We start from the raw sequence: 40,728 nt of genomic DNA, 5'->3' as shown, positions 1-40,728 counted from the left end.
TAATTTTGTGGGGATACCTCAGGCTCCGACCCCATTTTCTGTGAATCTCGTAAAATCAACGTCTCTGACCCCATTGCTCGTTGATCTGGACCCTATTGATCTTCTATTACTTAGACCGGCTTAATCTTTATCAAAAGCGTTAAAATTCGCATTAACGAACTCAATAAACTCTACATCGCTAGACTGAATGGCATAGTTTATTACATATTTTCTTTCAGCGTCGGTGGCATACTGGGCAAACCTTTTCAAAATCCACTCATTTTTCCTAGTTAAAGCTACACCTAAAGTACTGATTTTGTTGCCTGGTTGATAGGATAGATCTGCCCCCCGCCAAAGCAAAATGTTTATCCTGGCGCGGGACAGAGCAGTTGTATTTGTCCGAGCAGAAACATACCAGAGATCTTTATCCGGTTGAAAAATGAACGTCGGTAGTCCAACAAATATGGCCGTACTGAAAATAATGACAATCCAGAAATTTGCAGATAAAAACAATTTTTTTTGCGAAAACCTTTTCAATTCCTACATCTCCCAAGCTTCTTTTCTGAAATCAAAGTACCATCAGCATTGGATTCTCTTAAAATTGTAAATGAATGATTACCATGAGTGTAAGTCTGCCTTATTTTAAAATCACCATGACGGTATATCCGAGGTGACACATACTTTCCAACAACAAGAAATGCTGCTCCTGTTCCAAGTGTTGCGCTATTAGGCACTCGAGCGTAAGTCATTGCTGCTCCAACTACAAAGCCAGTTGCACCGACAGCTGTGTTGAATTTATCTTGTTCTCTGAGGGATAAATCTAATGCTTCGTTAGGTTTTAATGGACCCCACTCCATTGTTATGCCAGTTAATTTAGCATCCGGCCTGCTTGGATGGCATGTGCATGCTTCCAAACCTTTTGGATCAAAATAGTTAACAGGATTCCCCCCAACATACCCATAAGTATTTAACCCACCCGCTAACCCTATCGGGTCGCTCTGCAGGTATCTGCCGGTTGTTGCATCATAATCCCGGAAGTAGTTATACCAGCTTAGCTTTTCACTGTCCCAGTATTGACCGGGGAAGCCTATGTTGAATTCGCCAATGCTGGTAGTTAAAACTGACCGGTCAAACGCTTCCAGCTTTGCCTGCCATACTACCGCTTTGCTTTGGTTGGTAATCACCTCTGGCCGGCCTAAATGGTCATTGTGCACATAATACAGCTGGTTATTTAAAATATAACCCACTACCTGCCCCTGAAAGTAAATATATTGCTTAGTGGTGCCTTCTGCTAACAGCTGGCCCGCTGGGTTGTAAATAAAGCGGGTGATGTTACTGCCGACTTTTTTGTACACCCGCTGGCCTAGCGCGTTGTATTTATAGTCGGTAGTACCAGCTTTTACCATCCGGTTGTCGCTGTTGTACACATAGGCGAAGTTACTGCCGTTAAACTGCTTTTCATTGGTAACATTGCCGTTGGCATCGTAAGTAAACACTCTGGTCTGGCTGCCACGGGTAACCTGATTAAGCCGGTTAGAGCTGGTGTTTATGCTGTATGTTTCAGCAATAGCGCCACTTCGGGCCGTGCGGTTACCCAGGTTGTCGTAACTGAAGTTAATTCTACTACCAGCCGGGTAGGTCAAACTTCATATGCCTGTGCGGCATTACCAATTAAGCAATTACTGACAACTAAAGCCAGCGCGGAATTTTTTATTTTATTTAAAGCCATACTAATCCTTGGCATTACTGCTCTATGTTTATAATAATAAAATGTGAGATTAAGCCGCGCATTATTCAGTGTTTTAGCGATTTTGGTATCGATGAAACCCTGATAAATACATGATACTTCTTAAGTAACTCCCTTTATCAACCTTATTAAGCCAATCGCTGGTACTGGTCTGCTCTTGATTTTTCGCGTATTCTTCCATTTATCAGGGTGTTAAGGAGCTGCTATGGACAAAGCAAAACTGCTGCGGTATTTACGCCAGGCTAAGGATTTCATTGCGGCTTATTTTCAGCGTTGTCAGCAGGACCAAATTACCATTGTTGGTGGTTACCTTGCTTATATTTCGTTGTTATCGCTGGTACCGCTTATTGCGGTTATTTTTTCAATGTTAGACATGTTTCCATTATTTAGTGACATGCGCGAGCGATTAGAACAGCTGATTTTTGCTAATGTTATTCCTACCCGTGGTGAAGAAATTCAAAGCTACGTTAATGAGTTTATCAGTAACACAGGGGGCATGACCGCGGTAGGGGTGCTGGCGCTGATTGTGATAGCACTGCTGCTTATTTACAATATCGACAAAACCTTAAATAAAATATGGCGGGTAAAACAACGGCCACGGCCGATTATTTCGTTTTCAATATACTGGATGATCCTAACGTTAGGTCCGGTGCTTATTGGCACCTCTATTGCGGTTACTTCCTATCTGGCTACCTTTAGCCGCTACGCTGACGACTATACGCCTGGTATTTCCAGTTTTGTGCTGTGGCTTATTCCGTATGTTATGTCACTGCTGGCTTTCTTTATCCTTTATCTGTTAGTCCCCAATACTAAAGTGCAGGTACGTCATGCCTTATGGGGGGCGTTGCTGGCAACGGTATTGTTTGAGTTTTTTAAACGCGGTTTTGCCTTATACGTCAGTGAGTTTCCGGCTTATCAGGCCATTTATGGCGCCTTAGCCCTGGTGCCCATTCTGTTTATCTGGGTGTATTTATCCTGGCTGGTGGTATTGCTCGGCGCTGAGCTTACCGCCTTACTACAGCAACGGGCCGAACTGGAAGAAGCTGAAAAGAGCGGAGCGTCGCAGGCATGAAGGCGCTTATTCAGCGGGTTAGTCAGGCGTCGGTAGCGGTGGCGGGCGAGCAAATCAGTGCTATTGGTCCGGGATTAGTCGTGTTGTTGGCGGTTGAGGCTGATGATAGCGAGCTATCACTGAACAAGCTGGTGCATAAAGTGGCGCACTACCGGCTATTTAGTGACAGTAACGGCAAAATGAATTTAAATGTGCGCCAGGCTGGCGGTGCTGTATTAGTGGTATCGCAGTTTACCCTGGCAGCCGATACCCAAAGCGGTTTACGGCCCAGTTTTAGCCCCGCAGCCGCTCCGGCCATGGCAGAATCGTTTTATCAGCAATTTGTGCAACAATTAACGGAACTTGAGCTGCCGGTACAAACAGGTCGTTTTGCAGCAGATATGCAGGTTAGTCTGATTAACGATGGCCCGGTCACGTTTATGTTAAGCAGTTAGTTTTAGTCTTGGATGAATAATGAGCACGTCATGGCACTACCTAGCACCTGGCTACTAACCAGCCCGAAAACGCCAGAGCACTGGCACGCCTATTATCAATTGCGCTGGCAGGTGCTGCGAGCGCCCTGGCAGCAACCTCCCGGCTCTGAGCAGGACGAGCTTGAAGCGCAGGCATATCATCTTATGTTAATTGACGCCAATGGCGGGGTGCAGGCCGTTGGCCGGTTACACCAGCTTGACGATATAACCGGTCAGATCCGTTATATGGCGGTGGCCGACAGTGCCCGGGGTAGAGGTGCTGGTAACCAAATTTTACATGCGCTGGAGCAGCAGGCAGTAACACGAGGTTTAACGCTATTACAACTGAATGCCAGAGAACAGGCCGTTGGGTTTTATCAGAAGTCAGGCTACCGGCTCGTTGGCGATGCGGCGCCTATGTTTGGCATTGCCCATCTGAAAATGGTCAAAGCGTTGCGCCTGACAGGCACTGAACGGGAGTTTCAGCAATGGCAACGGCAGCTGGCCGACACCTGGCAGCAGACTATTCCACTTAGCCAGTATATGCAGCTTGAGATCACTGACTTTGATGGCTACGCCTTGAACTGCAGTGCACCACTGGCACCCAATATCAATTTACACCAGACCATGTTTGCCGGCAGTATTTATACGCTGGCGACCTTAACAGGCTGGGGTATGTTGTATATGCAATTACAGGCTGCTGGTTTACAGGGTGCTCAGGTATTGGCCAATGCCACTATCCGCTATCGGCGTCCTGTGGCCGGTGCGCCGCAAGCTCGCTGCCAATTACTGCATTGTTACGGTGACTTAACGCCACTGGCGCAGGGTAAAAAAGTGAAGCAACGCATTCGGGTCGGTATTTATTGCCAAACAGAATATTGCGCCGAATTTATCGGCGATTACATCGTCCTGCCTGAATTATCTACCCAAAATAACGCCTAACGCTGCCGCCGCCGCTATTTATAAAGCATTTATCAAAACTTGGTAAAGCAGGATGGTCAGTACAGGCAGATAATATACCTCAAGCAACACAGGTTTGAGGCGGGTATGAAAAATAAGTGGCTGTGGGTTTCGTCTATTAGCACCGTGCTGGGCATTGTGGCCGGTGGCGTTTATTTGTTCTTTGCGGAACATTCTTTGTTATTAAGTGATAAGGATCTGACGCTGAGTGCGTTTTGGTCAACCTTTATGTTGTGGGCCTTTGTGCTGATGTTTGTTGTAGCGCTGTGCTGCAATGTGCTGGCCTTTATGGAACTTGATGACGAGCACCGCCTGGCCGGGGTTAATCAGCGCTTGCGGGCTATGTTAGCTGGCGGCGATCGGCAGCAACAGTTTTTACAGGATGCGCAACGTCTGCTAAGCAGGCAGGGCAGCTGGCTTAGCAGTGACAAAGTGGCTGCTGATTTCCAACTGCTGCATGCGCAACGTGACACCCTGGTCTATGTGCAACACGGTTGTGTTCCGGTCGACATTTCACAGGTACGAACCATGTTTCAGCAAATGCTGGCAATTGATATTGCCGATGGCATTGTGGTCAGCAGTGGTGGTTTTTCTAATCAGGCCTGGATTTTTGCCCAGGAAGCGAATATTCGCTTGCTAGACAATAAAAGTTTAAGAAAACAGCAAAAACGTGCAAAAATTCAGCAAGTACCACTAATTCAGAGCTAATATCAAAGTTTCATCAGGATTTTTAGCAATAAAAAAACGATATTCAGCAGCGAAAGGAATCAAAATAATAAACATGGACTGCTTCACTTCCTGCATAGCTGGCTTCGGCCAGCTTTTTTATTGCCGTTTATCCAACCGCTATAAAGTTAACTTAACTTATTTTAAAACGAGTGGCAGCAGACTGAAGTTGTGCTGCTAATCTGGCGACATCATCACTGTGTACTAAAGTACGTTCTGCTTTACTGGTGCTGCTATTTGCCAGTTGCACCATATGCTGCATATTGTCATTAATGGCTGTACCTAAGTCGAGCTGGCTGGCACTGGCATCGCTTACTGCATTACTTATTTGCCGGGTTTGCGCTATTGCCTGATTAACCGCTTCAAGCGCACTGGCCAGTTCTGCAGTTGTTGCGACACATTGCTCGGCGTCTGTTTTACCGGTCAGTATCGACGCTACCGCCTGCTCACTTTGCTGCTGTAAACTGGTGATCATTTGGCGTATTTCATTGGTGGCCTGCTGTGTGCGCCCGGCGAGTGAACGTACTTCATCTGCAACAACGGCGAATCCGCGGCCCTGCTCGCCGGCCCTCGCTGCTTCAATTGCAGCGTTTAACGCCAACAGATTAGTCTGTTCCGCAATGGCGCTGATGGTTGTCAGGATGCCGCCAATATTAGTAGACTGATCATTCACTTTATTCATTACATCGCTGGTGCCCGATAACTGGCCAGCCAGACCGGTTATCAGCTGTTTATTCTTGTCAGCAATTTTCTGTATGTGCTGGCTTTGTTCCAGTGCCTGGCGCATGGCCTCACCCGCCTGCTGTGCCTGAGCCGCGACAGTTTGGGTGTTGTCGGCTAACGCTTCTGTAATGCCGTTAACCCGGCTGATTTGTTGCTGCTGCTGTTGCAGCGACTGACTAATTTCCTGAACTTCATGGCTGGATTGACTGGCATTACTGTTTAACTCAGTTGCGTTTTGCTGAATATTGGTAATTAAACTACGCAGTGCGGCAATCAGACTGTTTACTTTAGCCGATAACGCACCAAATTCGTCTTGCTGTACAATAGTTAATTCGCGGGTTAAATCGCCTTTCGCGATATTACCCAGCATATGGTTAATACTGGCCAGTGGTTTTAACATGGCGTTAATGGTCAGATAGGCAGCGGCGACAGCCAGCAGCACCAACACTAACATCATCACCAAAGTACGGTTGCTGCCAGAACTTAACGCGGTTGATACTTGTTGCTGTAGCTGAATAAAGCGCTGGTCTGCCAGCGTTACCACCTGATCCAGTGCCTCTATGGCTTGGGCAACTTGTTGCTCTGAGCTGTTGAGCTGACGGCGGGCGCTTTGTTGCTGCACCAGTTGTTGCTGTTTTATGCTAAGCAGGCTGCTCTCGCTTTGCAGTTGCTCAGACAAGGCCGTAAATTGCTGTTGAAACTGTGGCCACAGTCCATCTGTTTCAATGCCACTGATTTGCCGGTCCAGGTAGTCAATGTTGACCTGAATATCGCTAAGGGTGAACCCAATATTCTGCTGGTTCCGTTCCAGTACTGCCAAATCTACATAGCCTGCGACTTCACGCACGGTATTCAGAAGCCCGAGAATTTGACCATCAATTCGCCCGGCATTACCACTTATCTGCTCCATAACATCATCATCCAGTGCCAGATCGGCATCGGCTAAATCAAGCAGGCTGGCGCCGGCATCATCAATGGCGGTTTCCAGCTGGGCGAGTTCTGCTTCTACCGCCTTTGCAGCAGCAAGGCTCTGCTGGCGGACATTGAACATGCTATCTACAGCGGCGCTATATTGGTTAAAGTGAGCCAGTGCCGCCTGCAACGGTTGCTGTAATGCAGTGTCCTCCGCCGTCAGCTGATTAAAATCTGTGATCAGCGAGCTAAACTGCTGACGGCTGGCAACAAACTGTTGCTGATAATTGTTTATTTCAGCTTGCTGTTCAGCGGTAAAACCTAACGCCGATAACTTTGCCAGCTTAAGTAGCTGGATCTGGGCCAGATTGCTCTGCTGCTGAGCAGGCACTGCCAGTTGATTAACATCATTACTGTAACGGGTGACCGTATTAAAACTAAACAGGGCTAAAATGCTGGCCAACAGCAACAGTGCTGCAATAAAACCGAAGCCTAATACAACTTTATGAGCAACTTTTAACGTCATAGTATTTGCCGCCAGCAGGCTGTTTTTCACAAGTATAGTGATAAAACGAGGAGTTGATTTAAAAACAACAAGGTAGCAAACAAACAGAAACGGGTCTAGCCGCAAATGCGGTTAGAATGGTGATTTAAATACTAAGGCGCACCAGATTGGTGCGCCTTATAAAGCTATAAAAATAGCGACCAGGCGTTAAAAGCTGCTGAGTGAAGCCGCAGGTACAAATTTATTCAGCGCCGCACTGCGGATCAGGCTGGCACTTTTTTCTATATCCGGCCCAAAATAACGGTCCTGCTGATAAAAGCTGACCTCGGCCCGCAGCAGGGCTTTGGCATCCTCCAGCAACGCGGTCGAGGTTAACGGCGCCCTGAAATCGAGTCCCTGCGCTGCAGCCAGATACTCCACCGCCAACACGCCGGTGGTATTCTCACTCATATCTGCCAGGCGCCTGGCGGCAAAGGTTGCCATCGACACGTGGTCTTCCTGATTTGCAGAGGTGGGCAGGCTGTCTACCGATGCCGGGTGAGCCAGGCTTTTATTCTCAGAAGCCAGCGCTGCTGCAGTAACCTGAGCAATCATAAAACCGCTGTTTACCCCGCCGTTAGGAACCAGAAAGGCCGGCAATTTACTTAAACTGGCATCAATGAGCAGTGCCATCCGTCGCTCTGACAATGCGCCAATTTCCGCAATGGCCAGAGCCAGATTATCGGCCGCCATGGCCACCGGTTCAGCGTGAAAGTTGCCACCCGAGAGAATATCGCCTTCATCAGCAAATACCAGCGGGTTGTCGGTCACACCATTCGCTTCAACCTGTAGCACCTCTGCCGCCTGTCGAATTTGAGTTAAGCAGGCGCCCATAACCTGTGGCTGGCAACGCAGGCTGTAAGGGTCCTGCACTTTGTCACAGTCTTTATGCGAGGCCCCAAGCTCCGAACCATTCGCTAATAAATGCCGGTATATTGCGGCTGCATCAATCTGGCCGCGTTGGCCGCGAGCCTGGTGAATTCTGGCATCAAAGGGAGCGCGACTACCCAGCGCTGCTTCAACACTCATTGCGCCAATTACCGCGCCGGCAGCAAACAGGTTTTCAGCACGAAACAAGCCTTCCAGTGCCAGAGCGGTTGAAGCTTGCGTGCCATTAAGTAATGCCAGTCCTTCTTTTGCAGCCAGGGTAAGCGGGCTCATCCCGGCCAGGGCCAGTCCCTCTGTTGCATCATATATCTGGCCGCGAAAGCTCACTTCCCCTTCACCAATTAAAGGCAACACCATATGCGCAAGCGGTGCTAAGTCGCCAGAGGCCCCGACCGAGCCTTTAATTGGAATACACGGATATAATTCGGCGTTAACTAAACCGATCAGCGCTTCAATCACCTTAAGCCGGATCCCGGAAAAACCACGGGCGAGGGCATTAATTTTCAGCACCAGCATCAGACGCACGGTACTGTCATCCATAAAATCACCAAAACCGGCAGCATGGGATAAAACAATTGAGCGCTGTAACAGTTCCAACTCTTCATTTTTAATCCGGGTGTTGGCCAGTAAGCCAAAGCCGGTATTAATGCCATAGACGACTTTATTCTGTTTAATGACATTAGCGACGCAGTCTGCCGACTTCTCAATTGCCGGAATGGCCGCGCTGTCCAGTGTTAGCTGCACCGGCCCTTGCTGCACCTGGCGTAACTGGGCAAGTGTTAAGGTACCCGGCACTATATTTAATGTAAAACTCATGCTGTTACTCCGTAACCATTGGTAAGTCTAAGGCCTGCTCTTTTGCGCAGTTAACGGCAATGTCATAGCCGGCATCGGCATGACGCATCACGCCGGTACCAGGGTCGTTCCATAGCACCCGGCCAAGCCGGGCGGCTGCTTGCTCGGTACCGTCAGCGACAATAACTACACCGCTGTGTTGGCTGTAACCCATACCAACGCCACCGCCATGATGCAGTGATACCCAGGTCGCGCCACCGGCGGTGTTGAGCATCGCATTCAATAATGGCCAGTCTGATACCGCATCAGAGCCATCTAACATGGCTTCAGTTTCCCGGTTAGGGCTGGCAACAGAACCGGAATCAAGATGATCGCGGCCTATCACAATCGGCGCCTTTAACTCGCCGTTTTTCACCATGTCATTAAACGCCAGAGCAAGCCGCGCCCGGTCTTTTAAGCCAATCCAGCAGATGCGGGCAGGCAAGCCCTGAAACTGAATGCGCTGCCGCGCCATGTCCAGCCAGTTATGCAGATGCGGATCGTCCGGAATAAGTTCTTTCACTTTCGCATCGGTTTTATAGATATCTTCGGCATCACCTGATAAGGCGACCCAGCGAAACGGTCCGATGCCCTGACAAAATAAGGGCCGGATATAGGCTGGTACAAAGCCCGGAAAGTCAAAGGCATTCGTCACGCCTTCATCTTGTGCCATCTGGCGAATGTTATTACCGTAATCGGTTGCTACTGCACCGCGTTGTTGCATGGTAAGGATAGCCTGAACCTGCGCGGCCATAGATTGTTTAGCTGCCTTTACCACGCCGGCTTCATCCGTTTTGCGCTCTGCAGCAGCTTGCTGCATGCTCCAGCCCCTTGGCAGATAACCATTTAGTGGATCATGCGCTGAGGTCTGGTCTGTTACCACATCAGGAGTAATACCACGCTCGACCAATTCTGCATAAATATCAGCAGCATTGGCCAGCAAGCCGATAGAGGTCGGTTTTCCTTCTGCTTTTGCTTGTTGCAACATTGCCAGTGCTTCGTCCAGTGAATAGGCTTTTTTGTCGAGATAACGCGTTTTCAGCCGAAAATCGATGCGGCTTTCGTCAACTTCACAGGCAAGCATATGAAAACCGGCCATAGTGGCAGCCAGTGGCTGAGCGCCACCCATTCCACCAAGACCGCCGGTTAAAATCCATTTGTCAGTTGCTGTGCCAGAAAAATGTTGTCTGGCCATGGCAACAAAAGTCTCATAAGTGCCCTGAACAATGCCCTGCGTGCCGATATAAATCCAGGAACCGGCCGTCATCTGGCCGTACATCATCAGGCCTTTGCGATCCAGCTCATTAAAATGTTGCCAGTTGGCCCAGGCAGGAACCAGATTAGAGTTGGCAATCAGTACCCTGGGGGCGTCCGGGTGAGTAGGAAATACGCCAACCGGTTTACCACTTTGCACCAGTAAAGTCTGGTTATCTTCCAGCCTGTTCAATACCTCAACGATTTTGTCGAAGCATTGCCAGTTGCGGGCAGCACGGCCAATGCCGCCGTATACCACCAGTGCCTGCGGGTGTTCGGCCACTTCCGGGTCCAGATTGTTCATTAACATCCGCTTGGCGGCTTCGGTTTGCCAGCTTTTTGCCGTGATGGTAGCGCCGCGCTCAGCGCGAACCACCCTGCTGTTGTCGATTCGTGAGTCTGTCATCAGATACGCTCTTTGTTATTCGGTAATGAAAAATTCAGATGGCCGCCCAATCGGTAACGGCTACCCGGTGATGTTAAATATGCCAGGCTGACTGCACCGTCACGACTAAAGGTGCGGCGGGTCAAACGCAAGCAGGGTTCGGCTTTTTTAAGCATTAAATGCTTACAGGTGAAATCGTCCGGCCAGATGGCTTCAACGGTATGTTCCGCTTCGGTAAGCGGTGCAATCAGGCTCAGATACTGATGCGGAGTCTGATGGCTGAAATCCTGAGAAATATAGCCAGGTACCTGCAACGGATTGACATATCGTGCTTCAAGCTGCAACGGCACATTATTCTCCAGATGCACAATCAGGGAAAAGAATACCGGGTCATTGCGTTGCAAGCCCAGCGCAGAAGCAATAATGGTCGGGCAGGGCAACTCTGTAAGCTGAAGTAACCTTGCACTGTAGGCGTGGCCCCGGGCTTGCACCTCATCGGCAATATTACGAATTTCCAGCAAGGATGACTGCGACTTTAATGCCGCGACAAAGCTGCCAACGCCCTGGGTTCGGTATAAAATACCTTGCTCTGTCAGCTCCTGCAGTGCCCGGCGTGCCGTCATCCGGCTTACACTGAATTGCTCGGCCAGTTCGTTTTCTGACGGCACCCGGCTATGTTCGGGCCAGGCACCAATTTCGATCTGGCTAAGCATAAACTCTTTTATTTCAGCAAACTTGGCCATTGCCACTCCATTACTGCTAAATAAAAACGGCATTATTAAATACCGAGGCTAAATAAAAAATACTGTAATTTGGTTGTATATACAAGTTGTTGGTGTAAAATTATTTGGCCATCTAATAAAGGAGAGCCCAATGCAGCAGTTTGATGCCATCTGGATTAATGCCAATATCGCGACCATGACCAACAATGGTAAACCCTACGGCATCATTGAAAATGGTGTATTGGCTATTAAGGATGGCGTGATTGCTTTTGTTGGCAGCCGTAATGCATTGCCAGAGTTTGATGCAATGGCAACACCACTGCACGATGCACAGGGACAATGGCTGCTACCCGGCTTTATTGATTGTCATACTCACCTTATTTATGCCGGTAACCGGGCTAATGAGTTTGAAATGCGCTTAAATGGTGCCAGTTATCAGCAAATTGCAGCAGCAGGTGGCGGTATTAACGCGACGGTAGCAGCTACCCGTAACGCCAGCCATGAACAGTTATTTGGCCTGGCAAAAGACCGGCTAAACACCCTGTTAGCACAAGGGGTGACAACGGTTGAAATTAAGTCGGGATATGGTCTTGATTTAACCACTGAGCAAAAAATACTGGAAGTCGCCGCTGAACTGGATAAGCACCACCCGGCAACGGTGATTAAAACATTTTTAGGGGCACACGCGCTGCCAGCTGAATTTAAAGGCAATGCTGATGGTTATATTGACGAAGTCTGTCAGATGCTGCCAAAACTGCTTGCCAAAAAGCTGGTAGATTCGGTGGATGTGTTCTGTGAAGGCGTGGGTTTTAGTGTCAGCCAATGTCGCAAAGTGTTTGCCACCGCCCATGCGTTGGGATTACCGGTAAAAGCGCATGCTGAGCAGCTGTCAAACCTGGGGGGCAGCAGTTTAGTCGCCGAATTTGGTGGTTTGTCGGCGGACCATGTTGAGTTCTTAGATGAAGCTGGCGTGGCGAAGATGGCAGCAGCAGGTACGGTGGCAGTGTTGCTGCCCGGCGCTTATTATTTTCTACGGGAAACCCAGCTGCCTCCTGTCAGTTTGTTGCGGCAATATAAGGTGCCAATGGCAATCGCTACTGATTTAAATCCGGGTACATCGCCATTATGCTCAATACCATTAATGTTAAATATGGCTTGCACGTTATTCCGCTTAACGCCCGAGGAAGCTTTACTGGGGGTAACGCGACATGCTGCAACGGCATTAGGGCTTCACGATCGCGGCGCAATAGCCCGCGGCATGCGGGCAGATTTTGGCTGTTTTAATATCAGTCAGCCCGCTGAACTTTGCTATCAATTTGGCGTGAATCAGCTTAAGCAGCTGATCATTAGCGGTAAGCCAGTCAGGCTCTGAGCCATACAGCTTTACAAGCAGTAAATTTGGGGTAAGCTGTCAGTAAAACCCAACTTAGCAGTAAAAGGTGTGGTAGCGCCATGGTAATTGGATCCAACCGTTTTTCAGCTTTGTGGCTGGTCTGTGTCAGCGGGCCGGCGATGGCGAGTCAGGTTGAACCGACATTGCCTGTTACAGCGCTGTTACTCATGCTGCTTCTATTACTGTTTTTCGCTTTTATCTATATTGTTACTTTAAAATTCAGGCTGAAGCGAGCATCACAACCCAAAACCGATTTGGTCGGATTTTATTCCTTACACGATGATATCAGCGGTTTTCCTAACAAATTCGCATTGCAACGAAAACTGGATGATATTCTAAAAAGTGCGACAGAGCAGCAGTTTGCGCTGATCCTGCTTAAAGTAGAAGAGTTTGATCAGATAAACCAGTTGCTGGGCCACAGCAACAGCAATTTAATTCTGGCCCAAATAGCCCAGCGAATTAACAATAATCTGGTCAATGAAAGTAAAATTCTGACTTATGAATATCGCCAGCAACAACCGGTTCGGGTATGTCATCTTGGCAGTGTTGACTTTGCTATCTGGCTGGAAATTGGTAACCAGAGCGCGCGGGCTGAGTTTTTAGCGAAGCAACTGCAGAAATCAGTGCCCCAACCGATGCTGGTGCATGGCTGTGCGATTGAATACCGGTTAGGGGTGGGTATTTCACTTTATCCTGAGCATAGCACCCAGTTTAACGAGCTACTGGAACGATCCTATCTGGCGTTGCAGCATTACCAGTGGCGTCGTGGTGCCAGCTTGTTATTTACCCCGGACATGATTAACTACACCACGGAGAAACTGGCGTTAATGGCCGAACTTCGGCAGGCCATTGATCAAGATCAGCTGGTGTTGTTTGTTCAGCCGCAAATGGCGATGCGCAACCGCCAGGTATTGGCGGCGGAAGTGCTTATTCGTTGGCGGCATCCGCAAAAAGGCTTACTGGCGCCCGAGGCGTTTCTGGCGCTGGCTGAAGAGATGGGCGTAATTTACCCGCTCAGCCTGTGGGTAGTAGAGCACGCGATAAAAACCATTGCCAGTCTGACTGAACAGGGGCTGGTCAGCCGGATCGCCGTTAATATCTCCAGCAAAGATTTATTGCAGGATGAGCTGATAGAAGCCCTGGAGCGCCTGTTCGACAAATACCAGGTTAAACCGCAATATCTGATGTTGGAAGTCAGCGAAAATGCGTTAGTGGCGCAGCCCGAGCGCACCATGGCTATGATGCAGCGACTGCACGGCCTGGGTGTTGAACTGGCACTGGATGATTTTGGTACCGGTTTTTCTTCTCTGGCGTATTTGCGCCAATTACCTGTGCAATACGTGAAAGTTGATTGCAGCTTTATCAGTGAATTACACAAAACTGAGGCGCACATTGCCATTACCGGTGCCATTATCGATATGGCACGCAATCTCGGGTTGGGCGTGATCGCTGAAGGTATCGAGAGTGCAGAGGTCGCTGATAAATTACTGCGAATGGGCTGTGTAAGGGGGCAGGGCTTCTGGTATTCACAGCCATTTGAACTGAGCGGCTTTCCGGCATGGCTGCGCCAATGGCAACATCGTCACCCTGGCTAAATTTCTGGCGGTTGCAGCGCTTTACCGGCAATAAATGCCAGTACCAATGCACTAAGTACCTGACCACACTGGCTGATACCTGCCTCAACACCTGCCGGATGACATGCCGGTGCGGCTTCTGCCAGGTGCAGGTAGCGGGCGCGGGGTAATGTTGCCAGTTGAAATACAAACTGAGCCGCCTGATCTACTGTCAGACCGGTATAGTTAAGCGCACTGGCTGGCATGGTCTGAATACTGTCTGTATCCAGTTCAATAGCAATATCTGCCGCGCCCTGACAGCAATGCTCAATTGCCCTGTCTACTGCCTGCTGATAGCTAATCTCCTGACGTACCGCAATTTGCTGATAGCTCAGATAGTCGCCGCCCGCTTGTTGCAGCAGGGCTAAGCTTGTCGCAGAGTTTTTTTGCAGGTCAAGCCCCAGTACGGTGTAGTGTCCGAGATATCCGGCTGCACTGGCATAACTAAAGCCGTTGCCACTGTGGCGCCCTTCCAGTGGTCTGAAATCAGCGTGCGGGTCAAGATTGGCACAATTGACGCTTTGGCCACTTGCCTCAGCCAATGCCTGTAGTAACGGCAAGGCATTATTATGGCCACCACCAATCACAACAGGATACAGCCCGGCAGCGAAAATAGGCATTAGCTGCTGGTAAACCCGCTGATCAAGTTCGGCGCAAAGTAGCCGCAACTCGTTAAGTTGCAGAGGGTCTTGATTACTCAGGGTTGCCGCGCGTTGTTGCAGGTCGCTGCATTCTATCTGACCGAGTAACAAGATACGTCCGGCGTTAAGATGGTCGTTATATTGCAGATTCACAAAGCGCTGTAAAAAAGCATGCCAGCCCAGTTCGGCGCCGGGATTGCCCATATTCGCCAGCGGACCAATACATTCTGCAATACCCAACAACACAAACTGACCGCCATCTGCTTTATGAGCAGCCAGCAGTTCGCTATAAGATTGTTCAGGTTGCGGCAGTTTTAGTTGCGAGCCCAGCCGGTCTTCGCCACTGCGCCTGATGCAGTAGTTGTTTAAATCACTCGTCGTAAATCGTTGTAACATCAGGCAACTATCCTGTTGTTATTCGATGTCGAGCGGGTCCGGTGACATAATAATACCGGTGCTGTCAGCATACAAATGATCGCCCGGCAGAAACGTCACGCCAGCAAAATTCACCGGCACCTCGGTTTCACCGAAGCCGTTGTCATCGGCACCAATGGGTATGGCGTTAACCGCTTGAATACCAATTTCAAAGTCTTCCAATGCGTCTAAATCACGAACGCTGCCATAACAGACAATGCCTTCCCAGCCATTACTGGCTGCCATGCTGGCCAGTTCCGCATCAATCAGCGCGCGTCTGGCAGAGCCGCCGCCATCGATTAGTAGTACCTTGCCGACACCTTTATCCGCCAGCATCTGGCGAACAAGGCCGTTGTCTTCGAAGCATTTAATGGTATGGATTTGGCCGCCGAATGAACGTCTGCCACCGTAATTTGCAAAAATAGGTTCGACCACGTCCACCTGATCCGCATAAAGATCGCACAGTTCTGAGGTATTGTATTCCATAGTAGGCTCCGTAAGACAACAGCTTTTGCACAGTATAGCGCTATGCCTTGCAAGCTCAAGGTAATAATGTAGGTTAAGCACGCTTTGCGTTCAACAAAGTATTGCTGCAAAAGCAATTTGTTTGTTAAGGTGGTATTGACATGCCATGAGAGAGCGAAACGTGCCCGCAGAATTATTCGCCCGAATACCGCTATATTTAATGCAAGCTATATTAGCGTTGCTGATGGTACTGTCATTTTGGTATTACCTGCGGGTTTACCGGCAGCGCTATCTGAAATACTGGCTGCTGGCTTTTCTGGCCTTTGCCGGATATCAAACGTCCGTTTTACTCATCAATAATTCGCCGTTGGGATCGTCTGCTGCAAAATTAGCTCTGTTAATGCTAATGCATTTTTGTTTTTACGCATTTGCATTACTGATGTTGCTGGGAAATCGTTTGCAATTTACCAGCAACAGCATGCCGTTATTTCGCTGGTCTGCCCATTTCTACTTTCTGATTATTTTATTGCTGGCAATGGCCACTGCGCTGTTACCGGAAATATTGACAGTACTGGCGCCATGGCAAACATTTCTGGAATTTAGTTTTCGTTTTATCGTCGGCGGGCTGCTGCTTTTCAGCGCCGGCATCTGGCTATGGCAAAACAGTAAGTATAGAGTCGGACCCCGTTTATCAGCGGCAGTACTGCTGCTATGGGGCATGCTATACCTGATTACCGCTGGCGGTGAAATTTTGCAACCAACGAGTTATTTCTCGCTGAAGCAACTGATGGTTTATAAAAGTATTGAGCTTACTTTACTGGTATCGTTGGGGTTTTCACTGGTTATCTGGTTACAGGAAAATGAGCGCAGTACTAACCTGAAGCTCACGGAAAAAACCCGTTACCTTGATCGTCATGACCAACTGACCGGCGCGCTCAACCGCGATGCTTTGCTTATTCAGCTGGACGAATTAATTGTAAACCACAGTGCGGGTAGTTTGCATGTGGTGATGTTGGGGCTGGATAAATTTAAAAACGTCAACGAGTCTGTAGGTCTTAAGCAAGGTGACCGGATCTTGCGGGAAGTGATCCGGCGGTTCGAGCAAAGTATTGTTAAACCAACGCTGATTGCCCGCACCGGTGGTGATATTTTTGGCTTGGTGCTGGCGGATATTGTCAGTGATAAGCAACTGCAATATAGCTTACAGCATATCCAGCAGCTTATCGAAAAGCCCTTTTTGCTTGACAGCGGACCGATAAAACTGACAACCAGTATCGGTTTATCACACTTTCCTAATCATGCCTCTACGGCAGAACAACTGTTGCAGCAGGCTAATATCGCTTTTCATCAGTCAAAACGTGTGCAAGCCAGCTGGTTGAGTTATCAAACCGGCATGGAAGAGGAAACTGCGCGGCTGCTGGCCTGGGAAAGTGAGTTGCTGCAGGCAATCAGTGAAAATCAGTTTGTATTGTACTACCAACCGCAGCTGAGCTTGCGCAGTAATTTGCTTGAAGGTTTTGAGGTGCTGGTGCGCTGGCAACACCCACAACGCGGTCTGTTAATGCCAGGGCAATTTTTACCATTGTGCGAGCAACTTGGCCTGAGCCAGGTATTGGATTTAGTGATTTTGCGCAATGCTATTGCCAGTATTTCGCGTTGGCAGCAACAGGGCGTCCGTATTCCACTGGCAATAAATATGTCGCCGATTCATTTTGAGCAGGAAGGGTTAAAACAGGAACTTACCGGCTTGCTGCAGCAATATGCGGTGTCACCTGAAATGGTCGAGTTAGAAGTGACGGAAAATACCGCGATGCAGGATATGGAAAAAGGCTCGAACTTTGCACTGGAATTGCAGCAAATGGGCATTAAAGTGTCGATAGACGATTTTGGCACCGGTTATTCTTCGCTGGCTTATTTACGCAAAATGCCAATCGAAAAAATAAAGATTGACCGCAGTTTTGTGATGGATATGACATCAAATGATTCAGACATGATCATAGTAAAAACTATGATAAAGCTGGCGCATGGCCTGGGTAAGCGTATTCTGGCCGAGGGAGTTGAGACCTCTGATCAACTGAATTTACTGCGCAGTTTATCCTGCGATGCAGTGCAGGGATATTATATTGCCAAACCACTGCCCGAGTCTGAAGCTTTAGCCTTTTTTAAAGCGTATCCATGCTAACTATTCAGCCTGATGCTGTTAACATTTACTAAAGTAAACTAAGCTTAATTTTCTTACAGTAGACTGAGTGCCCTCTATGAAGTTACTACGCCAGTTAACCATTAAACAACGGCTATTAGCCAATGCGTTTGCGTTAATTATCGCCATGCTAATGATGCTGGCGATCCTGTTTTATCAAAGCAATCAACTGAGTAGTCTGGCTGCTACCCAGCAGTTGGTCGAGCAGCTTAATACCGACGTGCTGATGCTGCGCCGCCAATAAAAAGATTTTATGATGCGCACTGACCTGAAATATCAACAGCGGTTAAATGATCAGATAGAGCAGTTAACTACTAAGGTTGCTGCATTACGCCAGTACTTAGCCAAGCACAACATTGATGTTGCACCACTCAACCAGTTCAGCCAACTCACCTCAGAGTATCAAAACGTATTTAATAACCTGGTGTCGCAGCAAAAGCAGCTGGGTTTGAGCGCAGCTGAAGGCTTACAGGGCCGACTGCGTGAGAGTGCCCAAACTTTGGAGCAGCAGCTTAGCCAGGCCGATGAAATTCAGTTACAACTGAACTTGCTGCAGTTACGGCGCCAGGAAAAAGATTTTTTACTGCGCCGTGAACTGCGCTATGTTGAAGGCTTTAACAGCGCCTTCTCTGATTTTATCGCCGCATTGCAACGCAGCTTTCCTGCCGGTGTCGCCCCGGCCAATGCCTATCGTGATGGCTTTAATAGCCTGGTAACCGGCATGCAGCAATTCGGGCTTGATGAAACACAGGGCCTTACTGGCGAGATGCGCTCGGCTATTCAGCAAACCGAAACCAGCTTAAAGGCATTATCCGAAGACAGCAGCAGTGCCATCGCCAATGCGGTTCAAACTACCAAACAGCTGGCGGTCGCTATTTTTATCGTGGTATTAATTCTGATGCTGCTGTTAGTTGGATTTACCAGCAGCAGTATTATCAACCCAGTGCTCGCGGTGTGCAAAACTATTGGCTTGATCCGCAATGAGCACGATTTCCGGCAACGGGTGGATGAAAGTGGCCAGGATGAAATGAGCCATCTGGCGCAGGATTTTAATGCCATGCTGGCAGATATTCAGCATTTAATCAGAACGGTGAACGACGCCTTGGGGATGCTGGATCAGGCAACAGCGGAACTGGCACAATCAACTTCAGATACCAGTGAGGGCATGCAGCGCCAGCAGTCTGAAACCGATATGGTCGCCACCGCAGTTACTGAGATGGGAGCGACCATTAACGAAATTGCCAGTAATACTGAAATGACAGCGGCCAAAGCTGAGAGCACGAATCAGAATGCTAACAGTGGCCGCAAAGAAGTGGAACAAACGGTTAATAAAATTCAGCAATTGTCGGGCCGGTTACAGCAGGCTACGACTATTGTCACCGAACTTGAGCAAGACAGCCAAACCATTGGTTCCGTACTCGATGTTATTCGTGGCATTGCGGAGCAAACTAATTTGCTGGCGTTAAATGCGGCCATTGAGGCGGCCCGGGCCGGCGATCAGGGCCGGGGTTTTGCTGTAGTGGCAGATGAAGTCAGGCATCTGGCACAACGCACTTCACAATCGACCGGTCAAATCGAAGAGATAATAACCGCACTACAAGGTCGTACCCGCCATATTGTTGAGGCGATGCAGCAATGCCGGCAGCAAGGTACCGACAGTGCCGAGCAAGCCGGCATTGCCATGACGTTACTGGGCGAAATTACTCAGGACGTGACTAACATTATGGATATGACCACGCAGATAGCCGCAGCCATTGAGCAGCAAAGCCATGTTGCCGCTGAGGTGAATAAAAACGTGGTGAAAATTCGTGATTTGTCTGACGATACGTTTGGTTACGCCCGACAAAATGCAGCGATTAGCGAGGAAGTGGCGCAGCAGGCCGCCAGTTTGCGCCAGAGCGTTGAAATATTCAAAGCCTGACGCGAGCCGCTGTGCACGTTTAGTGAAGAATTAACTAAGCTGACGGGTGCTGATCAGACTATCACGACTGGCATTGGCTGCTTTAAGCTGAGCCAGATAGCGCTGCCACAGCTCTTGCTGCTCTTGCGCCAACTGGCACAAATAACTGAAATGATAAAGACCGGTATTATGGCCATCGTCAAAGGTTAATTTAACCCCGTAGTGACCCACGGGGCTAATTGACAGAATGGCCACATCCCGTTTATTGGCCACCAGTTTCGGCTGACCGTGGCCCCGCACTTCTGCCGATGGCGAATGAACCCGAAGGAACTCAGCGCTCAGCATTTTTACCGACCCATCACTGAAGATCAGGTCCAGCAACCGTTGTTGCTGGTGGTAGTGCAGGGTGCGTAATACCATAAGTTACCTGGCTAGTTAAAATGTGTTTAGCGGGTACACCGGCTGTGATGACCCATCTGACTATAAAATGAAACGACTTAAATCTTCATCCTGCACCAGTGCGCCCAAGTGTTGCTCAACATAATCGGCGGTAATGTCGATATGCTCACCAGCATGGTCGGCTGCGTCATAAGAGATTTCCTCCAGCAAACGCTCCATCACCGTATACAAGCGCCGGGCGCCGATATTTTCAGTTGTCTCATTCACTCGAAATGCGGCAGCGGCTATGCTTTTAATCCCTTCATCACTAAAGCTGATATTAACGCCTTCGGTTGCCAGCATGGCGATAGATTGCTCTGTTAGCGATGCTTTGGGTTCGGTTAAGATCCGTTCGAAGTCAGCTGCGGTCAGTGCTTCCAATTCTACCCGGATCGGCAGGCGGCCTTGCAGCTCAGGGACCAGATCAGAGGGCTTACTCATCTGAAAGGCGCCAGAGGCAATAAATAAAATATGGTCGGTTTTCACCATGCCATGCTTGGTGTTGACGGTACAGCCTTCGATTAATGGTAATAAATCGCGCTGCACGCCTTCCCGCGATACATCCGGGCCACTGGTTTCACCACGTTTACAAATTTTGTCAATTTCATCCAGAAACACGATGCCATTTTGCTCGACGGCCTCCAGGGCCTGGGCTTTTAGTTCTTCCGGATTGACCAGCCGGGCAGCTTCTTCTTCGACCAAGTGCTTCAGTGCGTCTTTAATTTTCAGTTTACGCTTTTTCTTTTTATCCTGGCCCAGGTTTTGAAACATGCTTTGCAGCTGCGAAGTCATTTCTTCCATGCCAGGCGGCGCCATAATTTCGACACCGACCGGAGTTTGTGCCAGTTCCAGCTCTATTTCTTTATCATCGAGCTGGCCTTCACGCAGTTTTTTGCGGAAAATTTGCCGGGTGGAACTGTTTGTAGAATTACTGTCAGTGGCCGATTGATTATCCTGATCGGCCCAGCTATCACGGGGTTTTGGCAATAACGCATCCAGAATGCGCTCTTCTGCAGCTTCTTCTGCCCGGAACCGGTTTTTTGCAATTGCCTGTTCGCGCAGCATTTTTACCGCGCTGTCGGTCAGATCACGAATAATGCTTTCCACTTCTTTACCAACATAACCGACTTCGGTAAATTTAGTCGCTTCAACCTTAATAAAGGGCGCATTCGCCAGTTTGGCTAAACGCCGGGCTATTTCCGTTTTACCTACCCCGGTGGGACCAATCATCAAAATATTTTTCGGGGTAACTTCTGCACGCAGGCCAACGTCTAGTTGCATCCGGCGCCAGCGGTTGCGCAGGGCAATGGCCACGGCACGTTTCGCTTTGCTTTGGCCAATAATATGCCGGTCCAATTCATGGACAATTTCTCTGGGGGTCATATCAGACATAATAAACCTGTTTAAAGTTGTTCAATGGTGTGTTGCTGGTTGGTGTAGACACAGATATCACCAGCAATAGTTAAGCTTTTCTCTACGATATCCGATGCGCTAAGCTCAGTATTTTGCAGTAACGCTGTGGCAGCAGCCTGAGCAAAAGGACCGCCGCTGCCAATAGCGATAAGATCGTGTTCCGGCTGAATCACATCGCCGTTACCGGTAATAATAAGCGAACAGTTGGCGTCAGCGACAGCCAGCAGAGCCTCAAGCTTACGCAGCATACGGTCGGTCCGCCAGTCTTTGGCCAGTTCAACCGCAGCCCGCATTAAGTGGCCCTGGTGCAATTCCAGTTTGGCTTCAAACCGTTCAAACAGGGTGAAAGCATCGGCAGTGCCACCGGCAAAGCCTGCCAGCACTTTGTTGTTATAAAGCCGGCGTACTTTGCGGGCGTTACCTTTCATTACGGTATTGCCTAACGACACCTGACCATCGCCACCAATGGCGACATGGCCGTTGCGGCGCACAGAAACGATAGTTGTCATGAATTTTAGCCCTATGGCAAATAAACCTAGGGCTTAAGTGTGGCTGACAACGCTGCTTTTCAAGTCCAGTTCCAAATACGGCAGCCATTGATGTTTTGCTGCTGTAGCCGGTTTCGGTCGGCAGTTGCCTGGCGTTTTGAGTCATAGGGGCCTAAAACTACCCGATACCAGACGCCATTACTGCCTTCTGTGCGGCGCACCGCAGAGGCGTAACCGGCAAATGCAATTTGGGCACGCATTGCTTCGGCCTGCTCGGCCTGGCGAAATGAACCGCATTGCATTTGAAACGGACCTTGTTTCTCGCGCTCTGTGGTGTCTACTTCTACCTGTACCTCTTTATTTTCTAGTTCTTTGATGTATTGGTAAGGTTCTGCGACGGGTTTAACTGGTAAATCGTCGATTGCGGCTGTGCTTTTTGAAACATCAGCTGGGGTATCAGCGGGAGCAGACGGCTGTTGTTTCAGATACCACAGAAAGCCGGCAAAACCGCTGAGCAAAATGGCAGTCACCAGCATCAGCAGCCAGTGACGATTTGCCTTGCTGGTAGCTCTGGAATTGCCCCGGCGCGCAGCGCTGGCTCTCGGTTTTGCTTTGGGCTTAGGGCGGGCAGTTTTTACGTAATCTTTTTGCGGCATATTGACAGCTTAACAACCTGGCTTAAGAATTCACTGGCGCTATTCTACCTGCTTAGTCTGAAAAAGAAATAAGCAGCAACAATACGGTTAACTTAAGTCGATAGGGTCGACATCCAGTTGCCATTTCAGTTGGCGGCTGAGCGGCCACTGCTGTATTGCTTGCAACAGTGTGGCTAGGGCCTGATGCAGTTGTGGCCTTTGTGCGCTGTAAAGTTGCAGTTGCCAGCGGAATTTGCCGGCCCGTTTTTCCATCGGTGAGCTCAGCGGGCCCAGCAATTCAAGCCCGGGCAGGGTTTTAGCCATGGCAGCCAATTCCGTTAACCACTGCTGGCACAAGTTGCTTTGCAGTGCTTCAGCCCGAAACAGCGCCAGGTGCTGATACGGCGGTAACCGGGTATGCTGCCGCTCCAGCAGGGCGCTGCGGGCAAACGCCGCATAACCATTCTGAATAATATCCTGCAGCAATACATGCTCCGGATAGTGTGTTTGCAGCAATACGGTGCCGGGGTTGCTCCCTCTGCCAGCCCGACCCGCCACCTGAGTCAGTAACTGGCCTAATTGCTCGGGTGCTCTGAAATCACTGCTATACAGGGCACCATCGACATCAACAATGACCACTAAAGTGACATAGGGGAAGTGATGTCCTTTTGCCAGCATCTGGGTACCAAGAATTAAACGTGGGCCACTTTGGTTAATGCTGTCAAGCGCACTGGCCAGCGCACCCTTGCGCCTTGTAGTATCACGATCAAGCCGGGTAATGGCAACATCAGGAAATAATTGCTGTAAATTCTCTTCCAGTTGCTCGGTGCCCTGGCCAACAGGTGCCAGGCGGGCACTGCCGCACTCTTTGCATTGGCGGGGCACGGCTTTTATGGCACCACAGTGGTGACAAACTAACTGCCGGCTTTGTTTATGATAGGTAGTAAAAGCGTCACAGCGATGGCATTCGGTAAGCCAACCGCATTCCTGACAGCTTAGAGCCGGTGCAAAGCCGCGCCGGTTTAAAAATAACATCACCTGCATACCCTGCTGCAGTTGCTGCCGGATGTATTGTAATGTCTGGCTTGCCAGGCCAAATTGCAAAACCTGCTGTTTTAAATCGACCAGCTGATAACGGGGCATGGCCTGGCCACCCGCCCGATTTTGCAAGCTAAGGTGAACAAAGCGTTGTTGTTGGCAATTGTATAGACTTTCCAGCGAGGGGGTGGCAGAGCCCAGTAAAATTGGACACTGTTCTATGGCCGCTCTTTTTATGGCTAAATCACGGGCGTGGTAGCGAAAGCCATCCTGCTGTTTTAACGATTGGTCGTGCTCTTCATCAATAATAATCAGGCTTAGCCTGGCAAAAGGTAAAAACAACGCGGAGCGGGTACCAATAACAATAGCGGTGCTACCTGCCTGGGTTTGCTGCCAGCAATTAAGGCGTTCAGTATCCGTCAGATTAGAATGCCAGCATAACACCGGGGCCTGAAAGCGGCTTTGGAAGCGAGCCAGCGTTTGTGGTGTAAGGCCAATTTCCGGGACTATGACCAGCACCTGTTTGCCTGCATCGAGCAGTGGTGCAATAGCTTGCAGGTAAACTTCCGTTTTGCCTGAACCGGTTACGCCTTCCAGTAACAGGCTCTGAAAGCGCTCTGCTGCCTGGTTAATGGCTGTTACAGCCAACGCCTGGTCAGCAGTGAGCTGCAAGGCGGGCTGTTTCAGGCCGCGCTGATGATAAGGCGTCAGGGGCAGCAAGTGTTGTTCAATCAGGTTTTTGTCGGCCAACTGTTTCACTGTTGTTCGTGGATGGCTAGCCTGCAGTTCCAGCGCCGGAACCGGCCCCTGTTGTAAGGCTTGCCATACTTCCAGCTGTCTGGCTGAGCGTTTAAAATCAGCAGGACTGGCTTTAGCACCGGCCGGAGTTAATTGCCAGGCATGTTGTTGATAATCAGCCAGATTTTTCCCCTCACGCAGCAGTGCGGGCAGGGCTGCGGTTAGCACTTCGCCCAGCGGATGGTGATAATACTCTGCCGCAAAGGTCAGTAACTGGCGCAAGGTGTCGCTTATGACAGGCTGGCGATCAATAACGCTGATTACCGGCTTTAACTGAGCTAACGGATAGTGATCTGCCGGGTCAAGTTGCCAGGCAATACCAATTAATTCCCGTTTGCCAAAAGGGACCCGTAACCTGCAGCCTATCTGCACCTGCTGATTAGCACTTAACAAGTAATCAAAATGTTGCCGCAGTGGTAACGGCAGGGCCACGCGAATAACTGACACAGCTAGCATCCTTCAGATTAGGCAAGCCATAGTGTAAGATGCTCACCGGCAGCTGCCAAGCAAAACAAAGTGCTAAATAAGTCAGGTTGGCAGTTGCAACTTGGCTGGCTATCTATTAAGCTACGCGCCCTTAATTAACTGTAATTACGTATGGTGTCTGGCACACGATGACCAGATAGCGATACGGCCTAACGAGGTAACCCATGAAACCAGGTATCCACCCAGAATACAAAGAAATTACTGCAACCTGTACTTGCGGTAACAGTTTCAAAACGCACTCAGCGCTGTGTAAAGATATCCACTTGGACGTATGTTCAAGCTGCCACCCGTTTTATACCGGTAAGCAGAAAGTCTTAGACGTTGGCGGCCGTGTAGACCGTTTCAAAAAACGTTTCGCGGTATTGGGCAATCGTTAATTCGCCCGTTTATATCGTCATAAAAAAGCACCTTCGGGTGCTTTTTTTATGCGTCAACTCAATCAATATTAACCCTCCTTTTATTTACCACTGGCATTTAGCCACATTTCCAAAAAACCAGCTCCGCTTGTTTTTTAAGCAAATAGTCGATATTAATAAAAAAAATGTTTTAATTTCCGTTGTTTAGCAGATTATGCAACAAGTTATTTCTTGTTTGGATGGCTATACGCCTGAATTGGCTGCACTTTACCCGCTATTGGCTTGGTATCGTTTTTTATAGTTAATCACAATAATCGCAATCTTAATCGTGCTGCTGAGTGCACGGCATCCAAATATCGGCAAGAAATACCTAATACGGGTAAATGCTTTGTGGGACAGGGCTTGGCGATTGCGACTGAAGTTGCTATAACAATTAGCAATAAGACTAAAGTGGTATGGTCAGTAAGGCGTTGTTGCACTGTTAAAATCGTCAGACCTTAGGAATAGAAAGTGACAAACTAATCCTGATTACCCAATAAAAAATTGTTTCAAACAATAATCAGAAGTTACCCTCACTCATTAAATGCAGGAAAACACGATGTCAGATTTCAGAGAACAGGCACTTAAGTATCACGCAGAGCCTACCCCGGGAAAAATTAGTATTGAAATCAGTAAGCCGGCAGAAACTGTAAAAGACCTGGCACTGGCATACAGCCCGGGTGTTGCCGAGCCGGTGCGGGAAATTGCCGCTGACGTTGACAACGTTTACAAATATACCGCTAAAGGCAACTTGGTGGCGGTAATTACCAACGGTACAGCTATTCTTGGTTTAGGAAACCTGGGGCCAATGGCCTCAAAACCGGTAATGGAAGGCAAAGCACTGCTGTTTAAACGTTTTGCAAATCTTGACTCTATTGATATTGAAGTCAGCCACCGCACCACAGAAGAGTTCATCAATACGGTGGCCAATATCGCGGATACGTTTGGTGGCATTAACCTGGAGGATATTAAAGCGCCGGAATGCTTTGAAATTGAGAAAGAGCTGATTAAGCGCTGTAAAATACCGGTATTTCATGATGATCAGCATGGAACGGCGATTGTTACTGCAGCCGGCATGCTTAATGCGCTGGAAATTCAGGGTAAGGATATTAGTAAAGCTATCATTGTGTGCATGGGCGCGGGCGCTGCGGCCATTGCCTGTATGGAGCTGCTGATTAAATGCGGTGCCCAGCGTGAACACATTTATATGCTGGATACCAAAGGGGTGATTCACACCCGGCGGGACGATTTAAACCAATATAAATTACTGTTTGCCAATAATACGGATAAACGTACGTTAGAAGATGCACTAAATGGAGCGGATGTATTTGTGGGTGTATCTGGTCCGGACGTATTGCCACCAGAAGCGTTATCATTAATGGCGCCAAATCCGGTTATTTTTGCCTGCTCAAACCCTGATCCAGAAATTAAACCGGCGTTGGCACACGCTGCCCGCAAAGATTTAATTATGGCAACCGGTCGGTCTGATTATCCTAATCAGGTTAACAATGTATTATGTTTCCCATTTATTTTCCGCGGTGCGTTGGATGTGCGGGCCAGTGTTATTAATGATGAAATGAAAATAGCTGCGGTGAATGCGATCCGTGCTATTGCGAAAGAGCCGGTACCTGCTGAAGTATTACAAGCGGCGCAAATTGATAAACTTGAATTCGGTAAAGCTTATATTATTCCTAAGCCAATGGATCCAAGACTGTTACCGCGGGTAGCCCGTGCAGTAGCTGAAGCCGCAGTAGAGTCTGGCGTTGCCCGGATTGCGTTGCCGGAGAACTACTACCTATAACGTAGTTTCATCGAAAAAGATCAGGGCTGATGACATCTGTGTAGTCAGCCTTGACGACATCTAGCACTGTATGTCAGGCAGATTAATCAGCGGACTTTACTTTTTCGGATCATTTTATAAAGTAGCTCTGGTGAAAGCCGCGAGACCCAGGCACCAAGCCGTTCTTTTAGCCCACCAATTACGATATAGCTCTTGTTGCCAAGTAGTGCTTTTACCGCTTTTTCAGCAAATTGCTCCGCACTCATGGCATTGGCCTGAGCGGTGTCCATTTCACCGAGCGCCTTGCCATCACCGGTTAGTGCATTGAGTGACACATCCGTTTTGACAAAACCCGGGAAAAGCGTAGCGACAGTCAAGCCCTGGTCAAATAATTCGGCCCGCAGACTGTTTGCCCATAAATGCAGGGCGGCTTTGGCTGCTGAATAGCTGCCGCGGTATTGCGTGCCGACTAAACCCGCGACCGATGAAACAAAAATAACTTTGCCACCACCGTCTGCCAGCAGCAGAGGCAGAGCCTGACGGGTTAAGTTTATTTGAGCGAAATAATCCACTTCAAATAATTTACGCTCGGTCTCAAGGGGGGTGTCGAGGATCAGTGCCCGCTGGCTGATCCCGGCATTATTTATTAACCAGTCCAAACCACCAATCTGTTGCTGGATTGTCGCAATTGCGGCAGTGATGGCGTCATTGTCGGTAATATCAAGTGGTAGCAGCACATGCTGAGTGGCATTAGGCAAGCTATCGCGTACCCGTTCCAATTCTGTCTGACGACGGGCGCTTAGAATGAGTCGGGCGCCGTCGGCTGCCAGTTCGCGGGCTAAGGCCTCGCCAATGCCGCCAGAAGCGCCGGTGATCCAGATAACTTTGTTAGAAAGCGTCGTATTAGTTAGGGCCATAATGTTGTCCTGTACCTGTGTTGCACAGGACATTAAGCCAGCTTTAACGGTGTTGTAAAGCTTTGTTGGTCTGCACCTTATATTTACGCTGATAATAGCCTTTCAAAGCCATCAGCACGGTTAAGCCAATCACTGGCGCCGCCAGCCAGCTTACGATCTGCCATTCACCGGGCAGCCATTCTGATAACACTTTACGACCACCCGCAGCAAAAAATGCAGTGTAGACCGCAATACCAGCACCGACCATGGCACTGAAGTGTTCAATGATCCAGGCGCGTGGCGCCACGTCTTTTTTAAAGACATACATACTGATACTGCTGGCTGTTATCAGGCTGACTACCGCAAATATAATCAGCAGCGGCATGCCGATTCGGATCCCTTGCCAACCAACAAACACCGCAACCGGAAACATTAAAAATACCGGGCCCTGATAGGTCCAGCTGCGCAGCATGTCGCGGTTTGCTTTTGCACGTAATACGCCAATAGCATGGCGCACGGTTACCCAGGTGAGCATGCTCAACAGCAACAAAAAATATGTAAACGGAATACGCCATACCATCATTTTTTCAATTTGTTCATTACTGATTTGCTTAGTGTTGACGTAAATCCCGATGGGATCTGACATACCCATCAGGCTCATCACAATCCCTGAACCTGCAACAAACAGCATAATGTAGTAAAACACGTTGCCGGCGTTAATATGCAGCTTACTGCCTTTTCGAGCGATAATGGGTAGCCAGAATACCATTAGCGCGATAGCGCCTAGAAAAATGTGCATATATAACAATGTAGTGTGGATCGTTAACATAGTCAGCCTCCTTGGTTGATGGAGACAGCTTACGCCTGTGCCGTGGTGATAGCAGGTGCCAGAAGTCAGGATTTTCCACTATGACTTCTGGCCTATTGCAGTTATTTCGTGGCATCGCATAATAACCCCATGAAAAGAAAAATTGATTTTGCCAGCCTGGCCGGATTGTTAACCTGGTTGATGGTGTATGGCATTACCTTAACCATTTTACAGAAAACGGCATCGGCGCATGGCGGTATGCTGCTGCATATGCTTTTTTTAGGATATGGCGCCCTGTTCTGGCTGCTAACCCGGGAGCAGCGGCCTTATGGGTTGCGGGGCCGCTTTGGTCCCTGGTTATTATTACTGCAACTGCTGCTGGCTTTTGCGCTGCAGTGGTTGCTGAGGGATCGAAATTTCGATTTTCTGGCGATTTTGACGATTATCTGGGCCGCTATGCTGCCCTTTGTGTTGCGCACCGGCCCGGCAATGTTACTGACAATTCTGGTCGTCGCGTTGTGGCATCTGCTGATAGCCTGGCAAACGGGCAGTAGCGTCTGGATTACGGCATTGTTATACGGCAGTTTTCATCTGTTTGCGGTGCTGGTGCAAAGTGCCAGCCGGGATGCCGAAGCCGCCCGAGACGAGCTCGAGCAAAAGCATCAACAGTTACTGGCAACTCAACACTTATTGCAAGCTGCGTCGCGTCAGAGTGAGCGCACCCGCATCGCCCGCAATTTGCATGATGTGGTAGGCCATCATTTAACCGCGCTGACCATTCAGCTGCAGGTAGCCGGCCATTTAACCAGTGGCGAGGCAAAAGTGCAGGTGGATAATTGCCACCAGTTGGCAAAACTGCTGCTGGCCGATGTGCGTGAAGCGGTCAGCACCATGCGCCAGTTCGCGGATATCAGTTTGCTGGATGCAATAACAGGACTAACCCGTCTGTTGCCATCGCAGCTGGAAGTAAAACTGCAGGTTCCTGCTGAGATTATGCTCAACGATCTGGCTCAGGCGCAGCACCTGCTATGTATAGTCCAGGAAGCACTAAGCAACAGTTTAAAACACAGTGGTGCCAGCACCGTTGAAATAACGGCCCGGGTAGCGCAGCATCAGTTACAGTTAATGATTTGGGATAACGGCATACTGGCGCCTCGCTGGCAACCTGGTAATGGTATTACCGGTATGCACGAGCGCGTAACCGAGTGTGATGGTAGTTTACAACTGGCTACCCGGCAGCGTGCCATGCAGCTTACTATAACCTTGCCTTACAAAGAGAGTGACAATGCATAAGGTATTGCTGGTAGACGATCAGAAACTGATCCGTGACGGTATTAAAAGTTTGCTCGGGCTATCTGGCAAAGTCACCGTAGTGGGCGAGTGTGCAGATGGTTCCACGGTATTAAACGCCTGTGTTGAACTGCAGCCTGATGTGGTGCTTTTGGATTTATCAATGCCAAAGATGAATGGGGTACAAACTCTGGCAGCGATGAAGCAGGAAGGTATCAGCACGCCGACACTTATCCTGACCACTTTTGATGAACATGAATTAGTGTTAAAAAGTATCTCAGAGGGCGCCCGGGGTTTTTTATTAAAAGATGTGTCACTTGATACCCTGGTGCAGGCCATTGCAACGCTGGCCGAAGGCGGTAGCTGGTTTGCCCCTAACATTACCGAGCGTTTAGTAGGCACTATCAGAACCAGTAACAATAACGGCTTCAACATGCCCGCGTCGCTGGAACCATTGAGTGAAAAAGAATTGGAGATCCTGCAGCTTATGGCGGCAGGCTATAGCAACAAAGAAATTGCTGCAGCGCTGTATAAATCGGAGGGTACGGTAAAAAACCAGTGTTCTGCCATTCTGGCAAAACTCGGCGTGCGGGATCGCACCCGGGCTGTCTTACTGGCGTTAGAGCTCGGTCTTATCAGTTAGACGCTAAGCAATTGCTTTGGCTTGTTATACGCATTAAAAAAACCGCCTGCAGGCGGTTTTTTGTCTAAAAGGGTACATTTTGCTAGTTATTCTTCAGTGGTATCTGCTTCAATAATAACCGGAATGGGCTTGCCCATACTGGTAAGTATATGCCGTACTTCTGTCGGGATCTGGTGCGGGTTATCTTTACGTAAGTCTTCGTCTGCAGGCAATGGCTGGCCGGTAAACGCATGTAAAAAGGCTTCACACAATAATTCGCTGTTTGTGGCATGGCGCAGGTTATTAACCTGACGTCGGGTACGCTCGTCGGTCAATACTTTTAAAACATTCAGCGGAATGGAAACGGTAATTTTTTTTACTTGTTCTGACTTTTTACCATGTTCCGCATAAGGATGGATATATTCGCCATTCCATTTAGCCATAAGGGTACCTTAGTTATTTATAATGGTTATTCGTATTTGCTCGCGCATTTGCCAAATTCTAACTTTTTATCCCGCCATGTCCAATAGTGAGCAACAAATAATCATTATAGACGGCTAAATGGTTTGACATCCAATTTTTGATCGATATACTTTTAGACGTCTAAACATCCAAAAGTGAAAGTCAAAAGGTGTCGTTATGTCTCATTCAGCTGCTGCAACTATTACTGCCCGGGCCGGTATTGCCGAAGATACGGCATTTGGTGCAGTTACCCCACCTTTATATTTGACTACCACCTATGAGCTGCCTGCTTTGGGGCAACCGGGGCAATATGATTATTCCCGATCTAACAACCCTACCCGCGACACACTGGCAGAGGCGTTATGTGAGTTAGAGCAGGGGGCCAGAGCTATTGTTACAGGCAGTGGTATGTCAGCCTGTTTACTGGCACTGCAATTGCTGGGGCCTGAGGATACTTTGGTTATCCCGCATGACTGTTATGGCGGCAGCTACCGTTTGTTTACTAACCTGGCACAGCGTAAACAGGCTTTTAAGCTGGTGATCGTTAATTTTCAGCAGACTGACTGGGCAAAACAGCTTGTGGCAGCCAAGCCAGCGATGATCTGGCTGGAAACACCGAGTAACCCATTGTTGCAAATTACGGATGTAAAAGCCGTATGTCAGCTGGCCAGCAGCATAAAAGCTAAAGTGGTGGTTGATAACACGTTTTTATCCCCTGTGCTGCAGCAACCATTACAATTAGGCGCCGATATTGTAGTGCATTCCACCACCAAATATATCAATGGCCACAGTGATATTGTCGGAGGTGTGCTGGTGGCAAAAGACCCTGCCGTAGGTGATGAGTTAAAGTGGTGGGCGAATTGTTTAGGGGTAACCGGGCCGGCATTTGATAGCTATATGACGCTGCGCGGCTTACGCACTCTGGTGCCACGCCTGCAATTGCAGCAACAGAATACTGCTGAGCTGGTCAGCTTTTTACAACGCCAGCCATTGATTGGCAAACTTTACTACCCGGGGCTGGTCGAGCACCCTGGTCATGCTATTGCTAAAGCGCAGCAAAGTGGCTTTGGTGCCATGTGCAGTTTTGATTTAGCGGCACCCGCCGACGCGTTACCCGTATTCTTTTCCAGCCTGAGTTTGTTTACCCTGGCGCAATCGCTTGGTGGTATAGAGAGCTTAATTTGTCACCCGAGTACCATGACGCATGCCTCAATGGATGCGGCCGCGCAGCAAACCGCTGGTATTGGCCCTACGCTAGTCCGGTTATCAGTAGGTATTGAAGCGCCGGCTGATTTGATTGCTGACTTGCAATCCGGCTTTAATGCGGTTGCCAACTGGCTGGGTACGCAGCAGTCACGTCATCATTCGAAGCAGGCTGCGGCAAAAGTGCAGGGTAAATCAGAATTGAATCGCCAATACCGGCTTAACCCGGCTTTAACGGCGTTGTGGTAACCGGATATGAGTCAGCAAGTCACTGCAGCATTAACCCGGCATGGCTGTGAAGTCCATAAATTTGGTGGCAGCAGTCTGGCCAGTGCCAGCCGTTTTCAAGCCGTATCAAGGATAGTGCAGCAACAGGCCGGTTTACCCTGGGTCGTCGTGTCTGCCCCGGGTGACACCACGGATGCGTTGCTAGCCATTATCAGTCGTTACCAGCATGCTGAAGACATCAGCCTGCCTTTGGCCCGGCTCACCACCGCGTTACAGCAACTTGTCAGTGACACCTTAGCAGCACAGCATGCTGCGATAGTGCTGACAACGCTGAGCGGCTGGTTGCAACAGATACCCGACTGGTTAGCCAGCGAGCAAATAAATGAAGTATTGGCAATTGGCGAGTTATTGTCAGCAAGCCTGTTAGCCGCACTGTTAACGGAGCAAGGCAAACCCGCGCAGGCGATAGACGCCAGAGATTTCTTAGTGTTTAACGGCGGTGAACCCGACTGGCAGCAAAGTACTACGCGCTTTAGCAGATTGATAGCGGGTACGCAGTCAACGCAATGTCATATTATTACCGGTTTTATTGGCCGCGACGAAAAGGGCGGCAGTATTACGCTTGGCCGCAATGGCAGCGATTATAGTGCAACCTTAGTGGGGGCTTTACTTGGGGCGCAGCGGGTTAGCATCTGGACAGATGTTACGGCCATTTACAGTGCAGACCCGCGCAAGTGCACTAGTGCGGTTGCTTACCAGCAGGTTAATAAACGACAGGCTTGTCAGCTTGCCGCGCTGGGTAACCCGGTTCTACATGCCCGTACCCTGAGTCCGCTCTCTGGCACTGCTACTCATTTGCTGGTGCGTAGTGCCCTGCAACCAGAGTATGCCGGGTGTGCAGTTGAACCTGAGGCACCAAACCAGGCATTTTTAACCAGTTTAAATCCGGTGCGCTTAGTGTCATTAGCTGGCCGGTCGCAGATAGATGCCGACGCACTGGCGCGAGAGCTGCAAAGTGCTGTGGTGGTATTGCCGCACGCTGATAACGCTGATAACGCTGATCACGCCAGCGGTCAATGTTGGCTGATACCCTCTGATGTTTGGCCTGACGCCGCTACAAAGCTGCAGCAGCAGGGGTGTCATCCCCTGGCAGATACGATCGATTATTACGCGCTGGTGTGGTTAAAAGCCGGCAAGCAGCAACAGGTCAGTGCGGCTTTAGCACACTATCTGCAGCAGTTACAGGTACGGCACCTGTATGAAAATGATCAACTGGCCGTTTGGCTTTTTAAGCAGGAGTTAGCGGTGGCAGAGTTAAATCAGATCCATCAGCATTGCGTAGTAAGCAAACCAAGCCTGCAATTATTGGTAGCGGGCACCGGCAATGTCGGGGCGGAATTTTTAGCGATGTTGGCGCAGCAACAACAGGCGTTGGCAGAGGATATCACTCTGGAGCTGGCTGGCGTGTTTAACACCCGCCAGGCCTGGCTTGGCGCGCGGTTAAATCCGACGCTCTGGCAAGAACAGCTGGCGACTGCGAACCGTTATTCGACCGCGGAATTGCTGGACTATATTCAAAAATTACCAGCGCCAAAAGTATTGGTAGATATCACGCCCAGCCAGCAGTTTGCCAGGCAATATCCACAGTTTGTCGCGGCGGGTTGTCATATTATCAGTGCTAATAAGCAAGGCGTCACGTTACCACTTACTGAATACCGGTCTATTCGCTCAGCCGCTGCCAAAGCGCAGCTTAGCTGGCGCAGCAATACCACGGTAGGTGCGGGTATTCCGGTGCAACAGGTAATCAAAACTTTGTTGCAAAGTGGCGATAACATCAGTCGGATAAGCGGGATATTTTCCGGCACCTTATCCTGGTTGCTTTGTAAATATGATGGCAGCGTGCCGTTTTCAAGCTTGCTGAGCCAAGCGGCCGAACTGGGGTATACCGAGCCGGATCCAAGAGATGATTTATCGGGTATTGATGTACAGCGCAAGTTGTTGGTTCTGGCCAGAGAGCTGGGGCTGAGCCTGGAGTTAGCGCATATAAGCTTGCAACCCCTGATGCCCGAAGCGTTGCGTGCCGGCAGTTGGGCTGATGCCTGGCAACGTCGTGAGTTACTGGACAACATGCTGGCCAGCGCGCTGGCTGATGCTAAGGCTGCTGGCAAATTATTGCGTTATGCCGCGAGTTTAACCCTTAGCGACAGTGGAGCTAAGGCTGAAGTGAAATTGTTGCAAGTAGCCTCTGATGAGCCGCTAGCTGCGCTGGCACCCTGCGACAATATTTTTGTGATTGAAAGCCAGTGGTATAGCGCTAATCCGTTGGTGCTAAAAGGTCCGGGGGCCGGTAAGCAAGTTACCGCCGGTGGTATTCATGCTGATGTTGCCCAGTTGTGTCAGCAGCTTATATTAACTGGCGCAAGCCGTTAGTTTGATGGTTTAACGAGAGTAATTATGGCTTTTGCAAATGCCCGGTATCTGGATGCTATTAACCGAAACCTGCACGATGTGCAGGGCAAGGTGAACGTTAGCTTCGAATTTTTCCCGCCGAAAACGCCGCAGATGGAACAAACATTGTGGCAGTCGATTGAACGGTTGGCGCCGCTGGCTCCGTCGTTTGTGTCGGTGACCTATGGTGCGAATTCCGGAGAACGGGATCGCACGCATGATATTATCAAGTCAATTAAATATCGCACCGGCTTGATTGCCGCACCACATTTGACCTGTGTCGATGCCAGTAAAGATCAGCTTGTTGATATTGCCAGGGACTACTGGGATAACGGCATACGGCATATTGTTGCTTTGCGCGGCGATTTACCGCCAGACAGTGCAGCAATACCGGAGTTGTATGCTGCAGATTTAGTAGAGATTCTGCGTTCAGTGGCCGATTTTGATATTTCTGTGGCCGCCTATCCTGAGGTGCACCCACAAGCGCCTAACGCCCAGTTCGATTTGCTCAATTTAAAACGTAAAGTAGAAGCGGGCGCATCAAGAGCCATCACGCAATTTTTCTTCGATATTGAAAAGTTTTTACGCTACCGCGATCGCTGTGCAGCAATAGGTATTGATGTTGATATTATTCCGGGTATTTTACCGGTAACCAACTTTCAACAGTTGCAAAAGTTTGCCGGCCTGACCAATGTGGCTATCCCGGACTGGATGAACAAAGCCTACCAGGGGCTGGAAAGTGATCCAACGACCCGCAATCTGGTTGGGGCAAATATTGCCATGGAGATGGTCAAAGTACTGAGCCAGGAAGGCGTTGATCAGTTCCACTTTTATACCTTGAATCGCAGTGAACTAAGTTATGCTATCTGTCACTTGTTAGGGGCGAGACCGGTACTTTAGTCCTTCCTGTTGTATGATGCTTCCCAAGTAACGGCAAAAGCGGTAGTCTTGCTGTTGCACGTTTAGTTTTCATGAAACAGGGATTGGCCATGCCGTTGTTAACTGTTTGCCGGTGCAGTGCGTACAGCCTGCTTTGGTTGTTGAGTGGTCTACTGGTTATGCCAGTAGTCGCAACACCAACCGTTGCAAAAAATAATGACATGGTCAGCCTTGATAACTACTTCAGCGAGAGCTGGAGCACTATCGATGGGTTACCTCACAACACGATTAATGCGATTGCCCAAACTCCGGATGGCTACTTATGGTTTGCTACCTGGGAGGGCGTAGCCCGTTTTAACGGTCGTCGGTTCGATATTTTTGAACGCAACGCGCAAACCGGTCTGCCTGACTCTGGGATCCGTACCTTAAATGTTTCCGAAAATGGTGATCTTTTTGTGGCGGGTTCCCGTGGTGGCATCGCCAGAGTTAGGGGATACCAGTGGCAAAGTTATCCGCCGCTGGGAGTGCTCATTAATAAAGCAATAGTCGACAGTCAGCAACGGCTTTGGTTAGCGACTGAAGGGGAAGGCGTCATTATGCAGCTGCCCGATGGCAGTCGGCGCCAGTTTACCGAAGACGATGGCTTACCTGCCAATGCTGTTCATAGTTTATTTGAAGATAGTCAGGGTCAGATTTGGGTTGGTACCATGGCGGGCCTGGCATTAATCGATACTCAGTTAGCGTTAAGTCAGCAATTTACAGAGCAACTTTCGTTGCCGGTATTTGCCCTGGCTGCCACTAACGATCAGCAGTTGCTGATTGGCACAGAGCGCGGTCTTTACCAGCTGAGTGAACAACAGCAATTAGTCAGATTACTGGCCGATGTGCCGGTAGCGACCCTTTTGCCTGAAGCCTCAGGCGTACTGTGGATAGGTACGGTAGATCGGGGTTTATTGCGGCTTTTCAGTGATAAGGTCGAACAACTCAGTATTGAGCAGGGATTACCGAATAACCGGGTACTGGCACTGTTCAGAGATAAAGAGCGTAGCCTGTGGGTTGGCACTAATGGTGGGATATTCCGCTTGCGAGACGCGCCTTTTACCACCTACACCAGCGAACAAGGTTTAGCGGACAATTATGTCCGCACCGTCCTGTCTGATCAGGTTGATTGTGTTTATGTTGGTAGTAGCCAGGGCCTGGACCAGATTTGTGATGGCTCTATCCGCAATATCGACCTTTCCAGTCATGCCGCCGGGCAATCGGTGCTGAGTCTGGCGCAGGGGCAGCAGCAAAGCCTGTGGATTGGCACCTATACCGACGGTCTTTTACATTATGCAAATGGCGAGGTAGTCGCTCACTATCGTACTGAAGATGGTCTGGCAGCAAATGAAGTACGGGCAATTCTGCCAATGCCAGATGGCTCAGTGTTGGTTGGTACTTCGCAGGGACTCACGTTAATTGATCAGGGGCAGCTAACTACACCGATAGCCGCAGGAACACTGCCTTCTCCCTTTATCATGGCGTTGCATCTAACCGGTGATGGCCGGGTATTTATCGGCAGCGGTGCCGGCGTATCGATATGGCATAATAATCAGCTTCGTCAACTTGATTTTAGCGTATTGGATCAGGCCGAATACGCGTTTGGCTTTCTGGAAGACACCGAAGCCGGTATTTTATGGATGACGACTGACCGGGGGTTGGTAGCGTTTGATTTAGCCAGCGAACAGCTTGCCCTGGTTGGCAGAGCTCATGGCATGCCGTTTGATAAACTATTTCAGCTGGTTATAGATAAGCAACAACACTTCTGGATATCTACCAATAGGGGGGTACTTCGCATTGGCAGGCAGCAGGCGCTTGATGTGGTTTATGGTCGGCGCGATCAGGTAAATTATGAGCTGTTTGGCGAGAGTGACGGTATGGCCAGCTCTCAGGCTAATGGCGGGTCTTCGCCGGCAGCCAGTTTGCACAGCGATGGCTCGGTGTGGGTTGCTACCTCCGTTGGCGCCAGTAAAGTGCAGCCAACCAGATTGACGTCGTTCTCTGCAATCATTCCGCCAGTGGTGCTGGAGAAACTGGTGGCAGACGGTAAGGAGTACGCGCCAGAGCACAGGATTGAACTGGCTGCCGGCACCAGCCGGATAGAACTGGAATATGCTGGTCTTGGCTATATTATGCCGCAGCGCATTCGCTACCGGACTATGCTGGAAGGTTTTGAACAGGACTGGACCTTGCGCGGCAATCAGCCAAATGTGCAATATACCAATTTGCTCCCGGGCCAATACCGGTTTAACGTGGCGGCCTCATACCCCGATGGTGGCTGGAGTCCGGCGGCAACAGTATCATTTAGTATTGCACCTCACTTATGGCAACGGCCTTTGTTTCAGTTGCTGGTGGTGCTGGCGCTGGCAGTCCTTATTATCAGTGCGGTTCGTTGGCGCCTTGGTAGTTTAAAGCGCAGCGAATTAAAACTGAAATTACAGGTTGCGGAAAAAACGGCTGAACTGGCTGCCTTAGCCAGATTAGATTCATTGACCGGTCTGGCCAACCGCCGGGCATTTGATGAAGCAATGCAGCATGAGCTGAAACGGGCGAAACGCCAACAGGAACCACTTTGTCTGGCTTTGCTCGATATAGACCATTTTAAAAAGGTTAATGATAATTGGTCACACACAGTGGGTGATGAGGTATTAAAGCGGGTAGCCGCAGTCTTACAGAAACATTGTCGTGATATCGATTCGCTGGCCCGTTGGGGCGGCGAAGAGTTTGTTATTTTATTACCAGATACCCCTGTAGCCCTGGCCGAGGAGGTCTGCGACAGACTCCGGCAGCAGGTAGCCAGTGCAGACTATTCTGACATTGTTGCTGATTTGACCATTACGTTAAGTATTGGTTTGGCGATACTAGACGATAAGGATGACGGCAAGCAATTGCTTATTGATGCAGACAGAGCGCTGTATCAGGCAAAAAACCATGGCCGTAATGCTGTGATTACTAACGATAACAACAATGATGATTGATTTTTAAAAATAGATAAAAATTCACAAAAACAGCATAATTATTGTTGATTCTGCATGTTTGCCGTTCTACACTAGCAGCCGTTATATGCTATAACTTTTAGCTGGTTTTGCAACTGAATAGGGTAAACATGTCTTTAGTGTCATCTTCTGATCCAAAAATTCGCAGTGCAGTGTTAGGTGCTGCTGGCTACAGCGGTGCCGAGCTATGCGCTTTATTGGTAGCCAACCCTTATTTTTCGCTGGATTACGCGTTTGCGTCTGCGGGTCGCACCGCAGAGCCATTAAGCAATTTATATCCACGCTTTACCAATGCCATTGATATTACGGTTGAGCCCTGGCAGGACGAAAGGATCGGCAGCTTACACGTTGATGTCGCTTTTCTGGCGTTACCGCATGAAGCCAGTGAAGCCGTTACGCCATTGCTGTTGGCAGCTGGTATAGTGGTGGTCGATTTATCGGGGGCGTTCCGGCTTAAAGAGCCTGCGCTGTATCCTAAATATTATGGTTATCAGCATCAGCACCCAGAACTGTTAAATGAGGCAGTATATTGCCTGATGGAATGGCTGAAGGAGACTCCGAAAAATCTGATTTCAGTCCCCGGCTGTTATCCAACTGCCTGTTCATTGGCACTATTACCTTTGGTGAGCTCTGGCTTACTGGCGGAGCAATGCATCCCGGTGATTAATGCGACCAGTGGCGTGTCCGGAGCCGGCCGCAAAGCCGCGCTTAGTACGTCATTTTGTGAAGTGGGTTTAAATGCCTATGGCTTTTTTGGGCATAGGCATCGTCCCGAAATTGAACAAAACCTTGACCGGAAAGTGGTATTTACTCCCCATTTAGGCAATTTTAAACGCGGTATTCTTGCTACCAGTGTGGTGACATTAAAATCTGATGTCAGTCCAGAGCAGGTTAAAAGCGCGTTCACCGAGGCTTATCAGCATAAACCGTTGGTCCGAATATTAAATCAATCACCTAATGTCGCTAACGTGGCCGGTACTCCCTATTGCGACTTATATTGGCAGCAAGATGGCGAGCAGCTGGTTGTGGTTTCAGCCATTGATAACCTGCTAAAAGGCGCTGCAGCGCAGGCAATGCAAGCCGCCAATGTACGCTTTAATAAGCCCGAAACTGCCGGTTTATTTGGCGGGGTGGCAGTATGAAAACTTTACCGCTGGTAATAAAAATGGGCGGCCGTTTATTGCAGGAGCGCCCTGCGCTGGATGCACTACTTGCCGTGTGCTGTCAGCTCAAACAGCAGCGGCCTGTGGTACTGGTGCATGGTGGTGGTGACCAGGTCGACCTCTGGCTGGCAAAATTTGGTTTTAGCACTGAGAAAATTGATGGCCAGCGTGTATCCCCTGCAGAACAAATGCCGGTAATAACCGGCGCGCTGGACGGTGCAGTTAACGCTGAATTAGTCAGCCGGGCGATGCAGCAAGGCTTGAATCCGGTAGGGCTGAATCTGTCTGCAGGCGCCAGCTTGAAGTTTACGGTTAATACTAAGCTTGGTGCGGTTGGCCTGGCAAAAGCGAATAGTGCAACGCTGATCCAGTTGTTACTGGAGCAAGGTTTTACGCCGG

General features: G+C 49.3%; 35 protein-coding genes (1 of these 35 cut by a window edge). 19 read left to right on the top strand and 16 right to left on the bottom strand.

Translation table 11 applies throughout. The features are described 5' to 3' along the window. Positions 1–120: 120 nt before the first annotated feature. Together B2X65_RS13915 and B2X65_RS13910 are read right to left on the bottom strand one after the other, a co-directional pair. Positions 121–516 carry a hypothetical protein gene (locus B2X65_RS13915; RefSeq protein ID WP_290613517.1) on the bottom strand — a complete coding sequence of 132 codons (396 nt, stop codon included), beginning with the start codon at positions 514–516 and terminating at the stop codon, positions 121–123. Continuing rightward, positions 513–1,475 (bottom strand): RHS repeat domain-containing protein, encoded by a 963-nt coding sequence (locus B2X65_RS13910; protein WP_290613515.1) that lies wholly within the window; start codon positions 1,473–1,475, stop codon positions 513–515. The genes B2X65_RS13915 and B2X65_RS13910 overlap by 4 nt, the downstream gene beginning before the upstream one ends. Positions 1,476–1,931: 456 nt before the next feature. Here B2X65_RS13910 and B2X65_RS13905 point away from each other — a divergent pair, with 456 nt between their 5' ends. From B2X65_RS13905 to B2X65_RS13890, 4 genes are all read left to right on the top strand, one after another. Further along, complete coding sequence (locus B2X65_RS13905; protein ID WP_290613513.1) at positions 1,932–2,798, top strand: virulence factor BrkB family protein; 867 nt, start codon at positions 1,932–1,934, stop codon at positions 2,796–2,798. Beyond that, positions 2,795–3,232, top strand: coding sequence for a D-aminoacyl-tRNA deacylase (gene dtd / locus B2X65_RS13900; RefSeq protein ID WP_290613511.1), 438 nt, complete (start codon positions 2,795–2,797; stop codon positions 3,230–3,232). The genes B2X65_RS13905 and dtd overlap by 4 nt, the downstream gene beginning before the upstream one ends. Positions 3,233–3,262: 30 nt before the next feature. Next, on the top strand, positions 3,263–4,192 hold the full coding sequence (locus B2X65_RS13895; protein WP_290613510.1) for a bifunctional GNAT family N-acetyltransferase/hotdog fold thioesterase: 930 nt from the start codon (positions 3,263–3,265) through the stop codon (positions 4,190–4,192). A 105-nt stretch (positions 4,193–4,297) separates the two neighbouring features. Next, positions 4,298–4,918, top strand: a complete 621-nt coding sequence (locus B2X65_RS13890; RefSeq protein ID WP_290613508.1) for a restriction endonuclease — start codon at positions 4,298–4,300, stop codon at positions 4,916–4,918. Between the two features lie 151 nt (positions 4,919–5,069). Here B2X65_RS13890 and B2X65_RS13885 read toward each other — a convergent pair whose 3' ends face one another. From B2X65_RS13885 to hutC, 4 genes are all read right to left on the bottom strand, one after another. Further along, positions 5,070–7,097, bottom strand: a complete 2,028-nt coding sequence (locus tag B2X65_RS13885; protein ID WP_290613507.1) for a methyl-accepting chemotaxis protein — start codon at positions 7,095–7,097, stop codon at positions 5,070–5,072. Positions 7,098–7,283: 186 nt separating this feature from the next. Beyond that, on the bottom strand, positions 7,284–8,819 hold the full coding sequence (hutH, locus tag B2X65_RS13880; protein WP_290613505.1) for a histidine ammonia-lyase: 1,536 nt from the start codon (positions 8,817–8,819) through the stop codon (positions 7,284–7,286). A gap of 4 nt (positions 8,820–8,823) precedes the next feature. Then, positions 8,824–10,497: a urocanate hydratase gene (gene hutU / locus B2X65_RS13875; RefSeq protein WP_290613503.1), complete on the bottom strand. Its 1,674-nt coding sequence runs from the start codon at positions 10,495–10,497 to the stop codon at positions 8,824–8,826. Continuing rightward, a complete protein-coding gene (gene hutC / locus B2X65_RS13870) occupies positions 10,497–11,219 on the bottom strand; it encodes a histidine utilization repressor (protein ID WP_290613501.1) in 723 nt (240 codons plus the stop codon). The genes hutU and hutC overlap by 1 nt, the downstream gene beginning before the upstream one ends. Before the next feature lie 130 nt (positions 11,220–11,349). Here hutC and hutI point away from each other — a divergent pair, with 130 nt between their 5' ends. Both hutI and B2X65_RS13860 read left to right on the top strand, forming a co-directional pair. After that, positions 11,350–12,570: an imidazolonepropionase gene (hutI, locus tag B2X65_RS13865; RefSeq protein ID WP_290613499.1), complete on the top strand. Its 1,221-nt coding sequence runs from the start codon at positions 11,350–11,352 to the stop codon at positions 12,568–12,570. 80 nt (positions 12,571–12,650) lie between these two features. Continuing rightward, positions 12,651–14,186 (top strand): putative bifunctional diguanylate cyclase/phosphodiesterase, encoded by a 1,536-nt coding sequence (locus B2X65_RS13860; protein ID WP_290613497.1) that lies wholly within the window; start codon positions 12,651–12,653, stop codon positions 14,184–14,186. On the opposite strand, the gene B2X65_RS13855 is transcribed toward B2X65_RS13860, so the two are convergent. Together B2X65_RS13855 and rraA are read right to left on the bottom strand one after the other, a co-directional pair. Next, positions 14,183–15,241, bottom strand: coding sequence for an arginase family protein (locus B2X65_RS13855; protein WP_290613495.1), 1,059 nt, complete (start codon positions 15,239–15,241; stop codon positions 14,183–14,185). The two genes, B2X65_RS13860 and B2X65_RS13855, sit on opposite strands and share 4 nt — an antisense overlap. Positions 15,242–15,259: 18 nt before the next feature. Next, positions 15,260–15,745 (bottom strand): ribonuclease E activity regulator RraA, encoded by a 486-nt coding sequence (gene rraA, locus B2X65_RS13850; RefSeq protein ID WP_290613493.1) that lies wholly within the window; start codon positions 15,743–15,745, stop codon positions 15,260–15,262. Between the two features lie 199 nt (positions 15,746–15,944). Here rraA and B2X65_RS13845 point away from each other — a divergent pair, with 199 nt between their 5' ends. From B2X65_RS13845 to B2X65_RS13835, 3 genes are all read left to right on the top strand, one after another. After that, the gene (locus B2X65_RS13845) at positions 15,945–17,906 is read left to right on the top strand and encodes a putative bifunctional diguanylate cyclase/phosphodiesterase (RefSeq protein ID WP_290613491.1); all 1,962 of its coding nucleotides are present in this window, start codon (positions 15,945–15,947) and stop codon (positions 17,904–17,906) included. 76 nt (positions 17,907–17,982) lie between these two features. Then, positions 17,983–18,168 carry a hypothetical protein gene (locus B2X65_RS13840; RefSeq protein WP_290613489.1) on the top strand — a complete coding sequence of 62 codons (186 nt, stop codon included), beginning with the start codon at positions 17,983–17,985 and terminating at the stop codon, positions 18,166–18,168. Between the two features lie 9 nt (positions 18,169–18,177). Continuing rightward, positions 18,178–19,845: a methyl-accepting chemotaxis protein gene (locus B2X65_RS13835; protein ID WP_290613487.1), complete on the top strand. Its 1,668-nt coding sequence runs from the start codon at positions 18,178–18,180 to the stop codon at positions 19,843–19,845. A 30-nt stretch (positions 19,846–19,875) separates the two neighbouring features. Here B2X65_RS13835 and B2X65_RS13830 read toward each other — a convergent pair whose 3' ends face one another. The 5 genes from B2X65_RS13830 to priA form a co-directional block, all read right to left on the bottom strand. Beyond that, positions 19,876–20,244: a DUF971 domain-containing protein gene (locus B2X65_RS13830; RefSeq protein WP_290613486.1), complete on the bottom strand. Its 369-nt coding sequence runs from the start codon at positions 20,242–20,244 to the stop codon at positions 19,876–19,878. A 60-nt stretch (positions 20,245–20,304) separates the two neighbouring features. Continuing rightward, the gene (gene hslU / locus B2X65_RS13825; protein WP_290613485.1) at positions 20,305–21,654 is read right to left on the bottom strand and encodes an HslU--HslV peptidase ATPase subunit; all 1,350 of its coding nucleotides are present in this window, start codon (positions 21,652–21,654) and stop codon (positions 20,305–20,307) included. Between the two features lie 11 nt (positions 21,655–21,665). Further along, positions 21,666–22,184: an ATP-dependent protease subunit HslV gene (gene hslV, locus B2X65_RS13820; RefSeq protein WP_290613483.1), complete on the bottom strand. Its 519-nt coding sequence runs from the start codon at positions 22,182–22,184 to the stop codon at positions 21,666–21,668. 59 nt (positions 22,185–22,243) lie between these two features. After that, positions 22,244–22,819 carry an SPOR domain-containing protein gene (locus B2X65_RS13815; RefSeq protein ID WP_290613481.1) on the bottom strand — a complete coding sequence of 192 codons (576 nt, stop codon included), beginning with the start codon at positions 22,817–22,819 and terminating at the stop codon, positions 22,244–22,246. Positions 22,820–22,906: 87 nt separating this feature from the next. Continuing rightward, on the bottom strand, positions 22,907–25,090 hold the full coding sequence (priA, locus tag B2X65_RS13810; protein ID WP_290613479.1) for a primosomal protein N': 2,184 nt from the start codon (positions 25,088–25,090) through the stop codon (positions 22,907–22,909). Between the two features lie 194 nt (positions 25,091–25,284). On the opposite strand from priA, the gene rpmE reads away from it, so the two are divergent. Both rpmE and B2X65_RS13800 read left to right on the top strand, forming a co-directional pair. Further along, positions 25,285–25,497, top strand: coding sequence for a 50S ribosomal protein L31 (rpmE, locus tag B2X65_RS13805; protein ID WP_019675731.1), 213 nt, complete (start codon positions 25,285–25,287; stop codon positions 25,495–25,497). A 577-nt stretch (positions 25,498–26,074) separates the two neighbouring features. Then, entirely contained in the window at positions 26,075–27,316 is a 1,242-nt protein-coding gene (locus tag B2X65_RS13800) for a malic enzyme-like NAD(P)-binding protein (RefSeq protein ID WP_290613477.1), read from the top strand. Positions 27,317–27,402: 86 nt separating this feature from the next. Here the strand turns inward: B2X65_RS13800 and B2X65_RS13795 are convergent, their stop codons facing one another. After that, complete coding sequence (locus B2X65_RS13795) at positions 27,403–28,212, bottom strand: SDR family oxidoreductase (RefSeq protein ID WP_290613475.1); 810 nt, start codon at positions 28,210–28,212, stop codon at positions 27,403–27,405. Positions 28,213–28,255: 43 nt separating this feature from the next. Next, positions 28,256–29,020, bottom strand: a complete 765-nt coding sequence (locus B2X65_RS13790; protein ID WP_290613474.1) for a hypothetical protein — start codon at positions 29,018–29,020, stop codon at positions 28,256–28,258. Positions 29,021–29,149: 129 nt separating this feature from the next. On the opposite strand from B2X65_RS13790, the gene B2X65_RS13785 reads away from it, so the two are divergent. Continuing rightward, positions 29,150–30,292: a sensor histidine kinase gene (locus B2X65_RS13785; protein ID WP_290613472.1), complete on the top strand. Its 1,143-nt coding sequence runs from the start codon at positions 29,150–29,152 to the stop codon at positions 30,290–30,292. Continuing rightward, on the top strand, positions 30,285–30,932 hold the full coding sequence (locus B2X65_RS13780) for a response regulator (protein WP_290613470.1): 648 nt from the start codon (positions 30,285–30,287) through the stop codon (positions 30,930–30,932). Before B2X65_RS13785 ends, B2X65_RS13780 begins: the two co-directional genes overlap by 8 nt. A gap of 86 nt (positions 30,933–31,018) precedes the next feature. On the opposite strand, the gene metJ is transcribed toward B2X65_RS13780, so the two are convergent. Further along, positions 31,019–31,354, bottom strand: a complete 336-nt coding sequence (gene metJ, locus B2X65_RS13775; protein WP_290613468.1) for a met regulon transcriptional regulator MetJ — start codon at positions 31,352–31,354, stop codon at positions 31,019–31,021. A gap of 196 nt (positions 31,355–31,550) precedes the next feature. Here metJ and metB point away from each other — a divergent pair, with 196 nt between their 5' ends. The 6 genes from metB to argB all read left to right on the top strand — a co-directional run. Continuing rightward, positions 31,551–32,825 carry a cystathionine gamma-synthase gene (gene metB, locus B2X65_RS13770; protein ID WP_290613466.1) on the top strand — a complete coding sequence of 425 codons (1,275 nt, stop codon included), beginning with the start codon at positions 31,551–31,553 and terminating at the stop codon, positions 32,823–32,825. Between the two features lie 6 nt (positions 32,826–32,831). Beyond that, complete coding sequence (gene metL / locus B2X65_RS13765; protein ID WP_290613464.1) at positions 32,832–35,234, top strand: bifunctional aspartate kinase/homoserine dehydrogenase II; 2,403 nt, start codon at positions 32,832–32,834, stop codon at positions 35,232–35,234. A 24-nt stretch (positions 35,235–35,258) separates the two neighbouring features. After that, complete coding sequence (metF, locus tag B2X65_RS13760) at positions 35,259–36,152, top strand: methylenetetrahydrofolate reductase (RefSeq protein ID WP_290613462.1); 894 nt, start codon at positions 35,259–35,261, stop codon at positions 36,150–36,152. 158 nt (positions 36,153–36,310) lie between these two features. Next, complete coding sequence (locus B2X65_RS13755; protein ID WP_290613460.1) at positions 36,311–39,148, top strand: ligand-binding sensor domain-containing diguanylate cyclase; 2,838 nt, start codon at positions 36,311–36,313, stop codon at positions 39,146–39,148. 128 nt (positions 39,149–39,276) lie between these two features. Continuing rightward, positions 39,277–40,308 (top strand): N-acetyl-gamma-glutamyl-phosphate reductase, encoded by a 1,032-nt coding sequence (gene argC, locus B2X65_RS13750; RefSeq protein ID WP_290613458.1) that lies wholly within the window; start codon positions 39,277–39,279, stop codon positions 40,306–40,308. Then, on the top strand, positions 40,305–40,728 hold the 5' portion of the coding sequence (argB, locus tag B2X65_RS13745; protein ID WP_290613456.1) for an acetylglutamate kinase. 347 nt of this gene lie beyond the right edge of the window; 424 of the gene's 771 nt are visible here — the first part of the coding sequence; its start codon is at positions 40,305–40,307; the stop codon falls past the right edge of the window. Before argC ends, argB begins: the two co-directional genes overlap by 4 nt.

This window comes from Arsukibacterium sp. UBA3155, assembly GCA_002364615.1.
Taxonomy (GTDB): domain Bacteria; phylum Pseudomonadota; class Gammaproteobacteria; order Enterobacterales; family Alteromonadaceae; genus Alishewanella.
The sequence above is the reverse complement of the archived record's forward strand: the minus strand, read 5'-3'. Positions and strand labels throughout refer to the sequence as shown.

Bases quoted from the DNA above. Each gene is read 5' to 3' on its own strand.
- hutC (WP_290613501.1), bottom strand. From the start codon at position 11,219: ATGGCCAAGTTTGCTGAAATAAAAGAGTTTATGCTTAGCCAGATCGAA.
- hutH (WP_290613505.1), bottom strand. From the start codon at position 8,819: ATGAGTTTTACATTAAATATAGTGCCGGGTACCTTAACACTTGCCCAG.
- argC (WP_290613458.1), top strand. From the start codon at position 39,277: ATGTCTTTAGTGTCATCTTCTGATCCAAAAATTCGCAGTGCAGTGTTA.
- B2X65_RS13860 (WP_290613497.1), top strand. From the start codon at position 12,651: ATGGTAATTGGATCCAACCGTTTTTCAGCTTTGTGGCTGGTCTGTGTC.
- B2X65_RS13785 (WP_290613472.1), top strand. From the start codon at position 29,150: ATGAAAAGAAAAATTGATTTTGCCAGCCTGGCCGGATTGTTAACCTGG.
- hslU (WP_290613485.1), bottom strand. From the start codon at position 21,654: ATGTCTGATATGACCCCCAGAGAAATTGTCCATGAATTGGACCGGCAT.
- B2X65_RS13815 (WP_290613481.1), bottom strand. From the start codon at position 22,819: ATGCCGCAAAAAGATTACGTAAAAACTGCCCGCCCTAAGCCCAAAGCA.
- B2X65_RS13890 (WP_290613508.1), top strand. From the start codon at position 4,298: ATGAAAAATAAGTGGCTGTGGGTTTCGTCTATTAGCACCGTGCTGGGC.
- B2X65_RS13855 (WP_290613495.1), bottom strand. From the start codon at position 15,241: ATGTTACAACGATTTACGACGAGTGATTTAAACAACTACTGCATCAGG.
- metJ (WP_290613468.1), bottom strand. From the start codon at position 31,354: ATGGCTAAATGGAATGGCGAATATATCCATCCTTATGCGGAACATGGT.
- B2X65_RS13895 (WP_290613510.1), top strand. From the start codon at position 3,263: ATGGCACTACCTAGCACCTGGCTACTAACCAGCCCGAAAACGCCAGAG.
- B2X65_RS13905 (WP_290613513.1), top strand. From the start codon at position 1,932: ATGGACAAAGCAAAACTGCTGCGGTATTTACGCCAGGCTAAGGATTTC.
- B2X65_RS13800 (WP_290613477.1), top strand. From the start codon at position 26,075: ATGTCAGATTTCAGAGAACAGGCACTTAAGTATCACGCAGAGCCTACC.
- B2X65_RS13755 (WP_290613460.1), top strand. From the start codon at position 36,311: ATGCCAGTAGTCGCAACACCAACCGTTGCAAAAAATAATGACATGGTC.
- metB (WP_290613466.1), top strand. From the start codon at position 31,551: ATGTCTCATTCAGCTGCTGCAACTATTACTGCCCGGGCCGGTATTGCC.
- B2X65_RS13845 (WP_290613491.1), top strand. From the start codon at position 15,945: ATGCAAGCTATATTAGCGTTGCTGATGGTACTGTCATTTTGGTATTAC.
- hutU (WP_290613503.1), bottom strand. From the start codon at position 10,497: ATGACAGACTCACGAATCGACAACAGCAGGGTGGTTCGCGCTGAGCGC.
- priA (WP_290613479.1), bottom strand. From the start codon at position 25,090: ATGCTAGCTGTGTCAGTTATTCGCGTGGCCCTGCCGTTACCACTGCGG.
- metL (WP_290613464.1), top strand. From the start codon at position 32,832: ATGAGTCAGCAAGTCACTGCAGCATTAACCCGGCATGGCTGTGAAGTC.
- rpmE (WP_019675731.1), top strand. From the start codon at position 25,285: ATGAAACCAGGTATCCACCCAGAATACAAAGAAATTACTGCAACCTGT.
- B2X65_RS13885 (WP_290613507.1), bottom strand. From the start codon at position 7,097: ATGACGTTAAAAGTTGCTCATAAAGTTGTATTAGGCTTCGGTTTTATT.
- hslV (WP_290613483.1), bottom strand. From the start codon at position 22,184: ATGACAACTATCGTTTCTGTGCGCCGCAACGGCCATGTCGCCATTGGT.
- B2X65_RS13835 (WP_290613487.1), top strand. From the start codon at position 18,178: ATGATGCGCACTGACCTGAAATATCAACAGCGGTTAAATGATCAGATA.
- B2X65_RS13795 (WP_290613475.1), bottom strand. From the start codon at position 28,212: ATGGCCCTAACTAATACGACGCTTTCTAACAAAGTTATCTGGATCACC.
- dtd (WP_290613511.1), top strand. From the start codon at position 2,795: ATGAAGGCGCTTATTCAGCGGGTTAGTCAGGCGTCGGTAGCGGTGGCG.
- B2X65_RS13830 (WP_290613486.1), bottom strand. From the start codon at position 20,244: ATGGTATTACGCACCCTGCACTACCACCAGCAACAACGGTTGCTGGAC.
- metF (WP_290613462.1), top strand. From the start codon at position 35,259: ATGGCTTTTGCAAATGCCCGGTATCTGGATGCTATTAACCGAAACCTG.
- rraA (WP_290613493.1), bottom strand. From the start codon at position 15,745: ATGGAATACAATACCTCAGAACTGTGCGATCTTTATGCGGATCAGGTG.
- B2X65_RS13840 (WP_290613489.1), top strand. From the start codon at position 17,983: ATGAAGTTACTACGCCAGTTAACCATTAAACAACGGCTATTAGCCAAT.
- hutI (WP_290613499.1), top strand. From the start codon at position 11,350: ATGCAGCAGTTTGATGCCATCTGGATTAATGCCAATATCGCGACCATG.
- B2X65_RS13790 (WP_290613474.1), bottom strand. From the start codon at position 29,020: ATGTTAACGATCCACACTACATTGTTATATATGCACATTTTTCTAGGC.
- B2X65_RS13780 (WP_290613470.1), top strand. From the start codon at position 30,285: ATGCATAAGGTATTGCTGGTAGACGATCAGAAACTGATCCGTGACGGT.